This is a genomic window from Paraburkholderia sp. CNPSo 3272, assembly GCF_024206495.1.
GTDB lineage: Bacteria > Pseudomonadota > Gammaproteobacteria > Burkholderiales > Burkholderiaceae > Paraburkholderia.
On sequence record NZ_JAMBPQ010000009.1, the window covers coordinates 57,672 to 114,006 of the forward strand.

Annotated in this window: 54 protein-coding genes and 1 pseudogene (2 of these 55 only partly in view); 26 read left to right on the forward strand and 29 right to left on the reverse strand. The window is 64.9% G+C overall.

What is annotated here, in order from left to right; genetic code table 11:
• On the reverse strand, window positions 1-17 hold the beginning of the coding sequence (locus tag M3I53_RS13720; RefSeq protein WP_254316465.1) for a DUF4148 domain-containing protein. The gene continues 319 nt to the left of window position 1, outside the view; only the first 17 of its 336 coding nucleotides appear in the window; it begins with the start codon at window positions 15-17; its stop codon lies off the left edge, out of view.
• A gap of 250 nt (window positions 18-267) precedes the next feature.
• On the opposite strand from M3I53_RS13720, the gene M3I53_RS13725 reads away from it, so the two are divergent.
• Both M3I53_RS13725 and M3I53_RS13730 read left to right on the forward strand, forming a co-directional pair.
• Complete coding sequence (locus M3I53_RS13725) at window positions 268-1,662, forward strand: selenium-binding family protein (RefSeq protein WP_254316466.1); 1,395 nt, start codon at window positions 268-270, stop codon at window positions 1,660-1,662.
• A 14-nt stretch (window positions 1,663-1,676) separates the two neighbouring features.
• Window positions 1,677-2,318, forward strand: a complete 642-nt coding sequence (locus M3I53_RS13730) for a hypothetical protein (RefSeq protein WP_254316467.1) — start codon at window positions 1,677-1,679, stop codon at window positions 2,316-2,318.
• 9 nt (window positions 2,319-2,327) lie between these two features.
• Here the strand turns inward: M3I53_RS13730 and M3I53_RS13735 are convergent, their stop codons facing one another.
• Window positions 2,328-3,188, reverse strand: a complete 861-nt coding sequence (locus tag M3I53_RS13735; RefSeq protein WP_254316468.1) for an oxidoreductase — start codon at window positions 3,186-3,188, stop codon at window positions 2,328-2,330.
• A gap of 263 nt (window positions 3,189-3,451) precedes the next feature.
• Between M3I53_RS13735 and M3I53_RS13740 the strand changes: the two genes are divergently transcribed.
• Window positions 3,452-4,309 carry an NADPH-dependent oxidoreductase gene (locus tag M3I53_RS13740; protein ID WP_254316469.1) on the forward strand — a complete coding sequence of 286 codons (858 nt, stop codon included), beginning with the start codon at window positions 3,452-3,454 and terminating at the stop codon, window positions 4,307-4,309.
• Between the two features lie 64 nt (window positions 4,310-4,373).
• Window positions 4,374-5,285 carry a ketopantoate reductase family protein gene (locus tag M3I53_RS13745; protein ID WP_254316470.1) on the forward strand — a complete coding sequence of 304 codons (912 nt, stop codon included), beginning with the start codon at window positions 4,374-4,376 and terminating at the stop codon, window positions 5,283-5,285.
• Window positions 5,286-5,305: 20 nt separating this feature from the next.
• On the opposite strand, the gene M3I53_RS13750 is transcribed toward M3I53_RS13745, so the two are convergent.
• From M3I53_RS13750 to M3I53_RS13770, 5 genes are all read right to left on the reverse strand, one after another.
• Window positions 5,306-5,755, reverse strand: a complete 450-nt coding sequence (locus tag M3I53_RS13750; protein ID WP_254316471.1) for a PaaI family thioesterase — start codon at window positions 5,753-5,755, stop codon at window positions 5,306-5,308.
• A gap of 149 nt (window positions 5,756-5,904) precedes the next feature.
• Complete coding sequence (boxA, locus tag M3I53_RS13755) at window positions 5,905-7,164, reverse strand: benzoyl-CoA 2,3-epoxidase subunit BoxA (protein ID WP_254316472.1); 1,260 nt, start codon at window positions 7,162-7,164, stop codon at window positions 5,905-5,907.
• 52 nt (window positions 7,165-7,216) lie between these two features.
• Complete coding sequence (gene boxB, locus M3I53_RS13760; protein ID WP_254316473.1) at window positions 7,217-8,656, reverse strand: benzoyl-CoA 2,3-epoxidase subunit BoxB; 1,440 nt, start codon at window positions 8,654-8,656, stop codon at window positions 7,217-7,219.
• Window positions 8,657-8,694: 38 nt separating this feature from the next.
• Window positions 8,695-10,371, reverse strand: coding sequence for a 2,3-epoxybenzoyl-CoA dihydrolase (boxC, locus tag M3I53_RS13765; protein ID WP_254316474.1), 1,677 nt, complete (start codon window positions 10,369-10,371; stop codon window positions 8,695-8,697).
• A 126-nt stretch (window positions 10,372-10,497) separates the two neighbouring features.
• Window positions 10,498-11,454, reverse strand: a complete 957-nt coding sequence (locus M3I53_RS13770) for a helix-turn-helix transcriptional regulator (protein ID WP_069266083.1) — start codon at window positions 11,452-11,454, stop codon at window positions 10,498-10,500.
• A 129-nt stretch (window positions 11,455-11,583) separates the two neighbouring features.
• Here M3I53_RS13770 and M3I53_RS13775 point away from each other — a divergent pair, with 129 nt between their 5' ends.
• The 4 genes from M3I53_RS13775 to M3I53_RS13790 all read left to right on the forward strand — a co-directional run bounded on the left by M3I53_RS13775 (window position 11,584) and on the right by M3I53_RS13790 (window position 16,698).
• On the forward strand, window positions 11,584-13,197 hold the full coding sequence (locus M3I53_RS13775; RefSeq protein ID WP_254316475.1) for a benzoate-CoA ligase family protein: 1,614 nt from the start codon (window positions 11,584-11,586) through the stop codon (window positions 13,195-13,197).
• A 14-nt stretch (window positions 13,198-13,211) separates the two neighbouring features.
• Window positions 13,212-14,033 carry an alpha/beta fold hydrolase gene (locus M3I53_RS13780; RefSeq protein WP_254316476.1) on the forward strand — a complete coding sequence of 274 codons (822 nt, stop codon included), beginning with the start codon at window positions 13,212-13,214 and terminating at the stop codon, window positions 14,031-14,033.
• Between the two features lie 281 nt (window positions 14,034-14,314).
• Window positions 14,315-15,676: a sensor histidine kinase KdpD gene (locus M3I53_RS13785; protein ID WP_254316477.1), complete on the forward strand. Its 1,362-nt coding sequence runs from the start codon at window positions 14,315-14,317 to the stop codon at window positions 15,674-15,676.
• Window positions 15,673-16,698, forward strand: a complete 1,026-nt coding sequence (locus M3I53_RS13790; protein WP_254316478.1) for a response regulator — start codon at window positions 15,673-15,675, stop codon at window positions 16,696-16,698. Before M3I53_RS13785 ends, M3I53_RS13790 begins: the two co-directional genes overlap by 4 nt.
• A gap of 60 nt (window positions 16,699-16,758) precedes the next feature.
• Here M3I53_RS13790 and cqsA read toward each other — a convergent pair whose 3' ends face one another.
• A complete protein-coding gene (cqsA, locus tag M3I53_RS13795) occupies window positions 16,759-18,060 on the reverse strand; it encodes an alpha-hydroxyketone-type quorum-sensing autoinducer synthase (protein WP_254316479.1) in 1,302 nt (433 codons plus the stop codon).
• Window positions 18,061-19,283: 1,223 nt separating this feature from the next.
• Here cqsA and M3I53_RS13800 point away from each other — a divergent pair.
• The 7 genes from M3I53_RS13800 to M3I53_RS13830 all read left to right on the forward strand — a co-directional run bounded on the left by M3I53_RS13800 (window position 19,284) and on the right by M3I53_RS13830 (window position 24,711).
• On the forward strand, window positions 19,284-19,586 hold the full coding sequence (locus M3I53_RS13800) for a putative quinol monooxygenase (protein ID WP_254316480.1): 303 nt from the start codon (window positions 19,284-19,286) through the stop codon (window positions 19,584-19,586).
• Window positions 19,587-19,718: 132 nt separating this feature from the next.
• Window positions 19,719-20,021, forward strand: coding sequence for a DUF2795 domain-containing protein (locus M3I53_RS13805; RefSeq protein ID WP_254316481.1), 303 nt, complete (start codon window positions 19,719-19,721; stop codon window positions 20,019-20,021).
• A gap of 167 nt (window positions 20,022-20,188) precedes the next feature.
• Window positions 20,189-20,539 (forward strand): response regulator, encoded by a 351-nt coding sequence (locus M3I53_RS13810; protein ID WP_254316482.1) that lies wholly within the window; start codon window positions 20,189-20,191, stop codon window positions 20,537-20,539.
• Between the two features lie 144 nt (window positions 20,540-20,683).
• On the forward strand, window positions 20,684-20,890 hold the full coding sequence (locus M3I53_RS13815) for a hypothetical protein (protein WP_254316483.1): 207 nt from the start codon (window positions 20,684-20,686) through the stop codon (window positions 20,888-20,890).
• Window positions 20,891-21,023: 133 nt separating this feature from the next.
• Window positions 21,024-21,533, forward strand: a complete 510-nt coding sequence (locus tag M3I53_RS13820; RefSeq protein ID WP_254316484.1) for a PRC-barrel domain-containing protein — start codon at window positions 21,024-21,026, stop codon at window positions 21,531-21,533.
• A gap of 102 nt (window positions 21,534-21,635) precedes the next feature.
• The gene (locus tag M3I53_RS13825) at window positions 21,636-23,768 is read left to right on the forward strand and encodes a phosphocholine-specific phospholipase C (RefSeq protein ID WP_254316485.1); all 2,133 of its coding nucleotides are present in this window, start codon (window positions 21,636-21,638) and stop codon (window positions 23,766-23,768) included.
• Window positions 23,769-23,916: 148 nt separating this feature from the next.
• A complete protein-coding gene (locus M3I53_RS13830) occupies window positions 23,917-24,711 on the forward strand; it encodes an SDR family NAD(P)-dependent oxidoreductase (RefSeq protein ID WP_254316486.1) in 795 nt (264 codons plus the stop codon).
• 126 nt (window positions 24,712-24,837) lie between these two features.
• On the opposite strand, the gene M3I53_RS13835 is transcribed toward M3I53_RS13830, so the two are convergent.
• The 3 genes from M3I53_RS13835 to M3I53_RS13845 all read right to left on the reverse strand — a co-directional run bounded on the left by M3I53_RS13835 (window position 24,838) and on the right by M3I53_RS13845 (window position 26,538).
• On the reverse strand, window positions 24,838-25,002 hold the full coding sequence (locus M3I53_RS13835; protein ID WP_028210724.1) for a DUF1328 family protein: 165 nt from the start codon (window positions 25,000-25,002) through the stop codon (window positions 24,838-24,840).
• 246 nt (window positions 25,003-25,248) lie between these two features.
• Entirely contained in the window at window positions 25,249-26,094 is an 846-nt protein-coding gene (locus M3I53_RS13840) for an alpha/beta hydrolase family protein (protein ID WP_254316487.1), read from the reverse strand.
• 117 nt (window positions 26,095-26,211) lie between these two features.
• On the reverse strand, window positions 26,212-26,538 hold the full coding sequence (locus M3I53_RS13845) for a hypothetical protein (protein ID WP_254316488.1): 327 nt from the start codon (window positions 26,536-26,538) through the stop codon (window positions 26,212-26,214).
• Window positions 26,539-26,619: 81 nt separating this feature from the next.
• On the opposite strand from M3I53_RS13845, the gene M3I53_RS13850 reads away from it, so the two are divergent.
• Entirely contained in the window at window positions 26,620-27,315 is a 696-nt protein-coding gene (locus M3I53_RS13850; protein WP_254316489.1) for an SOS response-associated peptidase, read from the forward strand.
• Between the two features lie 62 nt (window positions 27,316-27,377).
• Here M3I53_RS13850 and rhaS read toward each other — a convergent pair whose 3' ends face one another.
• From rhaS to rhaM, 6 genes are all read right to left on the reverse strand, one after another.
• Complete coding sequence (gene rhaS / locus M3I53_RS13855) at window positions 27,378-28,385, reverse strand: rhamnose ABC transporter substrate-binding protein (RefSeq protein WP_254316490.1); 1,008 nt, start codon at window positions 28,383-28,385, stop codon at window positions 27,378-27,380.
• Between the two features lie 80 nt (window positions 28,386-28,465).
• Window positions 28,466-29,485 carry an ABC transporter permease gene (locus M3I53_RS13860; RefSeq protein WP_254316491.1) on the reverse strand — a complete coding sequence of 340 codons (1,020 nt, stop codon included), beginning with the start codon at window positions 29,483-29,485 and terminating at the stop codon, window positions 28,466-28,468.
• Entirely contained in the window at window positions 29,478-30,533 is a 1,056-nt protein-coding gene (locus M3I53_RS13865) for an ABC transporter permease (RefSeq protein ID WP_254316492.1), read from the reverse strand. Before M3I53_RS13865 ends, M3I53_RS13860 begins: the two co-directional genes overlap by 8 nt.
• Window positions 30,530-32,071 (reverse strand): sugar ABC transporter ATP-binding protein, encoded by a 1,542-nt coding sequence (locus M3I53_RS13870; protein WP_254316493.1) that lies wholly within the window; start codon window positions 32,069-32,071, stop codon window positions 30,530-30,532. Before M3I53_RS13870 ends, M3I53_RS13865 begins: the two co-directional genes overlap by 4 nt.
• A 28-nt stretch (window positions 32,072-32,099) precedes the next feature.
• Window positions 32,100-33,005 (reverse strand): amidohydrolase, encoded by a 906-nt coding sequence (locus tag M3I53_RS13875; protein WP_254316494.1) that lies wholly within the window; start codon window positions 33,003-33,005, stop codon window positions 32,100-32,102.
• 20 nt (window positions 33,006-33,025) lie between these two features.
• Entirely contained in the window at window positions 33,026-33,340 is a 315-nt protein-coding gene (gene rhaM / locus M3I53_RS13880; protein WP_254316495.1) for an L-rhamnose mutarotase, read from the reverse strand.
• Between the two features lie 222 nt (window positions 33,341-33,562).
• Here rhaM and M3I53_RS13885 point away from each other — a divergent pair, with 222 nt between their 5' ends.
• Entirely contained in the window at window positions 33,563-34,555 is a 993-nt protein-coding gene (locus M3I53_RS13885; protein WP_254316496.1) for a LysR family transcriptional regulator, read from the forward strand.
• A gap of 18 nt (window positions 34,556-34,573) precedes the next feature.
• Here the strand turns inward: M3I53_RS13885 and M3I53_RS13890 are convergent, their stop codons facing one another.
• The 9 genes and pseudogenes from M3I53_RS13890 to M3I53_RS13930 form a co-directional block, all read right to left on the reverse strand.
• Window positions 34,574-35,356 carry an SDR family NAD(P)-dependent oxidoreductase gene (locus tag M3I53_RS13890; RefSeq protein ID WP_069266104.1) on the reverse strand — a complete coding sequence of 261 codons (783 nt, stop codon included), beginning with the start codon at window positions 35,354-35,356 and terminating at the stop codon, window positions 34,574-34,576.
• A 54-nt stretch (window positions 35,357-35,410) separates the two neighbouring features.
• Window positions 35,411-36,589, reverse strand: a complete 1,179-nt coding sequence (rhmD, locus tag M3I53_RS13895) for an L-rhamnonate dehydratase (protein ID WP_254316497.1) — start codon at window positions 36,587-36,589, stop codon at window positions 35,411-35,413.
• 24 nt (window positions 36,590-36,613) lie between these two features.
• A pseudogene (locus tag M3I53_RS13900) lies at window positions 36,614-37,911 on the reverse strand (MFS transporter).
• 178 nt (window positions 37,912-38,089) lie between these two features.
• Entirely contained in the window at window positions 38,090-38,842 is a 753-nt protein-coding gene (locus M3I53_RS13905; protein WP_254316498.1) for an SDR family NAD(P)-dependent oxidoreductase, read from the reverse strand.
• The gene (locus tag M3I53_RS13910; protein WP_254316499.1) at window positions 38,839-39,063 is read right to left on the reverse strand and encodes a hypothetical protein; all 225 of its coding nucleotides are present in this window, start codon (window positions 39,061-39,063) and stop codon (window positions 38,839-38,841) included. Before M3I53_RS13910 ends, M3I53_RS13905 begins: the two co-directional genes overlap by 4 nt.
• A gap of 230 nt (window positions 39,064-39,293) precedes the next feature.
• On the reverse strand, window positions 39,294-40,010 hold the full coding sequence (locus M3I53_RS13915; protein WP_028203061.1) for an MIP/aquaporin family protein: 717 nt from the start codon (window positions 40,008-40,010) through the stop codon (window positions 39,294-39,296).
• Between the two features lie 114 nt (window positions 40,011-40,124).
• A complete protein-coding gene (gene glpK / locus M3I53_RS13920) occupies window positions 40,125-41,627 on the reverse strand; it encodes a glycerol kinase GlpK (RefSeq protein WP_254316500.1) in 1,503 nt (500 codons plus the stop codon).
• Between the two features lie 92 nt (window positions 41,628-41,719).
• A complete protein-coding gene (gene glpD / locus M3I53_RS13925) occupies window positions 41,720-43,270 on the reverse strand; it encodes a glycerol-3-phosphate dehydrogenase (protein ID WP_254316501.1) in 1,551 nt (516 codons plus the stop codon).
• 293 nt (window positions 43,271-43,563) lie between these two features.
• Window positions 43,564-44,343, reverse strand: a complete 780-nt coding sequence (locus tag M3I53_RS13930; RefSeq protein WP_254316502.1) for a DeoR/GlpR family DNA-binding transcription regulator — start codon at window positions 44,341-44,343, stop codon at window positions 43,564-43,566.
• Window positions 44,344-44,414: 71 nt separating this feature from the next.
• Between M3I53_RS13930 and M3I53_RS13935 the strand changes: the two genes are divergently transcribed.
• The 4 genes from M3I53_RS13935 (at window position 44,415) to M3I53_RS13950 (ending at window position 47,653) form a co-directional block, all read left to right on the forward strand.
• Window positions 44,415-44,873, forward strand: coding sequence for a hypothetical protein (locus tag M3I53_RS13935; protein ID WP_254316503.1), 459 nt, complete (start codon window positions 44,415-44,417; stop codon window positions 44,871-44,873).
• 94 nt (window positions 44,874-44,967) lie between these two features.
• A complete protein-coding gene (locus M3I53_RS13940; RefSeq protein WP_254316504.1) occupies window positions 44,968-46,359 on the forward strand; it encodes a uracil-xanthine permease family protein in 1,392 nt (463 codons plus the stop codon).
• A gap of 103 nt (window positions 46,360-46,462) precedes the next feature.
• Entirely contained in the window at window positions 46,463-47,053 is a 591-nt protein-coding gene (locus M3I53_RS13945; RefSeq protein WP_254316505.1) for a helix-turn-helix domain-containing protein, read from the forward strand.
• Between the two features lie 51 nt (window positions 47,054-47,104).
• On the forward strand, window positions 47,105-47,653 hold the full coding sequence (locus tag M3I53_RS13950) for a GNAT family N-acetyltransferase (RefSeq protein WP_254316506.1): 549 nt from the start codon (window positions 47,105-47,107) through the stop codon (window positions 47,651-47,653).
• 21 nt (window positions 47,654-47,674) lie between these two features.
• Here the strand turns inward: M3I53_RS13950 and M3I53_RS13955 are convergent, their stop codons facing one another.
• A complete protein-coding gene (locus M3I53_RS13955) occupies window positions 47,675-48,028 on the reverse strand; it encodes a hypothetical protein (RefSeq protein ID WP_254316507.1) in 354 nt (117 codons plus the stop codon).
• 350 nt (window positions 48,029-48,378) lie between these two features.
• On the opposite strand from M3I53_RS13955, the gene M3I53_RS13960 reads away from it, so the two are divergent.
• Window positions 48,379-48,648, forward strand: coding sequence for a hypothetical protein (locus M3I53_RS13960; protein WP_254316508.1), 270 nt, complete (start codon window positions 48,379-48,381; stop codon window positions 48,646-48,648).
• 86 nt (window positions 48,649-48,734) lie between these two features.
• Here M3I53_RS13960 and M3I53_RS13965 read toward each other — a convergent pair whose 3' ends face one another.
• Entirely contained in the window at window positions 48,735-51,020 is a 2,286-nt protein-coding gene (locus M3I53_RS13965; protein ID WP_069266118.1) for an NADP-dependent malic enzyme, read from the reverse strand.
• Window positions 51,021-51,160: 140 nt separating this feature from the next.
• Here M3I53_RS13965 and M3I53_RS13970 point away from each other — a divergent pair, with 140 nt between their 5' ends.
• Window positions 51,161-52,126 (forward strand): LysR family transcriptional regulator, encoded by a 966-nt coding sequence (locus tag M3I53_RS13970; protein WP_069266119.1) that lies wholly within the window; start codon window positions 51,161-51,163, stop codon window positions 52,124-52,126.
• 127 nt (window positions 52,127-52,253) lie between these two features.
• Here M3I53_RS13970 and M3I53_RS13975 read toward each other — a convergent pair whose 3' ends face one another.
• The gene (locus M3I53_RS13975) at window positions 52,254-53,576 is read right to left on the reverse strand and encodes an MFS transporter (RefSeq protein ID WP_254316509.1); all 1,323 of its coding nucleotides are present in this window, start codon (window positions 53,574-53,576) and stop codon (window positions 52,254-52,256) included.
• Window positions 53,577-53,867: 291 nt separating this feature from the next.
• Between M3I53_RS13975 and M3I53_RS13980 the strand changes: the two genes are divergently transcribed.
• From M3I53_RS13980 to M3I53_RS13990, 3 genes are all read left to right on the forward strand, one after another.
• On the forward strand, window positions 53,868-54,611 hold the full coding sequence (locus M3I53_RS13980) for an IclR family transcriptional regulator (RefSeq protein WP_254316510.1): 744 nt from the start codon (window positions 53,868-53,870) through the stop codon (window positions 54,609-54,611).
• A gap of 73 nt (window positions 54,612-54,684) precedes the next feature.
• Window positions 54,685-55,737: a cyclase family protein gene (locus M3I53_RS13985; RefSeq protein WP_254316511.1), complete on the forward strand. Its 1,053-nt coding sequence runs from the start codon at window positions 54,685-54,687 to the stop codon at window positions 55,735-55,737.
• Window positions 55,738-55,781: 44 nt separating this feature from the next.
• On the forward strand, window positions 55,782-56,335 hold the 5' portion of the coding sequence (locus M3I53_RS13990; RefSeq protein WP_254316512.1) for an SDR family oxidoreductase. 148 nt of this gene lie beyond the right edge of the window; only the first 554 of its 702 coding nucleotides appear in the window; its start codon is at window positions 55,782-55,784; its stop codon lies beyond the right edge, outside the window.

A 56,335-nucleotide genomic window follows, 5' to 3' on the forward strand; every position in this document is an offset into this window, starting at 1 on the left:
TTGATGAGCGTTCTCATGACTAACCTCCAGTAACTTGAAATCGGTGCAGTTACATGTCTGCATCCGTTGCGTACAAGTCTAGGAATGTTGGCCTCGCGAATAAATGCCGCAAAAGCGAATTTACTATTCCCGCAGCGCACCTAATCGGCTTTCATTGCTCCAATGCATAAGCTTCTATCCGCATGGAATATGGAACAGGTGTGCAACGCACTGTCCCACTCTGATGCATGATAGGGGCTCTTCCGAATCTTCGATGAGGGGGCAGCAATGGCGACGTGGCAACCGGACCCGACCTTCTACCCGTCTGCGCGCATGGCAGGCGAAGCCCCGCCGGAGACACTGGCGTACGTCGCCAGCTTCGACCCCACTCGCAGCGTGCCCGATTCGCTCGACGTGGTCGATCTGGACCCGCGCTCGCCGGAATTCGGACGCATCGTGCATCGGCTCGCAATGCCCAACATCGGCGACGAGCTCCATCATTTCGGCTGGAATGCCTGCAGTTCGTGCCTGTGCCCCAACGCCCCCCACGCGCATACCGAGCGCCGCTATCTCATCGTGCCCGGTCTGCGCTCCTCGCGCATTCATATTGTCGACACGAGGCCCGACGCGCGCCGCCCGCATATCGCGCGCGTGCACGAGCCCGAGAGCGTCGCGCAGCGCGCGGGCTACACGCGTCCGCACACCGTGCATTGCGGGCCGGATGGCATTTATGTGACGTCGCTTGCGAATGCGCAGGGCGAGGCGCCCGGCGGCGTCTTCCTGATGGACCACGAGAGCTTCGATATTCTCGGCCAGTGGGAGATCGACCGCGGCCCGCAACAGCTCGCCTACGACGGCTGGTGGCACCTCGGCTACGACACGCTCGTGACGAGCGAGTGGGGCCTGCCCGCGACCTTCGAGAACGGCCTCGTGCCCGAGGTCCTGCTTGGCGGCCAGTATGGCCATCGCCTGCACTTCTGGGATCTGCACACGCGCCAGCACAAGCAGGTGCTCGACTTTGGCGCCGAAAACCAGCTCGTGTTCGAGCTGCGCCCCGCGCACAATCCCACGCGCCCCTACGGTTTCGTGAACTCCGTGATCAGCCTGAAGGACCTCTCGGCCTCGATCTGGCAGTGGTATCTCGACGGCGACCAGTGGGCCTCGCGCAAGATCATCGAAATTCCGGCCGAGCCGGCCGACCCCGAACATCTGCCGCCCATGCTAAAGGGATTTGCGGCCGTGCCGCCGCTCGTCACCGATATCGCGCTCTCGCTCGACGACCGCTTCCTTTACGCGGCGTGCTGGGGAACGGGCGATTTGCGCCAGTACGATGTATCGGACCCCGAACATGCGCGCCTGACGGGCTGCGTGCGCATCGGCGGCATCGCGGCGCGCGCGGCGCATCCGTTTGCGCCCGGGCGCGCGCTCAACGGCGGCCCGCAAATGGTGGAAGTGAGCCGCGACGGCCGGCGCGTCTATTTCAGCAACTCGCTTTATGGTGCGATCGACGGGCAGTTCTATCCCGAAGGGATCGACGGCTGGATGGTGAAACTCGACGCTGCCCCCGAAGGCGGCCTTGAATTCGACGAGCGCTTCTTCGTCGAATGGCCGAAGTCGCACCGGCCGCACCAGATCCGGCTCGAAGGCGGCGATTGCTCATCCGATTCGTACTGCTACCCATAAGCGCGGAGCACGATATGGAGGAAGTCTTTGGCGCGCATTGGGGCGCCTGGGCGGCCGTGGTGGGCAGCGGCGTCTTTCACGGCGTGAATCCGGCGATGGGTTGGCTCTTCGCGACTGCGCTCGGGTTGCAGCGCGGGAGCCGCACGGCGCTGCTGCTCGCCTTGCCGCCCATCGCGCTCGGTCACGCCGCGTCGATTCTGCTGTTCACGAGTTCCACCGCCGCGCTGGGCACGCATCTGCCGGGCGCTGCGCTGCATGGGTGCCTGGGCGCGCTGCTGATCGCGTGGGCCGCGTGGCAGTACGCGTATGGCCACCGGCACCGCGTGCGCGTAGGGATGACCGTGGGCTTTGCCGGGCTTGCGGCGTGGTCCGCGTTGATGGCCACGTTGCACGGCGCGGGACTCATGCTGATGCCCGCCATGCTGCCGCTGTGCGGGGCAGCGGGCGGCGCAGCGGGCCTTGCGAATCCGCTTGCGCTGTCATTCGCGTTCACCGCGCTGCATACCGTCACGACGCTCGCCACGACGGCCGTCATCGCGCTGCTCGCCTACGAGTATCTCGGTCTTGGCGTGCTGCGTCGTGGCTGGATCAACTTCGACTGGCTCTGGCGCGGCGCGCTCGTGGCAACCGGTACGTTGATGATCGCGACGGCCTGATCCGCTGGGTCAACTCCCCGCCGGATAGTCCGTGCCCAGGCTCAACTCGCGCCACGCCTCGATATCGGCCAGCGCCGCGCGCAAGCGGTTCGCCACCGCATCCACGCCGAATGCGCCCAGCACGAGATGCCGCGGCGGCTTTTCCGTTTCGGTGATGCGTATCATCGCCTGCGCCGCGCGCACCGGATCGCCCGGCTGATGCCCGCTGCCTTGTGCCGTGCGCTGCATACGCGCGCCCGCCGTTTCGGCGTAGTCATCGATACGGCTCGCCGTTTGCACGAGCGAGCGGCCTGCCCAGTCCGTGCGAAACGGCCCCGGCTCGACGCAGGTCACCTTGATGCCGAGCGGGCCGACTTCGGCCAGCAGCGAATCGGAGAATCCCTCCACGGCGTGCTTCGAGGCGGCATAGTAGCCAGAACCCGGAAAGCCCGCGAGCCCCGCCACCGAAGTAATGTTGATGACGTGCCCCGTGCGGCGCTCACGCATACCCGGCAGCACCGCGCGCGTGAGCGCGAACAGGCCGAACGCGTTGGCATCGAACTGCGCGCGGATCTCGCGCTCCTCGCCCTCCTCGATCGAACTCTGATAGCCGTAGCCCGCGTTGTTGACGAGCACGTCGATCGCGCCGAACTGCTTTTGCGCGGCAGCGACGGCGGCGGCGGTTTGCGTGGCGTCGGTCACATCGAGCGAGACGGGCAGCAGGCGATCGCTGGCCTCTGGCGCAAGATCGTCGAGCGACGCCTTGTTGCGCGCGGTCGCCACGCAACGCCAACCGCGCCCGAGCACCGCGCGGGCAAGCTCACGGCCAAAGCCGGTCGAACAGCCGGTCACGAACCAGACTGGCGACGCATTCGGGGAATGAACGGACATGGGGAGGCCTCCCGGAAGAAGGGGCAGACAGCGCTGCCGAAGACAGGGGAAAGCGGAAGACGGCGCCGCGGCGCGAAGCGGGCCACTTTCGAACGCATGCGCAACCTCTGATGATACCGGTCACGCGCGAACTCTGCTGACACGCTCTTTCGCCCGCGCCGATGAACGGCTGCGCCGATCGCCCGGGCCATGTACCATACGGCGCCTGGTGCCCCGAATTTCAGCGCCACGAATCAACTGTCATTTGCCGGAGAAGAAACCCGATGTCAACCGTCACCGCGCCCGCACGACCCGCTGCCGATCTCGCCGATGCCGTGCGCGCGCTCGAAACGCGCTACGGCACGCCGTGGTCCGCGCCGCTGCCAGCCTGGAACGATACGCTCGACACGCTGCTCGCGCACCGCTCGGTGCGCAACTACGCGGACCGTCCGCTGCCCGATGGCACGCTCGAAACGCTGATCGCCGCGGCGCAATCGGCATCGACCTCGTCGAACCTGCAGACGTGGAGCGTGGTTGCCATCGAAAGCCCCGAACGCAAGGCGCGCCTCGCCGAGCTTGCGGGCGGCCAGTCGCACGTTCGCGCCGCGCCGCTCTTTCTCGTGTGGCTCGCGGACCTCTCGCGTCTCGAAGCGGCCGGCGCACGCAGCGGGGCAAGCGTCGATGGTCTGCATTACATGGAGACGCTCGTCGTCGGCATGATCGACGCGGCGCTCGCCGCGCAAAACGCCGTGATCGCACTCGAATCGCTCGGCATGAGCGCCGTGTACATCGGCGGCATCCGCAATCAGCCTGAGCAGGTCGCCGCGGAACTCGGGCTGCCGCCGCGCGTGCTGCCCGTGTTCGGCCTGTGTGTGGGCTATCCCGACGAAACCCGCCCCGCGGACGTGAAGCCGCGCCTGCCGCAGGAGGTCGTGCTCCATCGCGAGCAATACGACGCGCCTTCGCAGGCGGCCGCGATCGCCCGGTACGACGAAGTCATGGGCGGCTTCCAGACCGCCCAGGGTTTGAGCGCGGCGGGCTGGACCGTGCGCTCGCTCGCGCGCTGGCGCAGCCGTGAATCGCTGCACGGCCGCGACCGCTTGCGCGACGCGCTCAACGCGCTCGGCTTCGAACTGCGCTGAACGCACCGGCACGCCGCGGAACACTTCAGCAACGAAGCACGCACGCAACACAGGAGAAACGCAAATGAAAGTCGCTGTCATGGGCGCAGGCGCAGTAGGCTGCTTTTACGGCGGCATGCTCGCGCGCGCGGGACACGATGTGGTCTTGATCGGCCGGCCCCAGCATGTCGAGGCCATTACGCGCGATGGGCTGCGCCTCGAAGCGCAGCAGTTCGACGAGCGCATCGGCGCGCCGCATCTCACGGCCATCACCGAAGCCGCCGCCGTAGCGGGCGCGGACCTCGTGCTGTTCTGCGTGAAGTCGACCGATACCGAAAGCGCGGGTGCCGCGATCAAACCGCATCTGGGCGCCGACACGCTCGTGCTCTCGCTGCAGAACGGCGCGGATAACGCCGAGCGCCTGCGCACGGTGATCCCGCGAGACGTCGCGGCTGCCGTGGTCTATGTCGCCACGGAGATGGCAGGGCCCGGCCACGTACGCCATCACGGCCGCGGCGAGCTGGTGATCGAGCCTTCGCGCGCGAGCGACGCCGTTGCGCGCACGCTCATCGACGCGGGCGTGCCCACGGAAATCTCACCGAATGTGCGCGGCGCGCTCTGGGCGAAGCTGATCGTGAACTGCGCGTACAACGCGCTCTCGGCGATCACGCAATTGCCTTACGGGCGTCTCGTGAAGGGTGCGGGCGTGAGCGAAACGATGCGCGACATCGTGGGCGAATGCATGGCCGTCGCGCAGGCCGACGGCGTGACGCTGCCGCCGGACATGGACAGCGCCGTGACACGCATCGCGCAAACCATGCCGGGCCAATACTCGTCCACGGCGCAGGATCTCGCGCGGGGCAAGCTCAGCGAGATCGATCATCTCAACGGCTACGTCGTGCAACGCGGCGCGGCGCTAGGCGTGCCCACGCCTGCGAATCGCATGCTGCAAACGCTCGTGCGGCTCATCGAGGACAAGGCGCGCGAGGCGATCTAGCTCGCTCCGCTCTCGTTGAGTCAGCGGTCGAACACGAGCAAGGTGGAGGTGGCAGATGCGTAGAGCTTGCCCTGCGCATCCGTGATGCTAGCTTCCGCGAAAGCCGCGCGGCGGCCGATGCTGAGTACCCGCCCTTCCGCGCGCACAGCGCCGGTGTCGGCGGTCATGGGCCGGTGGTACGCGACCTTCAGTTCCAGCGTGGTGTAGCCCTGATTTGCGCTGAGGCGCGAATGCGCGGCGCACCCGCACGCGGAATCGAGCAGCGTGGCCGCGTAACCGCCGTGCACCGTGCCGATGGGGTTGTACACGTGCAGACCGGGCGTGCCCTCGAACACGGCGCGGCCCTCCTCGACTTCGACCAGCCTGAAGCCGAGCGTTTCGCCAATGGCCGGGCCACGGCTCCCGTGCAGCATGCGCTGCAGCTGTTCGATCCCGGTCAGGCCAGGGGGCATTTCAGCAACGAGGTTCATTAGGCAGTCTCCGTCTATGGCGCGCGCCGGTTTGCAGCTCTGCGCGCCTGTGCGATTCGCCATCGTAACGCTTATCGAACGATCGTGCTTAAATACCGCGAACCTGTCGCGGGTTTCGATTCAGGCCTCGATTCATTGCGGCGGATGTTTCAATACGTCTCGAGATGCAGCCGCCCTTCCCGCTTCAGGCGATCCCACAACGCCTCCCAGCCCATGCCGTGCTTTTCGGCGATCTCCTGAAGCGCCTGCAGCACGCCATCTTCCATGCCCTTCAAGCCGCAGACGTAGACATGCGTGTTACCGTCCTCGAGCAGTTGCGCGACGTCCACGGCGCGCTCGCGCATGGCGTCCTGCACATAGCGACGGGGCTTGCCACGCGTACGTGAGAAGGCGAGGTTCGTGTCGATGAAATCCTTCGGCAGATTCATCAGGGGTCCGAAGTAGGGTAACTCTTGCTGCGTGCGCGCGCCGAAAAAGAGCATGAGCTTGCCGGTCGCGCCTTTGAGCCTGCGGCGGCGGCGATATTCGGTCATCGCGCGCATGGGCGCGGAACCGGTGCCCGTGCAGATCATCAGCAGATGCGAGTTCGGATGGTTCGGCATGAGGAACGTACTGCCGAACGGACCGATTACGGTCACCACGTCGCCCTTCTTCAGATCGCAGAGATAGTTCGAGCACACGCCATCGGTTGCGTTGCCGCTGTGATCGCGCGTCACGCGTTTCACCGTGAGTGAAACGTTGTTGTAGCCGGGGCGCTCGCCGTCGCGCGGGCTCGCAATCGAGTACTGGCGTGCGTGATGAGCCCGACCTTCCGCGGTCGCGCCCGGCGGCAGGATGCCGATGGACTGGCCTTCCAGCACCGGGAACGGCATGGCGCCGAAGTCGAGCACGATGTGATGGATGTCGCTTTCGGTGGCGTCGTCGGTGAGGCGATAGTTGCCGACCACGGTCGCCGTGGTGGGCGCCTTGCGCGTATAGAGCTGGACGTAGGGGCGCGCCGCCGACCACGGCGGCACGGTCGAACCGCGCACCATGTCGGAGCCGCCCACGGGCGCCTCGGCGGCATTCGGCGCCGCTTGCGCAACGCTCGCCCCATCGCCCGCTTCAGGCGCGACGACCGGGGCGCCCATCGACGGATTCTGCGCGGGCAGTTCGTCCCACGTGTACTGCTCGTCGATGCTGTACGTCTCGGTCCTGAGCACATTGCGCCAATTGTCGATCGCGCCGGTCGGGCACGGCGGCACGCAGGCCATGCAGGCGTTGCAGACGTCCGCCTTCACCACATAGTTGGTGCCGTCGTGCGTGATCGCGTCGACAGGGCACGTTTCCTCGCACGTATTGCAGCGTATGCAGATTTCAGGATCGATCAGATGTTGCCTGAGAATTTCCACGGGTAGCGGACCGTTCATGATTGTCTCCCACCGCGGCGCGCGAACGCGTGGCTGCGCGCCGCCGCTCCCCTCAGTTAAAGCGCACGTATTCGAAATCGATGGGCTGCCGGTTGATGCCCATGGCCGGCGGCGCGATCCAGTTGGCGAACTTGCCCGGCTCGATCACGCGGCCCATGAGCGAAGCCACGTAGGCGCGATCTTCCGCGGTGGGCAGCCATTTCGCTTCGTTCGCGGCCCATTCGGTCTCGCCGATCACGCGGCCCTCCGGCGACACGCGCACGCCCGCAAACGTGCCGATCTGGCGGTTGAAGGCCTTGTGCGGCACGGTGAGGCGAGCATCGATGCCAGCTTTTTCCAGCACCTTGTTCCAGCGGTTCACGCCCGCAATCGAGTCCTTGATGTAGTCGTCGCGCAGCACTTCGTTCATGGCATTGAGCATCGGCACTTCGCGCTCCACGAGCTTACCGTCCTGCACGTCGAGCAAACGGTATTGCTGGCCTTCGAGCTGGTGGTCGTCGTCGCGTTTGGTCTCTTCGTAGCGGCCCTTCAGGCCGGAGCTGTAGAAGGTCGCGGCATTCGACGAGTGGTCGGCGCCGAACAGGTCGATCGTCACCGAATAGTGGAAATTGAGGTAACGCTGGATCGTTTCGAGGTCGATCACGCCCGCGGCGCGCAAGCGGTTCACGTCGTCGGTCTTCAGCTCGTTCATGAGCTGCGCGGTGCGTTGCACGACGCGCGAGATGCCCGACTCGCCGACGAACATGTGATGCGCCTCTTCGGTCAGCATGAATTTCGTCGTGCGCGCGAGCGGGTCGAAGCCGGATTCGGACAGCGCCGAAAGCTGGAACTTGCCGTCGCGGTCGGTGAAGTACGTGAACATGAAGAACGCCAGCCAGTCGGGCGTTTTCTCGTTGAACGCGCCGAGAATGCGCGGGTTGTCGTCGTCGCCCGAGCGGCGTTCCAGCAATGCTTCGGCTTCCTCGCGGCCGTCGCGGCCGAAGTAGCGATGCAGCAGATACACCATCGCCCACAGGTGCCGGCCTTCCTCTACGTTCACCTGGAACAGGTTGCGCAGGTCGTACATAGAGGGCGCCGTAAGGCCGAGATGGCGCTGCTGCTCGACCGAGGCGGGCTCCGTGTCGCCCTGCGTGACGATGATGCGGCGCAGGTTCGCGCGGTGCTCGCCCGGCACGTCCTGCCACGCCGCCTCGCCCTTTTGCGCGCCGAAATGGATCTTGCGATCCGCTTCGCCCGGCGTGAGGAAGATGCCCCAGCGATAGTCAGGCATCTTCACGTGGTCGAAGTGCGCCCAGCCGCCCGCGTCGACGCTCACCGCCGTGCGCAGATACACGTCGTAGCCATGCGAGCCGTCGGGGCCCATGTCGCCCCACCACGAGAGGAAGTTCGGCTGCCACTGTTCGAGCGCGCGCTGCAGCGCACGGTCGTCGGCGAGGTTGACGTTGTTCGGGATCTTTTCGCCGTAGTTAATCGTAGAGTTGATCGTGGACATTGCGGTTCCTTGTGGCTACGCCTTGGCGGAGTCGGAGATCAAACGCGGGCAACGTCGAACTGCGCCTTGCTGCCCTTGCCGTACACCTTGAGCGCGCCTTTCTCGCCCACGGCGTTGGGCCGGTTGAAGATCCAGTTCTGCCACGCGGAAAGCCGGCCGAAGATGCGCGTTTCCATGGTCTCCGGCCCGTTGAAGCGCAGATTCGCCTCCAGACCCGTGAGCGCGTCGGGCGACATGACCGCGCGCTCTTCCAGCGCGAGGCGAATTTCGTCGGGCCAGTCGATGTCGTCGGGCGAGGCCGTCACGAGGCCCAGGCGCTCCGCCTCGACCGGCTTGACCGCTTCGCCTATCTTCTCGCGCACGGCATCGAGTGATTCGGTTTCCTCATAGAAACGCCGCGCGAGACGCGATTGATGCGTGACCATCGGGTAGAGGCCGAAATTCGCTTCCGAGAGCGTGACGGCCGGTTCTTCGTCTTCGTTCGCAGCCAGCGCGGCCATGTACGTGCGGTCCGCGGCGAACGCGAGTTCAGCGAAAGTGCCGGCGAAGCACGAGCCCGGCTCGATCAGCGCGAACAGCGAACGCGAAGAGACATCGATGCGGGCGAGCGTGCGGCGCAGCATGCCGATGGTCTCGCGCACGAACCAGTGGTCGCGGTGCGCGAGCAGCGCGGCGTCGGCGGCGAGCACGGTGCGCGCGTCGCCCGCGGTCTTGAGAATCCACGTGCCGACGTCGAGCTCGTTGGTGCGCATGGAGAGGATGGCGTCGTCCAGCTCGCGCGCGAACTGCAGCGGCCACCACGATGCACCGGCGGCGACGATTGATTCGATATCCGAAACAGGTTCCACGGCAGGTGCTTTCGCCGTGAAGGTCGCGGTGCGCTTCGCGCGGTCGATCGTGACATCGACAGTGGCATAGCTCAGGCCGCCGTCGTGTTCCACGCGTTCTATGCGCGGGAGCGCGATGCCCTTCGCGTGCGCGGGACGATCGCTCGCGGCGGCCAGTTCGAGCGCGCGCGCCTGCACGGCCTGGCCGAACTGATTCGGCTTCACGACTTCGTCCACGAGACGCCAGGCCTTCGCGCGCTCGCCGCGAATGCCCTCCACTACCGTGCAGAAGATATCGGCGCGGTCGTGGCGCACCTTGCGCTTGTCGGTAAGCCGCGTGAGGCCGCCCGTGCCAGGCAGCACGCCGAGCAGCGGCACTTCCGGCAGCGCAACCGACGACGACCGGTCGTCCACGAGCATGATCTCGTCGCAGGCGAGCGCGAGTTCATAGCCGCCGCCGGCACACGCGCCGTTCACCGCCGCAATGAACTTCAGGCCCGAATGGCGCGACGAATCTTCCATGCCGTTGCGCGTTTCGTTGGTGAACTTGCAGAAGTTGACCTTCCAGGCGTGAGTGGAGAGGCCGAGCATAAAGATGTTGGCGCCCGAGCAGAACACGCGGTCCTTCAGGCTGGTCAGCACGACCGTGCGCACTTCCGGATGCTCGAAGCGGATGCGCTGGAGTGCATCGTGCAGTTCGATATCGACGCCGAGGTCGTACGAGTTCAGCTTGAGCTTGTAGCCGTCGCGAATGCCGCCGTCCTCGGCGATATCCATGCCGAGCGTCGCTACGGCACCGTCGAACGAAAGCTTCCAGTGCCGGTATTGCGAGGGATCGGTGCGGTAATCGACCCGCTGCGGGGCGACGGCGGTTTCGGCTGCGGCCATGAGCGTCTCCTGTCTACACTTCGTTTCAATGAACGATAGTGCAATGGATTGCTCATGTAAAGCACATTAGTGCATTTTAATGCATGAAAGGGGTAAACCCGCGATGCCGCAGTTCACACCCGCCGCTCATTCGATGCGAGGCGCCTCCGCGGCCAGCCGGGCGGCGAGCCGGTCACGCAGTTGCAGGTAAGCGTCGGCGAGTGTCTTTTCGCTGGTGTCGAAGGTCATGTCGGCGCGGCCATACAGTTCACTGCGGCCAGCCAGGATGCGCTTGAGGTCGTCCATCGCCTCGCTGTTACCCGAGTTGCCCGACATGGGCCGCAGGTCGCCCTGCGCCACGACGCGGCGCATGTGCTCTTCGGGCGCGGCCTGCAGCCAGACCGTGAAGCAATGCGCGAGCAGCACGTTGAACGTGGCGGGCTCGGAAACGAGGCCGCCCGGCGAGGCGATCACGGCGCGTGGGTGTTCCGCGATCACGGCCTCCAGCGCCCGGTGCTCGTAGCGACGATAAGCGCTCGCGCCATACAGCGAATGGATTTCCGAAGGCGGACAGCCCGCCAGCTGCTCGATCACCCGCGTCAGTTCGACGAACGGCACCTTCAGCTCCTGCGCGAGCATGCGCCCGAGCGTGGATTTGCCCGCGCCGCGCAGCCCGATGAGCGCGATGCGCTCGTTGCGGTGCGGGTCGGCGCTCGTATGCGAGAACATCTCCGCGAGCGCCACGCGCGCGCGCTGCAAGGCGGCCGGATCGCGCCCCTGCAGCAACTCGCGGATCAGGAGCCATTCCGCAGACGAAGTCGTGACGTCGCCGATCACCTCGGCGAGCGGGCAGTTCAGCGTGGTCGCGATCTGCCGCAACACCAGCACGGAGGCATTCCCCACCCCGGACTCCAGATTCGCCAGATGCCGCTCGGAGAGCCCGGTTTCCGCCGCCAGCGTTTTGCGCGTCATGCCGCGCCGCGCGCGCAGCATGCGTACGCGCTCGCCCATGGCGGTCAGGAACGGATCGCGTTCGGTGCGCTCGCCGCGCGAGGCGTCGTCGGCGGCTTCCGCTGGCAGCTCCGCAATGTAAGTTTGCTTCATCTTAGGGAATCCCTGAAACCGTGTTTATGTACTATAGTGCTTGACATGCATTTTACTAACGGCTAATTTTCCGCGAAAAGGTTGATCGACGACAAATCCGATCGAATCAGACTGAGCGGAGACAACACCGTGCCAATCCCAGCAGCATCGCAGGAACACGCCACGGCCGTGCCGCCGCCCGCGCAATTCAACTTCGCCACGCATCTGTTCGCGCTCAACGCCGCGCGCGCCGCGAAGACGGCTTATATCGACGACACATTCACGCTGAGCTACGGCGAACTCGAAATGCAGGCCCGCCGCTTCGCGGCCGCCATGCGCACGCTGGGCGTCCACGCGGAAGAGCGCGTTCTGCTCGTGATGCTCGACACCGTCGAGTTGCCCATTGCGTTTCTCGGCGCGCTCTATGCGGGTATCGTGCCGGTGGTCGTCAACACGCTGCTCACGCCGGCCGACTATGTGTATATGCTCACGCACAGCCGCGCGCGCGTGGTGATCGCCTCGGGCGCGGTGCTGCCCGCCGTGAGCGCCGCGCTGGTTGAAGCACAATGTGAGGACTGCCAGTTAATCGTTTCGCAGCCTGCTTCTCCGCCCGCTTCACAGTCGCTTCCGCATGAACCCCAACACGTCCTCGCCGATTTGATCGCACGCGCCGAGCCCGCTCCGCGCGCCGCGCAAACGGGCTGTGACGACATCGCGTTCTGGCTCTACTCGTCGGGATCGACAGGCAAACCCAAAGGCACGGTGCATACGCACGCCAATCTCTACTGGACCGTCGAGACTTACGCCAAGCCCATTCTCGGCATACGCGAAAACGACATCGTGTTTTCGGCGGCCAAGCTGTTCTTCGCCTATGGCCTCGGCAACGGCCTTTCGTTTCCGCTCTCGGTCGGCGCGACAACGATCCTGATGGCCGAACGCCCGACCGCCAACGCCGTTTTCGCACGCCTCGTGCAACATCGGCCCACGGTGTTCTACGGCGTGCCCACGCTCTACGCGAGCATGATGGCCTCATCCAACCTCCCGGCGCGCGCCGACGTCGCGCTGCGCGTGTGCACGTCCGCGGGCGAAGCGCTGCCGCGCGAACTGGGCGAGCGCTTCAGGGAACATTTCGGCAGCGACATTCTCGACGGCCTCGGCTCCACGGAAATGCTGCACATCTTCCTCTCGAACCGGCCGGGCGCGGTCGAATACGGCACCACGGGCCACCCCGTGCCCGGCTACGAAATCGAACTGCGCGACGAGACCGGTGCGCTCGTGACCGACGGCGAGATCGGCGACCTCTTCATCCGCGGGCCGAGCGCGGCCGTGATGTATTGGTGCAATCGCGAGAAGTCGCGCGCGACTTTCCTCGGCGACTGGGTGAGGAGCGGCGACAAATACCGGCGCCTGCCGGGCGGCGCCTATGTATACGCGGGCCGCAGCGACGACATGCTCAAGGTGAGCGGCCAGTATGTCTCGCCTATCGAAGTGGAAATGGTGCTCATGCAGCACGACGCGGTGCTCGAGGCGGCCGTGATCGGCGTCGATCAGGGCGGGCTCGTGAAGACTTGCGCGTTCGTCGTACTCAAGCAGTCGGCAGTGGAAACCCCGCACGACGCGTTGGCCGAGCAATTGAAGGCGTTCGTGAAAACGCGGCTCGCGCCGCACAAGTATCCGCGCGACATTCTGTTCGTCGACGATCTGCCCAAGACGGCAACCGGTAAGATCCAGCGTTTCCGGCTGCGTCAGCAGTTTCAATCGTGACAGCGACACACACCATGAACGAAAGCGAATTCGCCGATCTGCCCGCCACGTCCACGCGCGATGCACTGCGCATCGAATATCGCTGGATCGGCGCGGCCGCCAGCGATGCGCCGCTCGCCGTGTTCCTGCACGAGGGTCTCGGCTCGATCGCGATGTGGAGAGAGTGGCCCGCCGCGCTTTGTGAACGCCTCGGCATGCGCGGGCTCGTTTATTCGCGCCCGGGTTACGGCCGTTCCACACCGCGCGCGCAAGGCGAGAAATGGCCGGTCGATTTCATGTCGGCGCAGGCGCGCGATGTCTTGCCCGCTCTGCTCGACGCGCTTGGCGTGAGCGCGACCGAACGCGCGCGCATGTGGCTGATCGGACATAGCGACGGCGCCTCCATCGCCCTGCTCTACGCCGCCGCTTTCCCCGCAGCCCTCGCGGGCGCAGTGGTGATTGCGCCGCACGTGTTCGTCGAAGACGTTTCGGCCGACAGCATCGGCGAGGCGAAGGTTGCGTACGAAACGACCCGCCTGCGCGAAAAGCTCGCACGCTATCACGAGGATGTCGATTCCGCATTCTACGGCTGGAACGATATCTGGCTCGATCCCGCTTTCCGGTGCTGGAACATCGTCGGCGAACTGGCGTCGATTCGCGCGCCGCTGCTCGCCGTGCAGGCGCTCGACGACCACTACGGCACCATGGCGCAAGTAGAAGCAATTGGCGCGGCCGTGCCGCACGCGCGCGTCCACGCACTCACGCAGGGCGGCCATTCTCCGCATCGCGACGCGCCGCAGCCGCTGGACGACGTCATCGAGCGGTTCGTTTCGTCACCATGCAAGCTCATGCCGTGAACGCATATCGGCGCCCCCGCAAGCCCTCCAGCACGCATCTATTGCCTCCACACAGGGGCGAATCGATGCACCGCGCATAACCTTCCGCCGCCAGCGCCGCTCCGAAGCCCATCGAAGGCCGAACTGAGGGCCAAACCCGCCTCATCGCTGCAATCCTTTGGTGATATTGTCTTTCTTTGCGTGGCGGAGACGGGGTCCGACCGCGCGAACCGAAAAGCAAAACGGGGCACCAAAAGCGAGACGCAAGAAGACCGGCCGGATCACGCGCGCCGGCAAGAACGATGAGCGATTCCATCCTGATGAACGTTTCGAGAACCTCGGTGCGACTGAGGCGAGCCTGGGCGTCGATGCGCCCGCGCTTCGTACGCGCCTTCGCGCCCGCGCTGCGCAACCTGCAATACGTCAAGCGCCGCATGCGCCCGCTCGCCGTGGTGGCGAGCGTGGGCTTCCCGCTTTACTACTACGTGTGGAAAGACCTCTTTCCTCAGCCGTATGAAAATCTCACGCTGCGCCTGATCGGCTCGTTGCTGTTCGTGCCGATCCTGGCCTTCGAGCGCTGGCCCGCCGCGCTGAAAAAACTGCTGCCGTGGTACTGGTACTTCTGCACGCTCTACGCACTGCCGTTCTTTTTCACGTTCATGCTGCTCAAGAACAACGGCAACGAAGTATGGGTGGAAAGCGCGCTGATCGCGGCGTTCGTGATGGTGCTGCTGCTCGACTGGCTCATGCTCGTGCTGCAGTTCCTCGTGGGCATCAGCCTAGCGGTGATCGCGTACTGCCTCACCACCTACCCCATCGTACTCGGGCCGAACTACCTCACGCATCTGGCGATCTTTTCGTTCGCGGTCGCGATCGGCGCGGTGGCCAATTACGATCAGGACCGCATTCAGATCGAACAGGAGCGCGCCATGCTGGCGACCGCGGGCAGCGTGGCGCACGAACTGCGCACGCCCCTCGTGGCGATACGCGTGGGCGCGGCGGGCCTCATGCGCTATTTGCCCGCGCTGCTCGATACCTATCAACTCGCCCAGCGCAGCCGCTTGCCCGTGCCCAAAATACGCGTGGCGCATCTGCATTCCCTGCAAGGCGTGGCAGGCCGCATCGAACAGGAAGCACTGCATTCGAACGCGATCATCGACATGCTGCTCGCCACGGCGCGCTTCACGGGCGGCAACATGCAAAACGCAACGATGTGTTCGATCGTACATTGCGTGGAAACCGCACTCGCGCGTTTTCCGTTTCGCGAAGGCGACCGGCGTCGGGTAATCTGCAATCTGCGCCCCGATTTCGAATTCCACGGATCTGAAATGCTGACCGTCCACGTGCTCTTCAATCTGCTCAAAAATGCCTTCCGGCATATGGGCAGCATCGAAGGCGCGCAGATTTCGATTCGTCTTGAATCAGGGCAAAGGGCCAATCGTTTGATTTTCAGCGATACGGGCACCGGTATTTCCCCGGAGGTATTGCCGCATATCTTCACGCGCTTTTATACTTCGACAACCGCCACCGATGACGTGACGCTCGGAGCAGGAATCGGGCTGGCATTCTGCCGCGATGTCATGCAAGCGATGGGTGGAGCAATCACCTGCTCTTCCGTAAAAGGCGAATACACCGAGTTCGTTTTGACATTCCCTGCGCCATGACGAAAACCATTCAGCCGTTCTCCTATCCGACCACCGTCGCCTTCGTCGACGACAGCGCCGCGTTCCTTTCGAACCTGAGCCTGCAACTCGACCCCGACCTGGCCTTCCGCCTGTTCAGTTCGCCCTCCGAGGCGCTGAAGTTCCTCAATGGCCGTACGCCACACGACCGCGCGGCGGAGCCTATCTTCAGCCCCTATCTGGACCGCACTGAAGAAAACGACGCGCACCAGGTCATCGCCATGCGCGTCGATGCGATACGTAGTCTCGTACATAACGCTTCGCGCTTCGAGTCGGTTTCGGTCGTGGTGGTCGATTACGACATGCCCGAACTCAACGGCATGGAGTTTTGCCGCCGCATTACCGACCCGTCGATCAGGAAAATCGTGCTGACCGGCAAAGCCGATGAGCACGTGGCCGTTAAGAGCTTCAACGAAGGGCTGATCGACCGCTTCATCCGCAAGCACGAAGTCGACGCGGTGGAAACGCTGAACCAGGCGATCGGCGATATGCAGCGCGCGTATTTCGACCGCTGCTGCAGCACGGTGCTCGACGCGCTCGCGGTTTCCGAATATGCATTCCTCAAGGATCATGCGCTCGCCGCGCACGTGAAGGGCATTGCCGATTCACTAGGCATCGTCGAGCACTATCTCTCGTATCAACCGCACGGACTCCTGATGTTCGACGGTGTCGGCACCGCGTACCTGCTCGTCATTCATACCGACGAATCGCTGCGCGGCGTGCGCGAGATCGCCGTCGAACAAGGTGCGCCCACAGGCTTCCTCGCCGAACTCGACAGCCGTCGCAGCCTGCCTTATTTCTGGCGCACGGAAGGCTATTACCCGTCGCAGTGCATGGAATGGCAGCCGTATATGCACCCCGCATCCGAGTTTCACGGCGACCGCCGCTATCTCTACGCCGTGGTGAAGAGGCCGGCGGGGCTCGCGCTCGACAACGTACTGCCCTACGACCGGCATCTCGACCAGCTGGACCGCGAGATCCAGGCGGCGTGGGACTCGCCCTGATAGTCGGGCGCACCCCACGCTACCGCTGTCTCGCTCCACGCTGCCTCAATCGCGCACGGCTCAGGCCGCCACGGCCACCATCGGCATGTTCACCACGGCCTGCGGCACACGCACGCGAGCACGGCCCGCGTTGCGTTCGTTGCGGCGCGTGGACGGCCAGTTCCACATCTGCACCTCGTCGCGAATCTCCGCGCATACTTCCACGAGGCGCTCCAGTTCCTCCTCGCACAGCGCCGCATTGAGCGAGAGCCGCACGAGTGAGCGGTTTTGCGCCGTGGCGGGCGCACAGAACACCGAACCAAAAATGCCGCGCGCTTCGAGCGCGTCGCGCAGGATGATAGTTTGCGGCTCCGGCCCGGCTTCGAGAGCAATGATCTGCGTTTCGCTGCCGTTCAGGTTGTAGCCGAGCTCGGCCAGCCGTGAGCGCACGTAACGCGCGTTGGCCGCGACGCGCGCGCGCCGCCAGTCTTCGCGTTCGATCACGTCGAGCGTCGCCGCGAGACCCGCCGTTTCATGCGGCAGCAGCGTCGAGCTGAAAATGGCAGGCAGCGCTTCGCACTTGAAATACTCCTGGAAGCGCCGCGAACAGCTGATGATGCCCGCGCGCCCGGCAAACGCCTTAGCGAGACTCGCGGTGCGAAAATGCACGCGGTCGATGAGTCCGAGCTCGGCCACCATGCCCGCACCGTGCGGGCCGTGGGTGCCGAGCGAATGCGACTCGTCGACGACCAGCACGCAGTCGTGCTCGGCGCACACCTCGGCGATCGCCGCGAGCGGCGCCACGCTGCCGTTCGTGCTGTACACCGAATCGACGATCACGATCCCGGCCCCGTAGCGCTGAATACGCTGCTCGAGGTGATCCACATCGTTGTGGAAGAAACTAATCGCGCGCGCACCGGCGCTGCGGATACCTTCCCACAACGACATATGCGCCATCATGTCGACGTACACCGGCGTCTGCGCATTGGCGATCGACTGGATCAGCCCCGTATTCGCGGCAAAACCCGACTGGCACAGCACGCTCGCTTCGGCCCCCATGTATGACGCGAAGCGGTCTTCGAGCGCAAGTTGCGGGCAGTCGTCGCCATGCAGGAACACACCCGACATCAGGAGTCCGTTGCCCTCCGAGCGGATGCTCATGCACATTGCATCGAGAATCTCGGGGTGGCGCGCAATCGAAAGGTAGTCATTACTCGAAAGGTGCAAGGCATCAGTATCGGCAACACGGCCCTTCATGATGTGCCCCCCGGCCCAGCTTTCCTGCACGCGCTCGGTGTAGTAGCGATCGACACGTGCCGCGAGGAATGCGGGCAATGCCGCGTCGTTGTTATGTGCGTTACGCCAGTTGCTGCCAACTTTCATCTCAGGCTCCTTGTGGTTAAAGGCCGGCCCCGGAAGCGACTTGTCTGGTCATGAAGGATTCCGAAAGGCCGGCCCGTAATGTGCCCGCAGCGAAACGACACGCGCGATGAGGCCTGACGTGCGCGTTCCGGCAGCGGACTTTTGAATGTGGGTGATGCAATGACTGGCGAGCGCGTGAGTCGCGGCGCGCGGCGGGAGTGGTCACGGCCGGCGGCGCCAGAGCGCGCTTGAGAGAAAACCAATGCGGGCGCGGGGCGCCGGGAGCAGGCGCCTTCATATCCGCACGAATCCCGCTTCGCGTGATCGCCACTGGTTACAAGGGAAGAAACGCCCGCCCAAAAATTTTTTGAGGCGCGCCACGCAGGTCATCTGGACCATGCACGTCATGCAGCGAAAGCGCCTTCACGCTGCACGCAACGTCAGTCGCGCCATTGATAATTATCGTTTAAAAACAGCGCTGTTAAGCCCCTCGCAGTGCGCAACTATGCGTAGCGCATGGAGTTTCGACAAGGATTGGCCGTCGCGCCGCGAAAGGGCGCGAGCGTTGATTCAGCACGCATAGATTGCACGAACGAGACCGACGGAATCGTCAGATGGCCACGACGCGATCGCGCCCGGCGTGAGTTGGCGACGTAGAGCGCCGCGTCGGCGCGCGCCATCAACGTGGCGAGCGAGACTTGAAGTGATCGCTATCGACAATCGCGAGCGCGGCCGCTGGCCCTTCTCGCGCGCGGCTTCGAGCGACGCATTCGCCTGGGCGAGAGATGGCCGCATGAAATGCGGAGACCACAACCACGCGCGCGCCGAGACTCGGCGTGACCCAATACCACCACACAATACCCATTGCGAGCGCAACGGTTCCCGCGTAGGCAAGCGGCACGCGGCTTGAGCCCGAAGAACTGGCGGCAGCCTTCGAGCGGGCGTACCACAGCGAGCGCCAGCAAGGTGATCGAAACGAACACGGTCTGGATGGGCAAGCCGACCCGCTGCAGGCCCGCGAGCAGGAGCGCCACGCTCGGCATCAAATAGCGCCGATCCCGAAGCGCGGCTGTGACCCCGCGTCGCCCGACAAAACCCTGCGTCCTCCCGACTCTATCTGGACTGCGGATCGTAACTTTCTCGCGGCAAGCAGGGAAAACCCGCCGCGCCCTCACGGCGCTTGACGAAGGCCCCAAAGCACCGCGACCATGCCTGAGACGCCACGACGTAACAGGAGCCATGTCATGACCCAGCATGCGTTATACGTCGAGCTGCACGCGCAGCCCGGCAAGGAAGAGGAACTGGCGGCATTTCTCGCGAGCGCGAAGCCGCTGGTCGATGCAGAGCCCGGCACGCCGGCCTGGTTCGGCGTGCGCTTCGACACCGCGACGTTTGCGATCTTCGACGCATTCGACGACGAAGCCGGCCGCAACGCGCATCTGAACGGCCAGGTGGCCGCGGCATTGATGGCGCGCGCAGGCGAACTGCTGGCCGCGCCGCCGCAGATCCGCCGCGCCGACGTGCTTGCCGACAAGCTTCCCGCCTGAACAGCCGCCCGATTTGCCGAGAGGACGTGCGCGCGGCCACGTCCCTTCCTTGCCCTTGATGGGGCACGCACAGAAAAAAGGCGCCGGGAACGGCAAGTGCGAAAGGCGTCGCGATCTTCGAAGGAGGAGCCGATGAAGCCTGCTTCCGCTTGTGAGGCAACACGAGCTGACACCCCAGACGAGGCGCGGTCGAGCGCAGAGGCGCTGAGCGATCGCGTGCTGCACGCTCTCGAACGCGTCACCTGGCCCGCGCACCCCGCCACGCTAATCGAAAACGCCGAGCGCAGCGGCGCGCCCCGCGACGTGATCGACGCCCTGCGCCGCTTGCCCGACGAGGCGTTCGGCAGCTTTCCCGAAGTCTCGGCGCTCATCGTCGCGGCGCAACTGGCCGCGCGCGGCCCGAACGCCCAAGGGGGCGCGGCGAAACAAGGATGACGAGCGAAACGTCAACGATGCCGAGCGCGGATCGCGATTGCGCGACGCGGGAACAAAAATTGCGCGCTGCGCAACGGCCGCCGGATACCCTCGGCCCGCCGCGACGCGATCGCGAAGAACAAAGGTCTCGCCGCCATGATTGGCGGGACCGCTCACGCAAGAGACGTATGGCTACCGTATTACTAGTCGACGACGACACAAACGCGCTCGATGCGCTCAAGGAACTGGTCGGGCAGGAAGGTTATCGGGTCAGAACTGCCGCAGACGGTTCGGATGCCCTGCAAAGCGCGCTCGACGACCCTCCCGATGTCGTCATCTCCGACTGCATGATGCCCCGCATGGACGGGCTCTCCCTCATGCGAGAAATGAAGCGCAGTGGCAAGCTCGCGGGCGTGCCCCTGGTGCTCGTCTCCGCGCTCGTCACCCTGCCCCCCGACGCCGACGTCGTGGGTTTCCTGCGCAAGCCCTTCGCCGTTTCACAACTGCTCGACATCCTCCACCGGATTGCCACCCCCTGACATGCCGGTCGATGGCCGCGCTCGGGGCGCAGGGCATGCCCGATGCTACGGAATCGGCGTGGCCGGTCCATTTCGGGCCGGCATGCGATCGAATCCCAAGGCGCATCGCGTCGTCAGGCGATGCGCATGTCCAAGGAGGTCGAAATGAGCGAATACGCAGGCCGCTCGCATGACGAGCGTGTGGCGCAACGCAAGCGCGAGAAGAAGGGCGCCACGCAGCCGCCGGGCGGCGATATGGCGGTGCACGGCACCGAGCCCGACGCCACCCACAGCAGCGGCGAACTCTCCGAGCAAGGCAAGGAAGTGTGGCGCAAAGGCGCGGGCCTGGACGGCGGCGGCAAGAGCGATTGAAGCTTCCTTCAAGCGACCACGACTGCCGGGGCGCATGGTTGCGCCCTCAACTTCCGCAATCTTCTGGATAACCGGCGCGCGCCGCGCGGGAGACCTCCGGTGCGCGTGTTTCATCATCAACGAGGAGAACATCATGGCCTACTCGCAGACCCCAATCGGTTCAGCGCCGCGCAGCGGCGACGGTGCACATATCGTCGGCCGCGACCCGTCGACCACGCGTGGCCCCGGCCCCGACGTAATGGCCGCCAGTACGCTGGAAGGCGACCGCGTGTTGAGTTCGGACGGCGACGAAGTCGGCAAAGTCAAGGAGATCATGCTCGACGTGGAAAGCGGCCGCATTGCCTACATGGTGATGTCGAGCGGCGGCTTTCTCGGCATCGGCGACAAGCTGCTCGCGGTGCCGTGGAATGCCCTCACGCTCGACGCGGCACGCAAATGCTTCGTCCTCGCGCTCAGCTCCGAACACGTGAAGAACGCACCGGGCTTCGACAAAGACGAGTGGCCTTCGATGGCCGATCGCACCTGGGCCAGCTCCGTGCACCAGTACTACGGCCGGGAGCCGTACTGGAGCGACGACGCGGCGAGCCTGCCGCTGGACGAGCCGGGGCGCGAGCCACCGGAGGCCGGCGGTGTGAAGCTCTGACGAGAGCGTACGCGCATCCACTACCGTTCTTCGGGCGCCCGTGGCGGCGCCAACGTGTCATGCTAATGGTCGCGAGCACAACGACAACAACGCGAACACACCATGACTTCGATGGACCGCCGTGACTTCCTTCGCGCCGCCGCCGCGGGCGCGACGCTCAGCCTGGCTTCCTCCGCCATCCAGCGGGCGCTGGCCATTCCTGCCAACAACGCAACCGGAACGATCGAAGACGTGCAGCATATCGTCGTCTTCATGCAGGAAAACCGCGCGTTCGACCACTACTTCGGCACGCTGCCCGGCGTGCGCGGCTTCTCGGACCGCATCACGGTTCCCTTGCCCGACGGCGCCAGCGTGTGGCAACAGAGCGATGGCACACGCACGCTGCTGCCGTTCTACCTCGACAGCCGCAAGGGCAACGCGTTGCTCGCGGGCGGCGCGCACAACTGGGCCGATGCCCACGAGGCCTGGGACCATGGCCGCATGACGCATTGGCCCAAGTTCAAAGGCGACGCATCAGTGGGCTATTTTCAGGCCTCCGATCTGCCATTTCATTTCGCGCTCGCCAACGCCTTCACGATCTGCGATGCCTACTATTGCTCGCTGCATGGCGGCACCAATTCGAACCGGCTCTTTCTATTCACCGGCACGAACGGCCCCACGGCCTCGCGCTATGCCGTGGTCGACAACAATGGCTGGGACAACATCGGCGCGCCATCCACAGGCCTGAAATGGACGACCTATCCGGAACGCCTGCAGGCCGCCGGCGTGACGTGGAAGGTGTACGAAAACCAGCCCGATAACTACACCGATAATCCGCTCGTCGGGTTCGCGAGCTATCGCAGCGTGCTCGAGGCGATCGAAGGCTCACCCACCGTGCCGTGGACCCAGGCGCTCGACGCACGCGAGCCGCTCTATAAGGGCGTCGGCAATACGATGCCCGATGGCGGCTTCCTGCAGGCGCTCAACGACGACATCGCGGCGAACCAGTTGCCCCAGGTGAGCTGGATCATCGCGCCGCAAGCGTATTCCGAACACCCCGCCGTTTCGACGCCGGGCCAGGGCGCATATTACCTGCAGAAGCTGCTCGACGCGCTGACTCGCAACCCGGACATCTGGAGCAAGACCGTGCTCTTCGTCAACTTCGACGAGAACGATTGCTTCTTCGATCACATGCCGCCGCCTTGCCCGCCCTCGCCCATCAAGGGCGGCGAGTACGCAGGCAAATCCACGGCCAGCACGCGCCACGAATACTTCACCATGCCGAACCCGCCCGGCGACGGCAAGCCGATCGCGCCAGACGGCTTGCCGTTCGGGCCCGGGCCGCGCGTGCCCATGATCGTCGTCTCGCCGTGGAGCACGGGCGGCTATGTGAACTCCGAAGTCTTCGATCACACGTCGGTGCTGCGCTTCATCGAAACGCGCTTCGGCGTGCACGAGCCGAATATCAGCCCCTGGCGGCGCGCGGTATTCGGCGATCTCACCTCGGCATTCAACTTCACCACACCGAATGAAAAACCCGTGCAGGCGTTTTCCGCACCCACGAAAGCCGAGGCCGACGCGCTGAACAAGCAGCAGAACGCGCTCAAGCCCGTACCCGTGCCGCAGCCCGACACGCAGACCATGCCGCAGCAGGCACGCAAGGCGCGGCCCTCGCGCGCTTTGCCGTATCGCCTCAACGTGGATGCGAGCGTCGACGGGCATCATCACAAGGTTCAACTAGAGTTCGGCAACGAAGGGAAAGCCGGCGCCGTCTTTCACGTGTACGACACGCTTCATCTCGACAGGTCGCCGCGCCGCTATACCGTCGAAGCAGGCAAGGCACTGCGCGACACGTGGACGCCCAGCGCCGCTGACGACGGCGCATATCGCCTGTGGGCGCTTGGCCCGAACGGTTTTCATCGCGCCTTCGAGGGCAATGTGCGGGCGGCGGCGCGTGGGCCCAATCCCGAAGTGCGCGTGCGCTACGACGCCGCGAGCAATGCACTGGAGCTGAGCATCGTCAATCGCGCGAGCGCGGCCTCGAACGTGAGCGTGGCGGCCAATGCCTACCGCAGCGACGGCCCATGGACCTATGCGTTGCGCGCCGGCGAACAGGTGCAGTCGGACTGGGCGCTCGGGGATTCGGGCGGCTGGTACGACTTCACGCTGAGCGCGGAGAACGGTGTGATCCGGCGCTTTGCGGGCCGGGTAGAAACCGGCAGGGACAGCGTGAGCGATCCGGCGATGGGTGCGTGAGGCGCCTGAGAACGCATCCGGAGCGCCCGCGCAGTACACTGCCCGTTCCATTCACGATGGCCGCGCGCGACGTTGCGTCAATGAACGTTCGACACGCATTCAACGCGCGTTGGAAAGCGTGGCCAGCCTTCCCCCTCAAGGAGCCCGCATGAAAATCGATCTGACTGGAAAACTCGCGCTCGTCACCGGCTCGGCTGCGGGCATCGGCCTTGCCGCGGCAAAGGGCCTCACGCTCGCGGGCGCCGACGTGATCGTCAGCAGCCGTCACGCCGAAAACGTGCGCGAAGCCGAGGCGGCGCTGCGTACCGCTGCGCCCGGCGCGCAGGTGCAGGGCTTCGTCGGCGATCTTTCCAGTGCGCAGGGATGTGACGCGCTCGTGAAGGCGCATCCGCAAGTGGACATCCTCGTGAACAATCTGGGCGTGTTTCAGCAGCAGGACTTCTTCGAGATTCCCGATGCGGAGTGGCTGCGCTTCTTCGAAACGAACGTGATGTCGGGCGTGCGTCTCTCGCGCGCCTACGCGGATGCAATGGTCAAGCGCGGGTGGGGGCGCATCGTGTTCATCTCTTCGGAATCGGGATTGAACATTCCCGCCGACATGATCCACTACGGCATGACGAAAACCGCGCAACTCTCGCTCGCACGCGGCCTGGCCAAGCGCCTGGCGGGTACGGGCGTCACGGTCAATTCGGTGCTGCCGGGCCCCACGCTTTCCGACGGCGTGACGCACATGCTCAAGGACGAAGTGGCTGCTTCGGGCAAAACCGTCGAGGAGGTCGCCGCGCAGTTCGTGCAGACGCATCGGGCCTCTTCCATCATCCGGCGTGCGGCGAGCGTGGAGGAAGTGGCAAACATGATCGTCTACGCATGCTCGAAAGAGGCTTCCGCAACCACTGGCGCGGCCTTGCGCGTGGACGGCGGCGTGGTGGATACCATCGCGTGATGCCTCAGGCGGCAAGCGAGGCTATTTAATTCGTTATACGAAGCGTTATAACGCAGCGTCGAATACGAAAGAATCGCAGCCCGCGTACGCGGGCTGCGATTCGACTGCCACCAGCGTGGCTCGCTATTAGCCCCTTCTCACGACGCCAAGCACCAACGTGACGAGGAAAATCACGAGGAAGATGAAGAACAGGATTTTGGCGATCGATGCCGCACCCGCCGCAATGCCGCCAAAACCGAACACGGCCGCAATGATCGCGATGATGAAGAAAATGACAGCGTATTGAAGCATGACGTCCTCCTGCATCCGGTGCAACCCGGCTCAAGGGTGGTCGCCGCGCCCCGGCGCCGCGTGCGGTCGCCCGATGCCCGGCATCTGGTTAAGCAGGACGGTTCTACGCGCCCGCCCCTGCAGGATCACTGGAGCAAGCGCGGTGCCCGGGATCGGGCAGGTGTTCGAGGGGAATGATGTGACGGAATCGCGTCGGAAGACTGTTGGCAAACACGCGCGCACCGGACAAGCGCGCTTCGTGAAGCGTTACGCCACTTGCGGATGCCAGCCGGCGCGCTGGAACGCCGTGGCGAAGAAGAGCACCTGGTAGCGGATCGAGTTCGACCAATAGGACCACGTATGGCCGCCTGGACGTTCCGCGTAGTCGTGAGGCACGCCTAATTCGACGAGCTTTTCATGCAGCGTGCGGTTCGACTGTACGAAGAAGTCGCTCACGCCGCAGTCGATAGTGAGCGCGATACGGGCGTGTGCGAAGTCCTGCGCGCTGTCTACGATCGCATTGTTGTTCCAGAATGATGCGTGCCGTGCGGGGTCGCCGAATACGTGATCGATGCCGGGCTCGTCTTCGCAGTTGCGCGGATCGACGGCGCCGCTAATGCTGCCGGCCGCACCGAACGTCTCCTGCCGGTCCAGCGCAATGCGCAGCGCGCCGAATCCACCCATGCTCAAACCCGTGATCGCCCGCGCCTCGCGCGTGGCGATCGTGCGGAAATGTGTGTCGATATACGACACGACCTCGCTGCCCACATACGTTTCATAACGACTGCTCCGATCGAACGGGCTGTCGATATACCAGCTCTCGTGACCGCCGTCCGGCATCACGAGCACCACGTGATAGCGGTCGGCGAGCTTGCCGATACGGGTGTTCGAGGTCCAGTCGGCATAACTGCCGCCCGAGCCGTGCAGCACGTAGATCACCGGAAAGCGCGCGGCGTGGTTGCCGCGCCCATAGTCGTCGGGCAAGACGACGGTCGCGTCGAACGAGCGCTGCATCGTGGCGCTGGGAATCGAGACGACACGCGTCTGGTAGGCCCAGACGGGTGCACTGAGAAGCAGCGCCAGAACGAACCAGCATGCGCGGACAATAGTCATGAGAAGTCGCTCTTGTGTTGACTGCCACGAAAGACAACTGCTTTCGTGGACTCTAACAAGCGCCACTTACAGCCAAATTTCAGCGTGCCACACGAAGAATGGTTGGCGACCGTGCGATCAATCGCCATTGCGCCGCCTGCGCCGCAGCCGGCCCTCGGGCTCACCCTCATGCAGCAAACCCTTTTGACGCGCCGTGAGCGGATCGGTCAAACACGGCTCCGCGTCGAGTTCCTGTTCGAAACGCTCCCACATGCCCGCTGGCGTATTCGCCTTGCCGACGCGCGTGCCGATCGTCAGCCGGATCTGGTTCGCCCGGCTGATGGTGGAGCGCAACCGGTGGATCTCCCATAGCAACCGCAATACGACGGGCGAGGGATTCCGGTCGTAGATTTCAGCCAGCTCCGCCGCTGTGAGCGGAGGGAAGTGACGATGATCCCGTCCCATTTTCCGCCCCAAAAACACTGTATATTTATACAGCCTATCACATGTGAGAATGATTCTGAAGGACGGGACGGAGAGACGACCATGTGCACGAACTACGCCGCCGCACGCCGTGACTACCTCTTCAGGCACTACGGTGTCCTGCCGCCGGACGACCCGTGGCGCGACGAAATCTTCAAGGACTACGCCGCGCCCGTGATTCGCCGGGCGAGCCCGACGGACGATCTGCCCGGGACTCCCGATGCGCGCGAAGCCCTGCTCGCGACGTTCGGCATGGTGCCGCGCAGACAGATTGCGCCCGGCGTGAAAGTGTTCGACACGATGAACGCACGCGCCGAATCGGTGGGCGAGAGGCGCAGCTTCAGCGGCGCATGGAAGAAGCTGCAGCTGTGCCTGATTCCATGCGAGGCGTTTTTCGAGCCGAGCTACGAAACCGGCAAGGCGGTGCGCTGGCGCATTGGTCTCGCCGACGGCGCGCCATTCGCCATTGCCGGCTTATGGCGCGAGTGGGACGAAGGCGACGCCGGCAAGGCGTACTCGTTCACGATGCTCACCGTCAATGCAAACGACCATCCGCTCATGAAGCGTTTCCACAAGCCCGGGGACGAGAAACGTTCCGTGGTGATCGTGCCGCCCTCCGAGTATGAGAACTGGCTGGCGAGCCGCTCGATGGACGAGGCGAGGTCGTTTCTCAATCTCTATCCGGTGGAGGGAATGGCGGCCGAGCCTCAGCCACTGCCCCCGCGCGCGAGCCCGAAGCCCGCTACGAACGGCCAATAACAAACGACCCGGCAAAAACCGGGTCGCCTGGCATTCCACATCGATCAAACCAGCAACGTGAATCAGAAGTTGAAGTTATCGATATTCGAAGCATCGAACGTCGTGGGCGGCCCGAGAATCACTTCCCCGCTCTTGCCGATCGTGCGCTTGCCCAGCTTGCCTGCTTCAAACGACTCCCCTTCCTTGCCCGTGATCGTGCCCGAAGCAAGATTGGCTGCCGCATACGCGGCGAGATAGCCGAGTGCACCCGGATCCCATAGCTGGAACGCCTTCACGGTGCCGTTCTTCACGAACGCGCGCATCTGGTTAGGCGTGCCGAGGCCCGTCACCACCACCTTGCCCTTGCTCGGCGACGAAGAAATATAACGCGCCGCCGCGGCGATACCGACCGAGGTGGGCGCAACGATCGCCTTCAGATTCGGATACGCCTGCAGCAAGCCTTGCGTCTCGACGAAGGACTTCTGGTCGTCGTCGTTGCCGTAGGCGATCTTCACGAGCTTCATCTTCGAATACTCGGGCTTCTTCAGCTCTTCCTGCATCCACTTGATCCAGGTATTCTGGTTCGTCGCGTTGGGCGTGGCCGAAAGAATCGCGAACTCGCCTTCGCCGCCCATCAGCTTCGAAACGAGCTGGATCTGGCCGCGGCCAATGCTCTCCGCGTTCGCCTGGTTCACGAAGATCTGCCGCCCGTCGGGCGCCGTATCCGAGTCGAACGTGACGACCTTGATGCCTTGATCCATCGCGCGCTTCAAGTACGGCACGAGCGCATTGGCATCGTTGGCCGCGATGACGATCGCGTCCTGGTGCTGCGTGGTGAGCGTATTGATGTACGAGACCTGCGAGGACGCGCCTGCATCCGAAGGACCGACCGCCTTGCCGTCGCCCTTGAACTCCTTGATCGCATCAAGACCGCCGTTATCGGCGATCACCTCGTAGGGGTTGTTGATCTGCTTGGGCACGAACGCGATCTTCAAGCCATCCTTGATGCTGGCCGCATGCGCAATGACACCGCCTCCCACTAGCATCGCGCACAGCAAGGCCGTGCACACCTGACGTACTGGCTTTCTCATGAAATGTCTCCTCGATGGGTACCGGACGCGTCCGGCTGATTGACTGCCTCTTGCCTTCCTTGCCTTTCTTCACACCACGTTCACGCCGCCCGCGCCAGCGCGCGCCGGTCGCGCATCGTGCGCCAGCGCGCAGCGAGATTCGGGATCAGCACCGAAGCCAGCAGCAGCGCCCCGGTCACGATCGTGAGCGTTTCGCTCGACACATCGACGAGCGTAAGCGCGTTCTTCAGTACACCTACGATCAGGAGCGAGAGCAGCACGCCGTACATCGACCCGCGCCCGCCAAAAATACTCACGCCGCCAAACAGCACAGCCGCGATCACCGAAAGCTCGAAGCCCTCGCCGTTGTCGCCGCGTGCGCTCGTGAAGCGCAGCGTATAGACGATGCCCGCGAGCGCGCTCATCACGCCCGAGAGCACGAAGAGGCGCAGCTTGATCTTCGGCACGTCGATGCCCGAGAACGACGCGGCCGTGGTGTTCGCACCGATCGCGAAGAGGCTGCGGCCGAACGCCGTGGCCTGAAGCCATACCGTGAACACGATGGCGCACGCGGCGACGATCAGGAACGGCAACGGGATAAACGTGCCGCCGAGGTTGCTCATGCCAAAGAGCGTATAACCCGGCGGGAAGTCGGCGATCGCCTGATCGCCGAGCAACACGTAAGCCAGCCCGCGAAAGAGCGCGAGCGTGCCGATCGTCACGGCGAGCGAAGGGAGATTGAGCTTCACGATCACGAGCCCGTTGAAGAGGCCCGCGAGACCGCCCGCCACGAGCACGAGCGCCATGGCGACCGGCATCGGCAAGCCCATGTGCCAGAGCACGCCCAGCAATGCGCTCGAAGCGCCGAGCACCGAGGCCACCGAAAGATCGATTTCGGCGGCGACGATGATGAGCGTCATCGGCAACGCCATGAGCGCGACTTCGGTGAGGTCCGCGAGCACGTTGCTGATGTTCGCGCCCGTGAGGAACACGGGCGAGAGCACGCGCCCCACCACCAGCGATGCAATGAGAATGACGACGAGCAGCGCTTCCCAGCTGAGCGGCAAGCCGGGCTTGCGCGTGAGCAGCGCGGCGTCGGGTTTCGGGGCGTTCTTAGCCATGGTCGCGTTTCCTCATCATGCGTTTTGCCACAGAGCGGGCGAGCAGCGTATCGGCGGCGATGGCGGCCACGATCAGCGCGCCCTGGATCGCCTGCTCCCAGAACGGCGAGACGTGCAGCACCACGAGCGCGATGCTGATCACGCCCAGCACGAGCGCACCGAGCGTCGCGCCGAGTATCGTGCCCACGCCACCCGTGATCGCCACGCTGCCGACCACGGCGGCCGCGACCACCTGCAGCTCGATGCCCTTCGCGGTGCTCGCATCCACGGTGCCGAAGCGGGAGAGCCACAGCGCGCCCGCGAGGCCCGCAATCGCGCCGCTGATCAAAAAGCCCGTCGCGACGCGGCGCTCCACGTTGATGCCGGCAAGGCGCGCCGCTTCCGGATTCGAGCCGATCGCGTAGTACTCGCGGCCCGGCCGGAACTGCTTGAGATACACGGAGAGCGCGGCCAGCAGCACGATCGCGATGAGCGCCAGCACCGGAATGCCGAGCACCGAGCCCGTAGCGAGCCGCGAAAACGCGTCGGGCAGGCTCGTTGCGTTGATCTGGCCGCCATGCACCCACGCGTAATCGGCGCCGCGGAAAATGTAGAGCGTGGAGAGCGTCGCGACGAGCGACGGCACGCGCCCCACGGCCACGAGCAGCGCGTTGATCGCGCCCGCCGCGAGTCCGATGGCAAGCCCCGCGACCAGCGCCACGAGCACGGGCATGTGGGGGAACGCCACGTAGAGACTGCCCACCCCATAGGCGCTGATGCCGACCGTCGAGCCGATCGAGAGATCGATATGGCGCATCAGGATCACGATCGTCATGCCCGCCGTGAGCAAGCTCACGATGGAGACGTTGAGCAGCACGTCGCGCAGATTCTGCAGGTTGAGGAATTGCGGCCGCGCGAGCGCCGTGCCGCCCACGATCAGCAGCAGGACCACGAAAAGCGTGGTCTCGCGGCTGCGTGCCAGCGCTTCGGCCAATGCACCCGCGTTGCGCCGCTGCGGGCGCGGCTCGCCGCCGTGCAGGGGATGAGGAGAAGTGGAATGGCGCATCATGCGGCGTGCCCCAGATGAATGTTGGTTTCGCCGAGCGCGGCGCTCATGATGCGCTCTTCGTTGGCGTCGGCACGGGCGATGTCGGCCGTGATGCGGCCTTCGTGCATGACGAGTACGCGGTCAGCCATGCCGATCACTTCGGGCAGTTCGCTCGAAATCATCAGCACGGCCATGCCCTCTTTCACGAGTTCCGCGAGCGCGCCGTAGACTTCGGCCTTCGCGCCCACGTCGATGCCGCGCGTCGGTTCGTCGATGATGAGCACCTTCGGCCCCGTGGCGAGCCACTTGCCGAGCACCACCTTCTGCTGGTTGCCGCCCGAGAGCGTGCCCACCGGTGCGTTCAGATCGCTCGCCTTGAGAAGCAGGCGCTTGCCCCACTGCCCGGCCAGCTCCACTTCGCGCCCCGTGGAGATGAGGCCAAAGCGCACGAGTCGCCCGAGCACCGTGAGCGAGGCGTTGCGCGCAATGCTCAGTTCGAGCGCGAGACCTTGCTGACGCCGGTCCTCGGGCACGAGCGCGAGGCCTGCCTTCACGGCCGCAGCGGGCATGCCGGAGGCCAGCGGCTTGCCCGCGATCTGCACTTGCCCCGCGTCGCACGGATCGATGCCGAATATCGCGCGCGCCACTTCGCTGCGCCCCGCGCCCACGAGTCCCGCGAGCGCGACGATCTCGCCCGCGCGCACATCGAACGAAATGTCCTTGAAGACGCCGCGGCGCGTGAGGCCGCGCACGCGCAGCATCACTTCGCCCGGCTGCACATCCGCCTTCGGGTAGAACGTGGCGAGGTCGCGTCCCACCATCTTCGCGACGATGTCCTGGGTCTTGAGCGTGGCCGTGGGCGCGTCGAACACCTTGGCGCCGTCGCGCATGATCGTCACGTGCTGCGTGAGCGCGAAGACTTCTTCGAGCCGGTGCGTGATGAAGAGAATCGCCACGCCACGGTCGCGCAGCGTGCGCGCGATCGTAAAGAGCCGCTCGACCTCGGGCAGCGAGAGTGCGGCCGTGGGCTCGTCCATGATGAGCACGCTCGCGTTGAGCGACAGCGCCTTCGCAATTTCGATCACCTGCTGGTCGGCAATCGAAAGGCCGCGCACGAGCCGTTCGGGTTTCAGCTCGACGCCGAGCGACTGGAGGAGCGCCGCGACCTCGCGATGCATCGTGTCGTAGTCGATGCGGCCCACGCGATCCACGGGCTGACGCCCCATGTAGATGTTCTCCGCGATCGACAGATCGAAGAACAGTGTGGGCTCCTGATAAATCACTGCGATACCGGCGTCGCGCGCCTGGGCGGGCGTCGCGAAAGCGCGCTCCACGCCGTCGATGCGCATTTCGCCGCCATCGGGCTGATACACGCCCGCGAGGATCTTCACGAGCGTCGACTTGCCCGCGCCGTTTTCGCCGAGCAGCGCGTGCACCTCGCCGGGCATGAGCCTCAGGCTGCCGTCGATGAGCGCGCGCACGCGCCCGAACGACTTGCTCGCGTTACGCAGTTCGAGCCGCGGAGTGCCATCGGTCCTGCTTTTTGCTTCTGCTTCCACGCCTGTCTCCATGTCGTTGCGCGCACGCTCAAATGCGGTAGATACGTTCGGCGTTGCCGCGAAACAGCGCCGTGTGTTCGCTCTCGCTCGCGCCGCTCACGATCGAGGCATACGCCTGCCAAAGCTTCGAATAGCCGCCGAACAGGCGGTCGACCGGAAAGTTCGAAGCGAACATCGCGCGATCCGCGCCGAACGCGTCGATCGTTTCCAGCACATATGGGCGCAGGCTTTCGACGCTCCACGCATGGTCGAACATCGCCAGCCCGCTGATCTTCACGGCCACGTTCGGGCATGCCGCAAGCAGGCGCAGGCCGTCGCGCCACGCGCGGTAGCCCGCCACGCTGTTGCGGTCGACGAACATGCCCGCGTGGTTTATCACGAGCTGAATGCCGGGATGCGCACGCGCGAGTGCGGCGGCCTCCTCCATCTGCGAGGGGTAAAGCTGCAGGTCGAACGAAAGACCGTGCTTTTCCAGCAGCGCGAAGTGCTCGCGCCACGTGGCCTCTCGCATGTAATGCCGCCCCACGTAGTCGTAGAGCTTGTTCTCGTGAACGTTGAGAATCTGGCGAACGCCGCGCGTACGCGCAAACGCCGCGTGCGCCTCCAGCACCGCGGGCGCATTGGGCGAACTGAGATCGCAGGCCGCGACGATCGCGTCGGGCAACGCTCGCGCCTCCCCCGCGTTCGCGGCAATGTCTGCGAGCCCTTCCAGCCAGCGCGTTTCTTCCACCGGATCGTCCGGATCGTGATTCGCTTCGACGTGCACGACCTTGAGCACGTCGATGTCGCCGGCCTCGCGCAACAGGTCGGCGGGCAGATAGTTGTGCTTGAGTTCGCGCGCATCGCCGACGAACGACGTGCCCGGATTTTCGAGCCACGGGTAGTGATGCGTATCGAGGTTCCAGAAGTGAACGTGCGGATCGACGACCTGCATGGCATGTTCCTCGCGTGTTCTCAAGGCAAATGAAAAACCTGCACGAGCGGCTGCTGCAGCGGCACGTTGTGTGCATCCGTCTGCATGATGTCGGCCATGTCATCCCACCATTTGCGCATGACGGGCAGCTCGGGCAGCGCGTCCATGGTGTGATCGTCGCGGCGCTCGAGCACGGCAAAGAGATGGTGCGTCGCTTCGTCGAGAAAGATGCGGTAATTTTTCACGCCCGCGTCGCGCAGCGCGCTCGCGAGTTCGGGCCAGATTTCGCGGTGACGCCGCTCGTATTCATCCCGCTTGCCGGGATCGAGCTGCATGCGAAACGCAATTGTCTCCATGATCGTGTCTCCGTCCAGCCTTGTTACGTCGTGCGCCTGCGCCGCTCATGTGACCCAGGCACACGCGTGGACTCGGTGTTTGCCCTGGCTTCGCTGCGCCTGAGAACGCTGAGGGCACGCGTTTTTACGTGGTTAGCTGCGTTGTGATCCGACTATAATTCCCGCATCGATAGCCAACCAATCCGATGTTGGGATCGGGCGATGCACAAACCGGATCGCTCCATGAACCATCACACTTCCGTCGTCGCGCTCGTCAACCGGCTCAGATTCAAGCACCTTGCCCTGCTCGTCGCGCTCGACGACGCGCGCAACGTTCATCAGGCCGCCGACGCCATCAACGTGGCCCAGCCCAGCGCGAGCCGCATGCTGAGCGACATCGAGGAAGCGTTCGGCTTCCGGCTCTTCGAGCGCAACGCGCGCGGCATGCAGCCCACCGCGCTCGGCGTTGTCACGCTCGCCTACGCGCGCCGCGCGCTCGCCGAGCTCACGCGCTTTGCGGAAGACCTCGACGTGAAGCGCCGCGGCGGGCACGGCCAGCTCACCGTGGGCGCGATCATGGGCGCCGCGCCCGACCTGCTCGCGCAAGCCGTCGCCACGCTCAAGACCGAACGGCCGCTGCTGCACGTGCGCATCCTCGGCGAAACGAGCGATCAGGTCGTGCAGTTGCTGCATCGCCGCGAAGTCGATCTCGCGCTCGGCCGCCTCACCACGCCGCTGCAGCACAACGATTTCAGCTTCGAGCCGATCGCGCGGGAAACGCTCGTGCTCGTGGTGCGCGCGCGCCATCCGCTTGCGCGGCGCGAACAGGTCACCCTCGCGGAACTGATGGACTGGCCGTGGGTTGCGCAGCCCATCACGAGTCCCGCGCGTGAATTGTTCGAAGGCGAACTCGCGCGCGCCGGTCTCGGCACGCCCGCCAATCTCACCGAGTCGGCCTCGATCTTCGCCACGCTGCAACTGCTCGAAAGCTTCGACGCCGTGGCCATGCTGCCCGAGCCGGTCGTGCGCGACCATGTGCGCGGCAAGCTGCTCGTCGTGCTGCCGCTCGAAATCGGCAAGAGCCTGCCGGGCTACGGCGTGCTCACGCGCAAGAACGAGCCGCTCGCGGAGCCCGCCGAGCATTTCGTCGGCTTGCTGCGGCGCTTTTCGCAGCCCTTCAAATTGGACGATATCGCTCACGATGGTTCGCACGCGGCCGTGCTCGCTCCTCATTGATACGCGTGGGCCCAGGGCTCACTGCAGATTCACGAATAGCCCGCCGTCCACGAGCAGCGCAGCCCCCGTCACATAGCGCGCACGGTCCGAGGCGAGAAACACCACGCATTCAGCCACGTCCTCGGGCGCGCCCAGCCGCCCGAGCGGAATGCGCTTTTCGAAGTACGCGCGCTTGCCTTCATCGCTCAGGTCTTCGGCATTCAGGTCGGTGGCGATGGTGCCCGGCATCACCGAATTGCAGCGTATGCCATAGGGCCCGAGCGCGATCGCACACGACTGCATGAGCGAATGCACGCCGGCCTTGGTCGGCGTGTAGTGCGTCTGCATGCCGCCGCCCACGAGCGCGCTGATCGAACTCGTCGCCACGATCGCACCGCCCGTGCCCTGCTCCTTCATTTGCCGCGCGACGGCCTGGGTCACATAGAACGCGCCGTTGAGGTTCACGCCTATCGTGCGTTCGAGCACGGCGGGCGGCATGTCCAGAAACGAATGGAACGGGCAGATACCCGCATTGCTGGCCAGCACATCGACCTTGCCGAAGCGCTCCACCGTCTGGCGCACGAGATCCACGCCCGTTTGCGGCGCGGCCACGTTGCCTTCCAGCGCGATCGCGCGGCGCCCTAGCCGCTCGATCTCGCCCAGCACCTCGTCGATCGCCGAGCGGCGGCCGTACGAGGCGTCGTTGTCGCCCCAGTAGTTGATCGCGACATCGGCGCCCTCGCGGGCACTCGCAATCGCAATGGCGCGGCCAATGCCGCGCGAACCGCCGGTGACGATCACCACCTTGTCCTTGAGCAGCACGTGTTTCTCCTCGTAGCTTTGATGAGCCTCGATTAGTGCGCGCGTTCGGTGCGCCTAGTGCGGATAAGGCCGCGAAAGTTTGCAGTCCGGATTGAGCCGCACGCCGAAGCCCGGCGCGTCCGGCACCTTGAGCCGTCCTTTCACCGGCACCGGTTCGTCGAGCAGCAGCGGCGTGAACATCGGGACCACCTTGTCGGCCTTCGGCGCCATCATGAGGAATTCCGCGAACGGCGAGTTATGGCGCGTCACGACGAAGTGGTAGCTGTACACCGAGGAGCCGTGCGGCACGACCAGCACATTGTGGGCGTCGGCAAGCGCCGAGATCTTGATGAGTTCGGTCATGCCCCCGCACCAGTTCACGTCGGGCTGGATCAGGTCGCAGCAGCCCATTTCCAGCAGCATGCGAAAGCCCCAGCGCGTGGCCTCGTGTTCGCCGGTGGAAACCATCATGCCGCGCGGCACATTGCGGCGCAGTTCGGCATAGCCCCAGTAGTCGTCGGGCGGCAGGCATTCCTCGATCCACTTGAGGTCGTACTCTTTCGCGGCCTGGGCGAGGCGCGTGGCATAGCGCACGTCGAGGCTCATCCAGCAGTCGTACATGAGCCAGAAGTCGTCGCCCACGCGCTCGCGCATGGTGGCGAGCAGTTCGAGATTCTTTCTGAGGCCCTCCTCGCCTTCGTCCGGACCATGCAGCAGCGGCAGCTTGCCGCCGATGAAACCCATTTCCTTCGCGAGATCGGGACGCGCGCCGGTAGCGTAGAACATCAGTTCGTCGCGCACTGGGCCGCCGAGCAGCTGATACACGGGTTCCTTGCGGATCTGCCCGAGCAGGTCCCACAGCGCGAGATCGACGCCCGAGATGGTATTGAGCACGACGCCCTTGCGGCCGTAGTAGAGCGTGGCGTAGTACATCTGATCCCACATCTTCTCGATGTCGGTCACGCGCTGCCCTTCGAGAAAGCGCGCGAGATGCTTCTCGACGATGAATGCGCCGATCTCGCCGCCCGTGGTCACGGCAAATCCCACGGTGCCGTCGCTCGCCTCCACTTCCACGACGAGTGTGCCGAGCACGTCGATGCCGAACGAGCGGCGGCTCTGGCGATACTCGGGATAGCGCGCCATCGGCGTGGAAATATGGTCGTCGATCCAGTGGCCGTCGGGTTGATCGTGATAGTCGGCGCCGCCGCCGCGCACGGTGAAGGCTCGCACGTGTTTGATGGTTGGCATGGCCATGTTACGTAGCTCCTGGGTAAAGGATTAGCGCGCGCGCCGCACGGGCGCCTCGAACGAACGAGCCGCCGGCGCAACGGCGCGCGGCGCGACGACAAGAATGAGCAGCGCGGCGGCAATGCTCGCAAGACCGAGCAATTCGAGGCCCGCCGCGTGGGAAGCAAAGTTTCGATCGGCGGCGGCGCGCAGCATCGGCGCGATGAAGCCGCCCAGACCGCCGAGCGAATTGATAAGCGCGATGCCGCTGGCCGAGGCCGCGCCCGCCAGATCGCGCGCCGGGAGGTCCAGAAGAGCGGCTGCGCCGCGATGAAGCCGCTCGCCGCGCAGCACAGGCCGAGCATCGCGACGATCGCGCCCGCGGTGCCGCCAGGGCCTCCAGCCAGGCCCGACACGGCAATGCCGACGCCGGACATCACGAGCAGGCGCGCAGCCCATGCGCGATGCCCTCCGAGGCGGTCCGCGCGGCGCGGCACGATCCACGTGAGCGCCACGGCGCACAGCCAGGGCACGGCCGCGAGCAGGCCCACCTTCAAGCCCACGGATGCGCCCACGAGCGAGGCCACCTGTTGCGGCAGAAAGAAGATGACGCCGTACACGCTCATCTGAATCAGCGCATAGATGCCGGCATAGGCGAGCACGCGGCGGTCGAACAAGGCGGCGAGCGCATCGCGCGGGCCGTGCGCGGCGGCTTCACGCGCGTCGAGCTGGATCGCGCTTGTGAGCGCGCGGCGCTCGTCGGACGAGAGCCAGCGCGCGTCCTCGGGCTTGTCGACGAGATACCAGAAGGCCCACACGCCCACGGCCGAGGCCAGGCCGCCTTCCACGAGAAAGAGCCATTTCCAGCCCGCGAGCCCGAACGTGCCGTGCATCTCGAGCAGTAGCCCCGACAAGGGGCCGCCGAAGATGAATGCCAACGGCGCGCCGAAATAAAACACGCCGATGGCGCGCGCCCGCGAGGACTGCGGAAACCACTGCGTGAGGTAATAGATGATGCCGGGGAAGAAGCCCGCTTCGGCCGCGCCCAGCAGGAATCGCAGCACATAGAACGAGGTGGGCGACTGCACCCACGCCATCGCCGCGGAAATCAGGCCCCATGTGACCATGATGCGGCACATCCAGATGCGCGCGCCCACGCGGTGCAGCGCGAGATTGCTCGGCACTTCGAAGAGCGCGTAGCCGACAAAGAACACGCCCGCGCCGAACGCAAATGCCGCGTCCGAAAGGCCCGTATCGTGCAACAGCGCCTTTTGCGCGAAGCCGATGTTCGCGCGGTCGAGAAACGCGAGCACGTACATCAAGAGCAGGAAAGGCAAAAGGCGGCGCATGGCCTTGCGGCCCGCGGCTTCTGCCAGATTAGGTGCCAGCTCAGTTCCCACCCTGGGTGCCACCTTAGGTGCCTCGATCGACATCGATGTCTCCTGTCGGCGCTCTTCTATTGCCACCGCGCCGTTATCGTGATCCCGCGCTTTGTCCGGCCGATGCGCGAGGGTCGTGCTTCCCGCCTCAGTAAGTCGCGCGCCCGCCGGAAAGATCGAACACCGAGCCGGTGCTGAACGCGCAATCTTCCGTCGTGAGCCACACGATCATCGAAGCCGCCTCGTCCGGCATCAGGAAGCGGTTCATCGGGATCTTCGCGAGCATGTAGTCGATATGCTGCTGCGACATCGAATCGAAAATCTCGGTCTTGGCCGCCGCCGGCGTCACGGCATTGACGAGCACGCCCTTGGTGGCAAGCTCCTTGCCGAGCGACTTGGTCAGCCCGATGAGACCGGCCTTCGATGCACTGTAGTGCGAAGCATTCGGATTGCCTTCCTTGCCAGCCACGGAGGCGATATTGACGATGCGCCCATAGCCCTGCTCGATCATGCGCGGCACCACGGCCCGGCAGGTCAGGTAGCTGCCGATCAGGTTCACTTCGATCACGCGGCGCCACACGTCCACGGGCAACTCCCACGTGAGGCCATTGCCGCCCGTGATTCCGGCGCTGTTCACGAGCGCGTGAATCCCGCCGTGCGTTTTCACGGTTTGCTGTGCGGCTGCCTCGACCGAGGCTTCGTCGGTCAATTCGACCTTCACCACCGAAACGTTGCCCAGCTCCGACAACTCGGCGCGCGCACGTTCGAGCCGTTCGGCGTCGATGTCCCACAGCGAGACCGCCGCGCCCGAACGCAGTGCCCGTTGCGCCACGGCATAACCCAGACCGCGCGCGCCGCCCGTCACGACCATCACGCGATTGTTCAGATCCAGTTGATTCATTGCGCCTGCCCTCCTTGTTCCGCCACGAGGCGTTGCTGTTGTTCGCCCAGGCCGCTCACGCCCAGCCGCATGGTCTGTCCCGCGCGCAAATAGCGCGGCACGTTGCGCGCTTCTTCACGACGCGGGTTTCCGGCACGACGCCGGAGAGATTGCGCACGCGCCCCTCGTTCGATCACGCCCGGCTTTTCGGCCCTCTTACTGCCCCAACGGACGAGCTTCATGCGGCGTCTCCTGAGATTGGAATGGATCGTTGACAGCCAATATAGGTGTGCCGCGATAGCCGAACAATCCGAAAGCCGCATGGGGCGATAGCGAAACCGGATCGCGCCCTTTGTACGGTAATGCGCCCTGGGCATGCAGACGAACAAAAGCCCGCGAACGCCGGAGCGTCCGCGGGCTTTGTGCACTGCAACGCGCCTGGCTCGCAGGCGCGGCATGCGTTACAGCGTGGTTAGTGCATGGCGTGCAAGTAGTGATAGAGACCGGCCGCCGCGGCACCGCCGGCAAGCGGCCCGAAGACCGGAATCCACGCATAGCGCCAGTCGCTGTCGCGCTTGCCCGGAATCGGCAGCAGCGCGTGCATGATGCGCGGCGAGAGATCGCGCGCCGGACTCATTGCGTAGCCGGTCGGGCCGCCGAGCGAAATGCCGATACCGAGCACGAGCAGGCCAACGGGGAGCGCGTCGAGCGCGCCGAGTCCCACCTGCGGCGAAGCGAGATAGAGTACGCCGAGGATCAGCACGAAGGTGCAGATCGCTTCCGTCAACACGTTGTGCCGCTTGCTGCGAATAGCGGGCGCCGTGCAGAACACCGCGAGCTTGATGTCCGGATCGGCTTCGTTCGCGAAGTGCTGTCGATAGGCAAGCCACACGAGCAGCGCGCCCGCCATGCCGCCGAGCATCTGCGCCGCGATATAACCGCCGACCTTCGACCAGGCGAACTTGCCGGCGAGCGCGAGGCTGATCGTGACGATCGGGTTGAGGTGCGCGCCGCTGAACGAGGCGGTCACGTAGACCGCCACGAACACGGCCATGGCCCAGCCCATCACGATGACGATGAGGTCGGCGCCCTTGCCCTTCGTTTTTGCCAGCAGCACGTTTGCAACGGCGCCGTTACCGAGCAGCACGAGAATGGCCGTGCCGATGAATTCCGCAATATAGGGTGACATGATTGTCTTAGTCTCTCTCTGCCCGCGCGGTGCATGCGCACGAAGCGCATGCGATCCCGCTGCGGGTTATGTTAATTAGTTATGCTTGTATATTGGAAATGCTGACCGCGCTGTTCAGTGCGAGTCGTCGGCCCATGCCTTGGCCGCACGCACCGCACGCTGCCAGCCCGCGCGACAGGCGTCGACCTGCGCGGCCTGCATGGACGGTTCGAAACGGCGGTCGAGCTTCCACTGGCTCTGCAGTTCGCCTACGTTCTGCCAGTAGCCGGTTGCGAGGCCTGCGAGGTAGGCCGCGCCGAGCGCCGTGGTTTCGGTGATCTTCGGGCGCACCGCATTTACGCCGAGCAAATCTGCCTGGAACTGCATGAGCAGATTGTTCGCGCTCGCGCCGCCGTCCACGCGCAGCTCGCCCACGCTGATGCCCGAATCCGCTTCCATGGCCGCCAGCACGTCGAGCGACTGGTAGGCGATCGAATCGAGCGCCGCGCGCGCGAGATGCGCCGAGGTCGTGCCGCGCGTCACGCCGAACAGCGTGCCGCGTGCGCGCGCGTTCCAGTGCGGCGCGCCGAGGCCCGCGAACGCCGGCACGAGGTACACGCCGTCCGTATGAGGCACGCTCGCGGCGAGCGCTTCGATTTCCGGTGCGCTCTTGATGATGCCCATACCGTCGCGCAGCCACTGCACCACCGCGCCCGCAATGAAGATGCTGCCTTCGAGCGCATAGTTGACTTCGTCGCCGATCTGCCACGCGATCGTCGTGACGAGGTTGTTCTTCGACTCGATGGGCGTCGTGCCCGTGTTCATCATCAGGAAACAGCCCGTGCCGTAGGTGTTCTTCACCATGCCCGTGCTCGTGCACATCTGGCCGAACATCGCCGCCTGCTGGTCGCCCGCGATGCCGGCCAGCGGAATCTTCGAGGCGAACACCGTGGTCTTGGTCGGACCATATACTTCGGATGACGAACGGACTTCGGGCAGCATGCTGCGCGGAATTTCGAGCGCGTCGAGCAACTCGTCGTCCCATTGGCGCGTGTGAATATTGAAGAGCATGGTGCGCGACGCGTTCGTCACGTCGGTCACGTGCAGTTCGTGCTTCGTGAAGTTCCACACGAGCCAGCTGTCCACGGTGCCGAACGCGAGCTTGCCTTGACGCGCCTTTTCGCGTGCGCCGGGCACGTTGTCGAGAATCCAGCGAATCTTGGTTGCCGAGAAATACGAATCGATCGGCAGACCCGTTTTCGCGCGCACTTTCTCTTCGAGGCCGCGCGCCTTGAGCGAGTCGCAGAAGTCGGCCGTGCGGCGGTCCTGCCACACGATGGCGTTATAGACGGGATGGCCCGTCTCCCGGTCCCAGACGATCGTCGTCTCTCGCTGGTTCGTAATGCCGATCGCGGCGATGTTGGTGCCGTTCATGCCGGCGCGCGTCACGGCCTCGGCGGCGACGCCCGCCTGGGTCGACCAGATTTCCTGCGGATCGTGCTCGACCCAGCCCGGCTGCGGATAAATCTGTTCGAACTCTTTCTGGGCAACCGAAACGATGTTGCCCTGGCGGTCGAAAAGCATGGCGCGCGAACTCGTGGTGCCCTGGTCGAGCGCAAGAATGTACTGTTCCTGCATGTCTCTCATCTCCGTCTGTACTAGTTGTGATGACGCGCCGCGGGGACGGCGCGTGGGGGTGCGTGACCTACCTTGGGTGATGCCGGCGAACTTCAGTGCTGCGCGGTCGCCGTCGCGCTTGTTGCGGCAAACCAGTGATCGATTGCGGCGGCCACGCCATTGAGCGTGCCCGGCGCGACATGGAGGCCCAGCTTCGAGCGGCGCCACAACACGTCGTCGGCGCGCGTGGCCCATTCGGCGTTGCGCAGATAGCGCAATTCGGCCTCGAAGATGCCGGGCGCGAGTTCGGCGCCGAGGTCCGCCAGCGATTGCGCGTTGTCGAGCAGCCGCTCGGCGCGCGTGCCGTAGGCGCGTGCGTAGCGGCGCGCGAGCGCTGCAGGCAGCCACGCATGGCGTCTGGCGAAGTCCTGCGCAAAGGGCTCGAAACGCGCGTTCGCGATATCGCCGCCGGGCAGCGGCGCACCCGCCGTCCACGAAGGCGCGGCGTGGCCGAGTACGCCGCACAGCAGGTCCGAAGCCTCTTCCGCGAGCTTGCGGAAGGTCGTGATCTTGCCGCCGAACACCGAAAGCAGCGGCGCGCCAGCGGTTTCGTCGAGTTCGAGCTTGTAGTCGCGCGTGACGGCGGACGCATTCTCCGCGCCCTCTTCCTCAAGCAGCGGACGCACGCCCGAGTAGGTCCATTGCACGTCGGCCGGCGAGATCTTGCGCTTGAAGTAGCGGTTGATCGATTCGCACAGGTAGCGCGTTTCGTCGCCGTCGATCGAGACCTTCGCGGGGTCGTGGTGATACTCCACGTCGGTCGTGCCAATGAGCGTGAAGTCGTGCTCGTACGGAATCGCGAAGATGATGCGCTTGTCCGGGTTCTGGAAGATGTAGGCGTGGTCGTGCTCGAACAGCCGCTTCGTGACGATATGACTGCCCTTCACGAGCCGCACGCTGTGCTGCGCGCCGCGCCCGAGCACACCATGCAGCACCTCGCCCACCCACGGGCCGGCCGCGTTGGCGATGGCGCGAGCGCGTACGTCGAAGGTGCTGCCGTCCGGTCGGCGCAGCAGCGCCTGCCATTCGCTTTGCGCGCCGTTCGTGGCGTTCGTGCGCACAGCGGAAACAAGCTTCGTGCGCGTGAGGATTTGCGCGCCGCGCTCTTGCGCGTCAAGCGCGTTGAGCACGACGAGGCGCGCGTCGTCGACCCAGCCGTCCGAATACACGAAGCCGCGCTGGATCGAGTCGATGAGCGGCTCACCGGCCGCATGGCGGCGCATGTCGATGCCGCGCGAGCCCGGCAGCAATTCGCGCTTTGCAAGATGGTCGTAGAGAAACAGGCCCATGCGAATGAGCCAGGCGGGACGCAGGTTCGGCATGTGCGGCATGACGAAACGCAGCGGCCACATGATGTGCGGAGCGGCGCGCAACAGCGTTTCGCGCTCCTGCAGCGCCTTGCGCACGAGCCCGAACTCTTTGTACTCGAGATAGCGCAGCCCGCCGTGAATCAGCTTGGTGCTGCACGACGAGGTATGCGAGGCGAGGTCGTCCTGCTCGCAAAGGAGCACCGACAACCCGCGGCCGGCCGCGTCGCGCGCGATGCCCGCCCCGTTGATCCCGCCGCCCACGACGAGCAGATCGTACCGGTTCTGTTGAGTCACCCTGCTGTGTCCCTGAAAGAAAAACGAACCTCGAAATGTTCGAATTCGAAATTTATCGAACATGAACGAAAAAGTAAAGGTTCGGTTTACGGGATTTTGATCGAAAGCAGTGCGTAAACGAACATACGTCGGACATTATCGAACGTTCGTCAGGCGCGAATGAAAACGGGGCCTTGCGCGCCCGATGGGCAGCACCCCGCCCACTCGCGAAACGCGTTGGATGGTAGATCGGAAATGGAGAAAACGCGCAGACGACGCGCCCGGAAAAAGCGCGGACGAAAACCTCGCGCGGCTTATGCGGCGACGTGAACCTGCGTGCCCGCGGCGAGCACCGCCTCGTTCATTTCCTCGGGCAGCGGCTGGTCGGTGAAGAGCGCATGAATCTGGCTCAGGTGTCCCTGGCGCACGAGCGCCGGGCGGCCGACCTTCGAATGGTCGGCCACGAGGTAGACCGTGCGCGCATGCTCGATGATGGCCTGCGCCACGCGGACTTCGCGCGTGTCGAAGTCGCGCAGCGTGCCGTCGGTCTCGATGGCCGAGGTGCCGATGATCGCGTAGTCCACCTTGAACTGGCGGATGAAGTCGATGGTGTGCTCGCCGACGATCCCTTTGTCCCAGGGCCGCACGACGCCGCCCGTGATCATCACTTCGCAGTCGGGGTAGCCGCTCATCACGCTCGCCACGTTGAGGTTGTTCGTGACGACGCGCAGTCCCTGATGATGATTGAGCGCGCGCGCGACTTCCTCGGTCGTGGTGCCGAGATTGATGAAGAGCGAGGCCTGATCGGGAATGTGCTGGGCCGCAAGGGCCGCGATGCGGCGCTTCTCATCGTGGAACATGTGCTGCCGCGCGCTGTACGAGACGTTCTCCGAACTCGTGGGCAGGCTCGCGCCGCCGTGATAGCGGCGCAGCAGATTCATGTCGGCGAGCCAGTTCACGTCGCGCCGGATGGTTTGCGGCGTGACGTCGAAATGCGAGGCGAGATCGTCGACCGTGACGAAACCGTCGCGTTGCACCCATTCGAGCATCTCCTGCTGGCGCGCGTTCAGGGTGAGGCGAGGATCTCGTGTCATTGGCTCGTTTGGCATGCAAGTGAGGACCGGCCTATTGTAAGGGCTTGCCCACCCGAATCAGGAGAAAGCCGATGCATGCCGCACGCAAATGGAGAGCAGGCGCCGCCGTGGCCGCCCTGCTGGCCCCGCTGTGGGCCGCGCTGTTGGCCCCGCTGCCCGCCGCCGCGCAAACCAACCCCGGCGCAACGCCCCCTGCTGCGCACGCGCCCGCCACGCCCGCGGGCGACGGCACCTTCCTCCTGACGATCTTCCTGAAGCACGACGAGTCGAAGCCGCTGCCGAAGATCAATCAGCAACTCGCGGAACAGGGCTTCTACAAGGCCTTTCCGCCGCCCGGCATCGAAGTGGTCTCGTGGTACGTGATGATGGGGATCGGCCAGGTCGTGACGCTGCGGGTGCCCGCCGACCGGCTGCGCGAGGTGAACCGCGCGATCGAGGAAACCGCATGGGGCGGCTATCACACGGAGTTTTATCCGACCTACGACTACAAGGCGCTCGCCGAGCAGGCGCGGGCGCGCAACGGCAAGTAGCGGGACGCGGGCGCGCCCTGAAGCAGGCGCGCCCAGGGTTGCCCCGAAGCTTCCGTTAAAATGCTGCGCTTTCTCTATTCCCCCGCCGCGCCCGATGCACTCCGCTCCATCGACCTCGCCCGCCGCTGCCCGCGAAGCGAACGACACCGAACTCACCCACGACCTCGTCTACGGCCCCAACGACCGCCCCGCGCCCGCCATCGCCTTCGTGGCCGCGCTCCAGCATCTGCTCGCGATCCTCGTGCCGATCGTGACGCCGGGGCTCCTGATCTGCCAGGCGCTGGGCGTCTCCAGCCGCGACACCACGCTGATCGTCTCGATGTCGCTGATGATTTCCGGCATCGCCACGTTCCTGCAATGCAAGCGCGTCGGGCCGCTCGGCGCGGGCCTGCTCATCGTGCAGGGCACGAGCTTCAACTTCGTGGGCCCGCTCATCGCGGGCGGCAGCCTGATGGTCAAGCAAGGCGCGGCCGTCGAAACCGTGATGGCCGCCATCTTCGGCGTCGTCATTGCGGGCTCGTTCGTCGAAATGGCGGTGTCGCGCATCCTGCCCTTCATCAAGCGCCTCATCACCCCGCTCGTCACCGGCATCGTCGTGCTGCTGATCGGGCTCACGCTCATCAAGGTCGGCCTCATCAGCATGGGCGGGGGCTACGGCGCCATCGCCAAGGGCAACTTCGCGAGCGTCCAGAACCTCACGCTCTCGGGCCTCGTGCTCGGCACCATCATCGTGCTCAACCGCGTGCCTGTCGTCTGGGTGCGCAGCACGGCGCTCGTCATTGCACTCGCCATCGGCTACATCGTTGCGGGCGCAATGGGTCGGCTCGACTTCACCGGCGCGCGCGAAGCCGCGCTGTTCCAGATTCCGACCCCGCTGCATTTCGGCCTGGGCTTCTCGTGGTCGCTCTTCGTGCCCATGCTGATCATCTACCTCGTGACCTCGCTCGAAGCGATCGGCGACGTCACCGCCACCAGCAAGGTGTCGAAAGAGCCGGTGGAAGGTCCCGTGTGGATGCGGCGCATCAAGGGCGGCGTGCTCGTGAACGGCTTCAATTCGCTGCTCGCCGGCTTTTTCAACACGTTTCCCAGCTCCGTGTTCGCGCAGAACAACGGCGTCATCCAGCTCACCGGCATTGCCAGCCGCCACATCGGTCTCTGGATCGCGGGCATGCTCGTCGTGCTGGGCCTCTTCCCGCCCGTGGCCGGCGTGCTGCAGGCCGTGCCCGAACCCGTGCTGGGCGGCGCGGCCATGGTGATGTTCGGCGCGGTGGCCGCTTCCGGCATCAACATCCTCGCGGGCACGCGCCTCGACCGCCGCGCCCTGCTCATCATCGCGGTGTCGCTCGCACTGGGGCTTGGCGTCTCGCAGGTGCCGGAGATTCTGACCAGCCTCCCGCATGCGCTCAAGAACGTGCTGGAGTCGGGCGTCGCAACGGGCGGCATCTGCGCGCTCGTGCTGAACTGGTTCCTGCCGGAAAAGCATTGATCCGCCTGCGCGTGCGGCCCACGATACTGGGCCGCACGCTTTTTTATTGGCTTCAATTTCCAATTTACTGGATAATGACTCCATCATCTTGGAAACCAACCCCATGGATACTCCGACCGACGCCGGCATCAACGAGCGCATTGCCCGCTGTGTGCGCGACCTGCGCGCCACGCGCGGCTTGACGCTCGACGCGCTGGCCACGCGCAGCGGCGTGAGCCGTTCGATGATCTCGATGATCGAGCGCGGCGCCGCCAGCCCCACGGCCGTGGTGCTCGAAAAGCTCGCGGCGGGGCTGTCGGTTTCGCTGGCGAGCCTGTTCGGCGCAAGCGGCGAGAGCGCGCCCGCCGAGCCGCTGGTACGCCGCACGCAGCAGGCACAATGGCGCGATCCTCAGTCGGGCTATACGCGCCGGAGCGTGTCGCCGCCCAACTGGCCTTCGCCGATCCAGCTGGTCGAAGTGGATTTCCCGGCCGGCGCGCGCGTAGCCTACGAAACGGGCAGCCGCGAGAACGTGATTCACCAGCAGGTCTGGGTGATGGAAGGACGGATCGACGTGGAGCTGGGCACCGAACGGCATGCGCTTCACGCGGGCGATTGCCTCGCCATGCGGCTCGATCAGCCGCTGATCTTCAGCAATCCAGGCTCGCAGGCCGCGCGCTACGTCGTCGCCATTTGCGACGTAAGCGGCATCTGAACCCGCGTCATTCGCCGATCTTTCACCCTATTCATTTAAACAGGATTCCCTATGAATTCGAACTCACGCAGCGATGGCGTGCGCTTCATCGATTGCAACGAAACGGACCACGCGTCGGCGATTCTCGAGATCCTCAACGACGCGATCGTCAATTCGACCGCGCTCTACGACTACAAGCCGCGTCCGCCCGAGGCAATGGCCACGTGGTTCGGCACCAAGCGCACGAACGGATTTCCGGTGGTGGGCGCCGTGGACGAGGCCGGCACGCTGCTCGGCTTCGCGAGCTGGGGCAGCTTTCGCGCGTTTCCCGCCAACAAGTACACGGTCGAGCACAGCGTCTACGTGCACCGCGACCAGCGCGGCCGCGGCCTCGGCGAGCGCCTGCTGCTCGAGTTGATCCGCCGCGCCCGAGAGGAACAGATTCACGTGCTCGTGGGCTGCATCGACGCCGCCAATGCCGGCAGCATCGCGTTGCATGCCAAGCTGGGCTTCACGCACTCGGGCACGATCAAGGAAGCGGGATTCAAGTTCGGACGCTGGCTCGACGCCGCGTTTTACCAGCTCAATCTGGAGATGCCCGCCCCGCCGGTGGACGGCTGAGTCGAGCGCGCGCCTCGCGACTCAACGTGCGCTCTGGCGGGCCACAGCCGCCGTCATGGCATTGCGGAGATGGCGCGCCCGCAGCGGCGCGCGGGCCGCGCGCCTGGAGGTGCACGCCGCGCGCGTCGCGCGCAGCTTCGCCTGACTGCGGTTGTGGGACGCGGCCTCGCGCGAGGCGCGCTGCGCCTGCCTGCGCACGGCGAGGACCGCGAAGCCTATTGCCGCGACCACGGCCAGGCGAAACGGCGACGACTCGAAGGCGCGTTCCGGCACGTGCAGCAGAAGAATGGAAATGAACACGGCGACCTGAATGACGATCGCCGAAAGCGAAGCGACGAACAGGTAGGCGTGCAAGCGATCGGTCGGCGGCTTCATGGGGCTGCACTCCAGAAAGTTGCGCGGACAACGATATCGAGTCTGGCGGGTTACACCCTACGCCTCGCGAATGTCAGGCGCATGGCAACGCGAAGCTGGGCACAGTCATGGGATCCTGCCTGCTCCAACCTGAAGAGAACCTTAAGGAAAGGCGCATGCGGCTACGCTTTTATCGTCGGACGTAATTCTTTGCGCACCTTACCAACCAACGCCTTTCAGCGCCTTTCGTCTTGTCTCGATTCGTGCGCAACTCAGAAAGGTCTCTTCCAGTTCATTCAGTGCTTACGTAAGGTTGACTTAAGCTCGCGTGCCGTACCCTTGCAGGTTGTAATCCGTACGGCAATGCAGTCATGAATCGCACCTATGAATATCGCGGGTACACAATTCGCGTTGGCGTCGAAGCGAATGGCACTGTCCCGCTCGAGCGCCCGGGAATCGAACGACCTCGCTACGCCGCGGTGGTGAGCATCACGGCGCTCGACGAGCGCGCCTTCCCGTTGCCCCTGAAAATCGATACCGCTGCCGGGCTCCCCTTCCACTCCGATATCGACGCCCTGATGGGCGGCTACAGCGAGGCCCGTCGCCTGATCGACGAACAGCTCGCCGCAATGGCGCCCTGACCCGCCAAAGCAAAAAAACGCGCGACTGCCAGAAGCCGTCGCGCGTTTTTTCGTCGGGACTCACTGCGTGCGTCCTGTGACTGCACTCAGTCGCGGTTCGCCTGCAACACCGTCAAAGCGGCCATGTTGATGATGCGTCGCACCGTCGAGCTCGACGTCAGTACGTTCACCGGCGCATTCACGCCCAGCAGGAACGGGCCGACCGCCACGTTGCTGCCCGCACCCGTCTTGAGCAGGTTGTAGGCGATGTTGCCCGAGTCCACGTTCGGGCACACGAGCAGGTTCGCCGCGCCCTTGAGCTTCGAATGCGGCAGGATGCGCAGGCGCAGGGCTTCGTCCAGCGCGCAGTCGCCGTGCATTTCGCCGTCGATTTCCAGGTCGGGATTTTTTTCCGTCACCAGCTTGAGCACTTCGCGCATCTTCGTGCCCGAAGCCGAACTGCCCGAGCCGAAGTTCGAACGCGAGAGCAGCGCTACCTTCGGCTGCAGGTTCAGCCATTCCATCTGGCGTGCCGCGGCCAGCGTGAATTCGGCGATCTGCTCGGCGTTCGGGTTGTCGTTCACGTGCGTGTCGACGATTGCGACCGTGCGCTTGTCGAGCAGCAGGATGTTCATCGCCGCATACGTATTCGCGTTGCGCTGCTTGCCGATCACCTCGTCGACGAAGCGCAGGTGGTCGTGATACGCGCCCACCGTGCCGCACACCATGCCGTCCGCGTCGCCCAGGCGCACCATCATCGCGCCGATCAGCGTGAGGCGGCGGCGCATTTCCACGCGCGCCATTTCCTTCGAAATGCCGTCGCGGCAACGCAGTTCCCAATAGGTCGTCCAGTACTGGTGGAAGCGCTCGTCGTACTCGGGGTTCGTGACTTCCACGTCTTCGCCGAGCTTCAGACGCAGACCGAACTTCTCGATGCGGGCGAGCAGCACTTCCGGACGGCCGATCAGGATCGGACGCGCAAGCTTCTCGTCGACGATCACCTGCACCGCACGCAGCACGCGCTCCTCCTCGCCTTCGGCGAACACGATGCGCGACTTGCCGCCGTCACGCACGAACTGCTTCGCGGCCGCGAAAATCGGCTTCATGAACGCGCCCGAGTGATACACGAACTGCTGAAGCTCGTTCGTGTAGGCGGCGAAGTCGTCGATGGGGCGCGTGGCCACGCCGTCTTCCATCGCCGCCTTCGCAACGGCCGGCGCAATACGCACGATCAGACGCGAGTCGAACGGCTTCGGAATCAGGTACTTCGGGCCGAAGCGCAGGTCATAGGCGCCGTAAGCGGCCGCCACCGAATCGTTCAGCTCTTCTTCCGCGAGCTTGGCGATCGCGTGCACCGCCGCGATTTCCATGTTGCGCGTGATGGTCGTTGCACCGACATCGAGTGCGCCGCGGAAGATGTACGGGAAGCACAGCACGTTGTTGACCTGGTTCGGGAAGTCCGAACGGCCCGTGGCGATCACCGCGTCCGGGCGCGCTTCGAGCGCGACCTCGGGGAAGATTTCCGGCGTGGGGTTGGCAAGCGCGAGAATCAGCGGCTGGTCCGCCATCTTCTTGACCATTTCGGCCTTGAGCACGCCGCCGGCCGACAGGCCGAGGAACACGTCCGCGCCTTCGATCACGTCGGACAGCGAGCGCGCCGAGGTGTCCTGCGCGAAGCGTTCCTTGTCCGGGTCCATGAGCGTCGTGCGGCCCTGGTAGACCACGCCGTCGATGTCGGTCACCCAGATGTTCTTGAGCGGCAGGCCCAGATCCACCATGAGATCCAGACAGGCGAGCGCCGCCGCGCCCGCGCCCGAGGTCACGACCTTGACCTTCGAAATGTCCTTGCCGATCACTTTCAGGCCGTTCATGAACGCGGCCGAAACAGTGATGGCGGTGCCGTGCTGATCGTCGTGGAAGACCGGAATCTTCATGCGCTCACGCAGCTTGCGCTCGACCGTGAAGCAGTCGGGGGCCTTGATGTCTTCCAGATTGATGCCGCCGAAGGTGGCTTCGAGGCTCGCGATGATGTCCACGAGCTTGTCCGGATCGCTTTCGGTGATTTCGATGTCGAACACGTCGATGCCGGCGAACTTCTTGAAGAGCACCGCCTTGCCTTCCATGACCGGCTTGGAGGCCAGCGCGCCGATGTTGCCGAGGCCGAGCACCGCCGTGCCGTTCGTGATCACGCCCACCAGATTGCCGCGCGCCGTGTAGCGGAACGAGTTCTGCGGATTGTCGACGATCTCCTCGCAGGCCACGGCCACGCCCGGCGTATAGGCGAGCGCGAGGTCGCGCTGGGTGACGAGCGGCTTGCTGGCCGTCACCGAAATCTTGCCCGGGGTGGGGAATTCGTGATATTCGAGGGCGGCCTGACGATCGGTCTTGTTCATGTTCCTCACTCTGATGGTGTGCCGCACGCACGGAAGGCGCGGCGGTCATGTTCGAATGAGGCGATTCTAGAGAGACCTCATAACCTGCTCATTTTGATTTAGTATGGGGCCATCATTTTTTGGTAATACCCTGGGGAATCGTGTCTTTCAGCATTGACGACGTGACGAGGCGGTTGAATACGCGCCTGAAAATGCGCCATCTGGTCCTGCTCCTGCAGATCCGCCAGCACGGCTCGCTCACGCGCGTGGCGGAACACATGGCGACGAGCCAGCCCGCCGTCACCAACGCGCTGGCTGAAATGGAGAGCATGTTCGGCGCGCCGCTCTTCGACCGTACGCCGCGCGGCATGACGCCTACAGCGCTCGGCAACGTGGTGCTCGCGCGCGCCCAGGCCATGCTGCACGACCTGGACCACCTCGCGCGCGACATCGAAGCCGTGGTGGCCGGCCACGCCACGCGCGTGCACGTGGGCGTGATTCCGTTCATCTCGGGGCGCACGCTCGCCGCCGCCATTCGCCTCACGCAGTCGCGGCTGCCGCAACGCGTCACCATGACGATTCATGAAGGCACGAGCGACGCACTCCTGCCGCAGCTGCGCGACCATACGCTCGATATCGTGATCGGGCGCGCGTCTTCGGCGGTCGACGTCTCGCAGTTGCGCTTCGAGGTGCTGCATCAGCAAAAGCCGCGGCTCATCGCCAGCCGCCGGCTCGCGGCGCGGCTCGCGCGCGGCAAGCTCGACTGGGAAAAGCTTGTCGAACTGGACTGGATCCTGGGCGCGCCGCACACGCCCATCCGCGAGCAGATTTCCGACCTCTTCCTGCATGCGGGCGTGGCGCCGCCCGTGCCGATTGTGGAGAGCTACACGTCGCGGCTGATCGGCGAGATGATCAGCACGAACGAAAACGCCGTGTCGATCGTGCCCGCCGATATCGCCGAGGAACTCGTGCACTTCGCGGGCGTGGCGATCGTGCCGTACACGCTCGACTGGACGCTGCCGCCGGTTGCGATGTTCACGCGCGCGGGCGTGCTGCGCGACGTCGACGCCACCTTCGGGCAGTCGCTGCGCGAGCTGTATCAGGAGGCGGAGAAGGCGCGGGGTTAAGCCGCTTCCTGCAGCTCGCTTTCGAGCTCTTCCAGCTCCACACGCCGAGGCAAGTGCTCAACCGCAAACGGGGCACGGACTCAATCGCCCGCGCCCCGTCGGCCATGCAGCTCCGGTATTCAGCGATTCAAACCCGCGCCGTCACCGCGCGCTGCGTCTCCAGCGTGCCTTCGCCCTGCATGCGGGCGACCAGCATCAGCGCGCAAACCAGCGTGATGAGCACATGCACCACGCCTAGCGCAACCACGGAAAGAATGCTGCCGGTGGCGCTCAACAGGTACTGGCCGAGAATCGGCGTCGTTCCTGCGAACACCATGCCGCAGATCTGATAAGCGAGCGAAATGCCGGTGTAACGCACCTGCGCGGGGAACGCCTTCGCCAGCATGCCCGCCATGGCCGCGTAGTAGAGCGAATGCGGAATCGAGGCGAGCGCCATGCCGATCATCGCAAGTTTGGTCGAGCCGGTGGCGATCATCGAGAACATCAGCGGCAACGCAACGATCTCGGGCACGAGCATGTAGATGATCGCTTTCTTGAGATCCAGCTTCGTGGCGAGCACCGCGCCGAACGGTTGCACGATCAACTGCACGACAATCGCGAACGTGATGACGCCCAGGAACTGCGTGCGGTCGAAGCCGATCGAGGTCACGGCCCACGAAAGCGCGAAGGTGGTCTTGAAGTAAGTGGCCGAGAGCGCGATCACGCAAGCGCCCACGCCCATCGCCACGAGGCCCTTGTGATGGCGCAGCACTTCGGCAATCGGCAATTTCGCCACCTTGTTCTTCGCCTGCAATTCCTTCATGGCGGGCGACTCGTCCACGCTCATGCGAATGAAGAGCCCCACGCCCACCAGCATCGCCGACAAGAGGAACGGCACGCGCCAGCCCCAGGTCATGAACTGGTGATCGGGAAGCATGGAAATCACGAGAAACGCGACAGTGGCGAGCAGATTGCCCGCGGGCGAGCCCTGCTGCGCGAACGCCGAATAGAAAATCTCCTTGCCCTTGGGCGCATGTTCCGAGGAAAGCACGACCGCGCCGCCCCACTCGCCGCCCATGGCGATGCCCTGGGTGAGACGCAGCAGGATGAGCAACACCGGCGCGAGCACGCCCACCTGGTTATACGTGGGCAACAGGCCCATGAGCGTGGTACAGCCGCCCATCAGCATGAGTGTGACGATCAGCGTTTTCTTGCGTCCCACCTTGTCGCCGAGATGGCCGAATACGATGCCGCCAATCGGACGCGCAAGAAAGCCAACCCAGAACGAGGCGAAGGCGGCCAGCGTGCCGATCAGCGCATTCGTCGACGGGAAAAAGAGCTTGCCGAGCACGAGCGCGGCCGCCGTGCTGTACGCATAGAAGTCGTACCACTCGATCGTCGTGCCGACGAACGAAGCGATGCCCGCCTTGCGAGCCTGACGGTGCTGGGTGTCGAGGGTGGTTGCGGCCAAGAGACGTCTCCAGTTTTCAATTTCGAGCGGCGGTTTTCCAAACGCGAAGCGCGCCATTTCCCGAGCATTTCCGATGCGATAGTGGCGTGCGATGGCGTTCGCCTTACGAACTTCCTTTCATTTATCGAACAAATGCCGGAAGGTGCGGACTATGAAACGGTCGTTCATTAGCGTCAACCAAGGGATAACCCTCGATTCCCCGGCCGCCCGCGTGGGCGGCGATTGCGTTGATTTAGGTGTTTACCCGTAATCGTATTGTCAGCCGCTTATCGGTATGCCGATAATGCTCTCATGGATGTGAAAACTGCAGTGCGCGTCTTTGACGTGATCAACCTCTTTGCCGAAGTCCGGCAACCGATGATCTACAGCGAGATTGCGCGTCGAACCGAGATCCCGCTGTCGAGCTGCCACGCGCTGTTGCAGACGATGGTGGCCAAAGGCTATCTGTACGCGCCGGGCGTGAAGGCGGGCTACTACCCCACGCAGCGTCTCTTGCACGTGGCGCGCGACATCTGCAGCGAGGACCCGCTCACGCTGATGTTCCAGCCGCTGCTTTCCGCGTTGCGCGACGCGACCGGCGAAACCGCCGCGCTCGCCACGCTCGCGGGCAACCGCGTGGTCTATCTCGACGTGATGGAGTCGCGCCAGAAGATCCGCTACAGCGACGAGCCTGGCGGCTTCATGACGATTGCGAGCGCCGCGGGCAAGGCGCTGCTCGGCGCGCTCGCTCCGGTCGCGCGCCGCAAACTGCTCGACAGTTGCGAGCCGCAGCTGCACTCGGCCAACGGCGCGGTGATCGACCGCGGCGCGTTCGAGCGCGACGTCGAGCAGGGTGTGACGGACGGCTGGCATCGCTCGACGGGTGAAAGCGTGGAGGACGTAGCCGGTCTCGCACGCGGTTTCCTGATTCATGGCGAGGCGTTTGCGCTCGTCATCGGCGCGCCCAAGGCGCGCCTTCTCAAGAACGAGCAGAACGCCGTGCAGGCGCTGCTCGAGGTGTACGCGCAAATCCCGCCAACGCTGCTCGCCGCGTGAGGCACATCGAGCGCCCCAGGCGCTGAACGCAGCGAGGCGCGAAGCGCGGAATTCCTGAAGCGGAGGATTAAGCATGCGTTGGAAGAACCGGCCGGAAGGCTCGAACTGGGGCGACTTCGGTCCCGACGATCAATTGGGCCGCCCCAATCTCATCGGCGCGGAGCAGGTGCTCAAGGGCGCGCAGGAAATACGCGCGGGTCTCACGTTTACCCTTTCGCTGCCGCTCGACTTTCCCGGCGACAGCAAGCTCAACGTGCGCCGCCATCCGCCGGTGCTGCGTCCCACCTTCCGCGACGGCCTGCCATATGTGAACTTCCCGTTCGCGCGGAACGTTGCGGGCGCGACCGACGTGGTGAGCGACGACCAGGTGCTGCTCTCGCTTCAATACTCCACGCAGTGGGATTCGCTCGCGCACGTGGGCGCACGCTTCGACGCCAACGGCGACGGCGTGTCCGAGAGCGTTTACTACAACGGCTATCGGGCGAACGTGGATGTGGTCGGCCCGATGGAATATCGCGCGGAAGAGAACTTCGCGCCCCACGCGTGCGGCGGCGAGCATAGCCATGCCGATGTACTCGGCATCGAACATCTCGCGGTGAAGGGCATGCAAGGCCGCGGCGTGCTGATCGATTTCGCCGCGCATTTTGGCCGTGAGTTTCGCACCGTGGGCTACGACGACCTGATGCGCGTGATCGAGGCCGACGGCGTGGAAGTCGAGCGCGGCGACATGCTCGTGTTACGCACCGGCTTCGCGGAAATGGTGCTCGAAATGAACCGTCAGCCCGACGAAGCCGTGTTGTCGAGCCACTGCAGCGCACTCGACGGGCGCGATGAGCGACTGCTGCAATGGATCACCGATTCGGGCATCGCGGCGCTCGCCGCCGACAACTACGCAGTTGAACGCTACCCCGCGCGTGCGCCCACGGCACCCGGCGATCACCCGCTCATGCCGCTGCATCACCACTGCCTCTTCAAGCTCGGCCTGCCGCTCGGCGAGCTTTGGTATTTGCGCGATCTCGCCCAGTGGCTGCGCGCGCACCAGCGCTCGCGCTTCATGCTCACCGCGCCGCCGCTGCGGCTACCGGGTGCCATGGGCTCGCCCGTCACGCCCGTCGCCACGGTTTGACGAACTGATTCGTTATCCTTTTTTTCTCCGAATTGATGAAAGACATGGCTAAAGAAAGAGTCCTGATTACCGGCGGCGCCGCCGGCATCGGCGCCGCGTGCGCCGCGCGCTGCGAGGCCGACGGCTACGAGGCCGTCGTCATCGACCGCGTGGGCGACGGCATCATCGCCGATCTCTCCGACACCGAGGCCACGGCAGCCGCACTCGCCCGCGCGCTGGAAGGCGGCCCGATCACGCGCCTCATTAACAACGTGGGCGTGGTCGTGCCCAACGACGCCGAGCACCAGTCGCTCGAAGAACTCGAACGCGCATGGGCCCTCAACGTGCGCTGCGCGCAGCAGTGCATGCAGGCGCTGTTGCCCGGCATGAAGGCGGCGGGTTTCGGGCGCATCGTCAACATGTCGTCGCGCGCCGCGCTCGGTAAAGAGTTGCGCACGGCCTATTCGGCCACCAAGGCCGCGTTGATCGGCATGACACGCGTATGGGCGCTCGAACTCGGCGCATTCGGCGTGACCGCGAACGCCATTGGGCCGGGTCCGATCCGCACCGAACTGTTCGACCGTGCCAATCCGCCGGGCGCGGCGCGCACCGAAGCGAT

Coding starts and splice junctions, on each gene's coding strand:
- M3I53_RS13725 (WP_254316466.1), top strand. CDS start 268: ATGGCGACGTGGCAACCGGACCCGACCTTCTACCCGTCTGCGCGCATG.
- M3I53_RS13730 (WP_254316467.1), top strand. CDS start 1,677: ATGGAGGAAGTCTTTGGCGCGCATTGGGGCGCCTGGGCGGCCGTGGTG.
- M3I53_RS13735 (WP_254316468.1), bottom strand. CDS start 3,188: ATGTCCGTTCATTCCCCGAATGCGTCGCCAGTCTGGTTCGTGACCGGC.
- M3I53_RS13740 (WP_254316469.1), top strand. CDS start 3,452: ATGTCAACCGTCACCGCGCCCGCACGACCCGCTGCCGATCTCGCCGAT.
- M3I53_RS13745 (WP_254316470.1), top strand. CDS start 4,374: ATGAAAGTCGCTGTCATGGGCGCAGGCGCAGTAGGCTGCTTTTACGGC.
- M3I53_RS13750 (WP_254316471.1), bottom strand. CDS start 5,755: ATGAACCTCGTTGCTGAAATGCCCCCTGGCCTGACCGGGATCGAACAG.
- boxA (WP_254316472.1), bottom strand. CDS start 7,164: ATGAACGGTCCGCTACCCGTGGAAATTCTCAGGCAACATCTGATCGAT.
- boxB (WP_254316473.1), bottom strand. CDS start 8,656: ATGTCCACGATCAACTCTACGATTAACTACGGCGAAAAGATCCCGAAC.
- boxC (WP_254316474.1), bottom strand. CDS start 10,371: ATGGCCGCAGCCGAAACCGCCGTCGCCCCGCAGCGGGTCGATTACCGC.
- M3I53_RS13770 (WP_069266083.1), bottom strand. CDS start 11,454: ATGAAGCAAACTTACATTGCGGAGCTGCCAGCGGAAGCCGCCGACGAC.
- M3I53_RS13780 (WP_254316476.1), top strand. CDS start 13,212: ATGAACGAAAGCGAATTCGCCGATCTGCCCGCCACGTCCACGCGCGAT.
- M3I53_RS13785 (WP_254316477.1), top strand. CDS start 14,315: ATGAGCGATTCCATCCTGATGAACGTTTCGAGAACCTCGGTGCGACTG.
- M3I53_RS13790 (WP_254316478.1), top strand. CDS start 15,673: ATGACGAAAACCATTCAGCCGTTCTCCTATCCGACCACCGTCGCCTTC.
- cqsA (WP_254316479.1), bottom strand. CDS start 18,060: ATGAAAGTTGGCAGCAACTGGCGTAACGCACATAACAACGACGCGGCA.
- M3I53_RS13800 (WP_254316480.1), top strand. CDS start 19,284: ATGACCCAGCATGCGTTATACGTCGAGCTGCACGCGCAGCCCGGCAAG.
- M3I53_RS13805 (WP_254316481.1), top strand. CDS start 19,719: ATGAAGCCTGCTTCCGCTTGTGAGGCAACACGAGCTGACACCCCAGAC.
- M3I53_RS13810 (WP_254316482.1), top strand. CDS start 20,189: ATGGCTACCGTATTACTAGTCGACGACGACACAAACGCGCTCGATGCG.
- M3I53_RS13815 (WP_254316483.1), top strand. CDS start 20,684: ATGAGCGAATACGCAGGCCGCTCGCATGACGAGCGTGTGGCGCAACGC.
- M3I53_RS13820 (WP_254316484.1), top strand. CDS start 21,024: ATGGCCTACTCGCAGACCCCAATCGGTTCAGCGCCGCGCAGCGGCGAC.
- M3I53_RS13825 (WP_254316485.1), top strand. CDS start 21,636: ATGACTTCGATGGACCGCCGTGACTTCCTTCGCGCCGCCGCCGCGGGC.
- M3I53_RS13830 (WP_254316486.1), top strand. CDS start 23,917: ATGAAAATCGATCTGACTGGAAAACTCGCGCTCGTCACCGGCTCGGCT.
- M3I53_RS13835 (WP_028210724.1), bottom strand. CDS start 25,002: ATGCTTCAATACGCTGTCATTTTCTTCATCATCGCGATCATTGCGGCC.
- M3I53_RS13840 (WP_254316487.1), bottom strand. CDS start 26,094: ATGACTATTGTCCGCGCATGCTGGTTCGTTCTGGCGCTGCTTCTCAGT.
- M3I53_RS13845 (WP_254316488.1), bottom strand. CDS start 26,538: ATGGGACGGGATCATCGTCACTTCCCTCCGCTCACAGCGGCGGAGCTG.
- M3I53_RS13850 (WP_254316489.1), top strand. CDS start 26,620: ATGTGCACGAACTACGCCGCCGCACGCCGTGACTACCTCTTCAGGCAC.
- rhaS (WP_254316490.1), bottom strand. CDS start 28,385: ATGAGAAAGCCAGTACGTCAGGTGTGCACGGCCTTGCTGTGCGCGATG.
- M3I53_RS13860 (WP_254316491.1), bottom strand. CDS start 29,485: ATGGCTAAGAACGCCCCGAAACCCGACGCCGCGCTGCTCACGCGCAAG.
- M3I53_RS13865 (WP_254316492.1), bottom strand. CDS start 30,533: ATGATGCGCCATTCCACTTCTCCTCATCCCCTGCACGGCGGCGAGCCG.
- M3I53_RS13875 (WP_254316494.1), bottom strand. CDS start 33,005: ATGCAGGTCGTCGATCCGCACGTTCACTTCTGGAACCTCGATACGCAT.
- rhaM (WP_254316495.1), bottom strand. CDS start 33,340: ATGGAGACAATTGCGTTTCGCATGCAGCTCGATCCCGGCAAGCGGGAT.
- M3I53_RS13885 (WP_254316496.1), top strand. CDS start 33,563: ATGAACCATCACACTTCCGTCGTCGCGCTCGTCAACCGGCTCAGATTC.
- rhmD (WP_254316497.1), bottom strand. CDS start 36,589: ATGGCCATGCCAACCATCAAACACGTGCGAGCCTTCACCGTGCGCGGC.
- M3I53_RS13905 (WP_254316498.1), bottom strand. CDS start 38,842: ATGAATCAACTGGATCTGAACAATCGCGTGATGGTCGTGACGGGCGGC.
- M3I53_RS13910 (WP_254316499.1), bottom strand. CDS start 39,063: ATGAAGCTCGTCCGTTGGGGCAGTAAGAGGGCCGAAAAGCCGGGCGTG.
- M3I53_RS13915 (WP_028203061.1), bottom strand. CDS start 40,010: ATGTCACCCTATATTGCGGAATTCATCGGCACGGCCATTCTCGTGCTG.
- glpK (WP_254316500.1), bottom strand. CDS start 41,627: ATGCAGGAACAGTACATTCTTGCGCTCGACCAGGGCACCACGAGTTCG.
- M3I53_RS13930 (WP_254316502.1), bottom strand. CDS start 44,343: ATGACACGAGATCCTCGCCTCACCCTGAACGCGCGCCAGCAGGAGATG.
- M3I53_RS13935 (WP_254316503.1), top strand. CDS start 44,415: ATGCATGCCGCACGCAAATGGAGAGCAGGCGCCGCCGTGGCCGCCCTG.
- M3I53_RS13940 (WP_254316504.1), top strand. CDS start 44,968: ATGCACTCCGCTCCATCGACCTCGCCCGCCGCTGCCCGCGAAGCGAAC.
- M3I53_RS13945 (WP_254316505.1), top strand. CDS start 46,463: ATGGATACTCCGACCGACGCCGGCATCAACGAGCGCATTGCCCGCTGT.
- M3I53_RS13950 (WP_254316506.1), top strand. CDS start 47,105: ATGAATTCGAACTCACGCAGCGATGGCGTGCGCTTCATCGATTGCAAC.
- M3I53_RS13955 (WP_254316507.1), bottom strand. CDS start 48,028: ATGAAGCCGCCGACCGATCGCTTGCACGCCTACCTGTTCGTCGCTTCG.
- M3I53_RS13960 (WP_254316508.1), top strand. CDS start 48,379: ATGAATCGCACCTATGAATATCGCGGGTACACAATTCGCGTTGGCGTC.
- M3I53_RS13965 (WP_069266118.1), bottom strand. CDS start 51,020: ATGAACAAGACCGATCGTCAGGCCGCCCTCGAATATCACGAATTCCCC.
- M3I53_RS13980 (WP_254316510.1), top strand. CDS start 53,868: ATGGATGTGAAAACTGCAGTGCGCGTCTTTGACGTGATCAACCTCTTT.
- M3I53_RS13985 (WP_254316511.1), top strand. CDS start 54,685: ATGCGTTGGAAGAACCGGCCGGAAGGCTCGAACTGGGGCGACTTCGGT.